The sequence below is a fragment of the Prevotella sp. P2-180 genome, from assembly GCF_002251435.1.
GTDB lineage: Bacteria > Bacteroidota > Bacteroidia > Bacteroidales > Bacteroidaceae > Prevotella.
The window spans coordinates 1-55,360 of record NZ_NPJI01000061.1; the positions used below are offsets into that span (position 1 = coordinate 1).

Annotated in this window: 45 protein-coding genes and 4 pseudogenes; 20 read left to right on the forward strand and 29 right to left on the reverse strand. The window is 47.1% G+C overall.

Going from position 1 to position 55,360, the window contains the following annotated elements:
• The first annotated feature begins 14 nt into the window (after positions 1-14).
• Both CIK98_RS19060 and CIK98_RS08220 read left to right on the forward strand, forming a co-directional pair.
• The gene (locus CIK98_RS19060; RefSeq protein ID WP_371683235.1) at positions 15-152 is read left to right on the forward strand and encodes a DUF3874 domain-containing protein; all 138 of its coding nucleotides are present in this window, start codon (positions 15-17) and stop codon (positions 150-152) included.
• Positions 153-495: 343 nt separating this feature from the next.
• Positions 496-1,131, forward strand: coding sequence for a hypothetical protein (locus tag CIK98_RS08220; RefSeq protein WP_094383763.1), 636 nt, complete (start codon positions 496-498; stop codon positions 1,129-1,131).
• Positions 1,132-1,548: 417 nt separating this feature from the next.
• Here CIK98_RS08220 and CIK98_RS08225 read toward each other — a convergent pair.
• The 11 genes and pseudogenes from CIK98_RS08225 to CIK98_RS18105 all read right to left on the reverse strand — a co-directional run.
• Positions 1,549-1,851: pseudogene (locus CIK98_RS08225) on the reverse strand (flavin oxidoreductase); the annotation flags it as partial.
• Positions 1,852-1,853: 2 nt separating this feature from the next.
• Positions 1,854-2,096: pseudogene (locus CIK98_RS19065) on the reverse strand (DUF4186 family protein); the annotation flags it as partial.
• Positions 2,096-2,320 (reverse strand): hypothetical protein, encoded by a 225-nt coding sequence (locus CIK98_RS17655; RefSeq protein ID WP_141210474.1) that lies wholly within the window; start codon positions 2,318-2,320, stop codon positions 2,096-2,098. The gene CIK98_RS17655 and the pseudogene CIK98_RS19065, both read right to left, overlap by 1 nt.
• A gap of 19 nt (positions 2,321-2,339) precedes the next feature.
• Positions 2,340-2,897, reverse strand: a complete 558-nt coding sequence (locus tag CIK98_RS08235; RefSeq protein ID WP_094383764.1) for an NADPH-dependent FMN reductase — start codon at positions 2,895-2,897, stop codon at positions 2,340-2,342.
• Between the two features lie 24 nt (positions 2,898-2,921).
• Positions 2,922-3,233: an SDR family oxidoreductase gene (locus CIK98_RS08240; protein WP_216358966.1), complete on the reverse strand. Its 312-nt coding sequence runs from the start codon at positions 3,231-3,233 to the stop codon at positions 2,922-2,924.
• Between the two features lie 15 nt (positions 3,234-3,248).
• A complete protein-coding gene (locus CIK98_RS08245; protein WP_094383765.1) occupies positions 3,249-3,782 on the reverse strand; it encodes a flavodoxin family protein in 534 nt (177 codons plus the stop codon).
• Positions 3,783-3,788: 6 nt separating this feature from the next.
• Positions 3,789-4,028 (reverse strand): hypothetical protein, encoded by a 240-nt coding sequence (locus CIK98_RS08250; RefSeq protein ID WP_216358967.1) that lies wholly within the window; start codon positions 4,026-4,028, stop codon positions 3,789-3,791.
• A gap of 48 nt (positions 4,029-4,076) precedes the next feature.
• Positions 4,077-4,382, reverse strand: a complete 306-nt coding sequence (gene trxA, locus CIK98_RS08255; RefSeq protein WP_094383766.1) for a thioredoxin — start codon at positions 4,380-4,382, stop codon at positions 4,077-4,079.
• 2 nt (positions 4,383-4,384) lie between these two features.
• Entirely contained in the window at positions 4,385-5,185 is an 801-nt protein-coding gene (locus CIK98_RS08260) for a YqiA/YcfP family alpha/beta fold hydrolase (RefSeq protein WP_094383767.1), read from the reverse strand.
• 28 nt (positions 5,186-5,213) lie between these two features.
• Positions 5,214-5,507: pseudogene (locus CIK98_RS08265) on the reverse strand (recombinase family protein); the annotation flags it as partial.
• 501 nt (positions 5,508-6,008) lie between these two features.
• Positions 6,009-6,158 (reverse strand): hypothetical protein, encoded by a 150-nt coding sequence (locus CIK98_RS18105; RefSeq protein WP_172409870.1) that lies wholly within the window; start codon positions 6,156-6,158, stop codon positions 6,009-6,011.
• Positions 6,159-6,816: 658 nt separating this feature from the next.
• Between CIK98_RS18105 and CIK98_RS08270 the strand changes: the two genes are divergently transcribed.
• Genes CIK98_RS08270 through CIK98_RS08280 form a run of 3 tightly spaced genes read left to right on the forward strand, consistent with a single transcriptional unit; the run spans position 6,817 to position 9,501 of the window.
• Positions 6,817-7,374 (forward strand): RNA polymerase sigma factor, encoded by a 558-nt coding sequence (locus tag CIK98_RS08270; RefSeq protein ID WP_094383768.1) that lies wholly within the window; start codon positions 6,817-6,819, stop codon positions 7,372-7,374.
• A complete protein-coding gene (locus tag CIK98_RS08275; RefSeq protein WP_094383769.1) occupies positions 7,371-8,036 on the forward strand; it encodes a hypothetical protein in 666 nt (221 codons plus the stop codon). The genes CIK98_RS08270 and CIK98_RS08275 overlap by 4 nt, the downstream gene beginning before the upstream one ends.
• A 7-nt stretch (positions 8,037-8,043) precedes the next feature.
• Entirely contained in the window at positions 8,044-9,501 is a 1,458-nt protein-coding gene (locus CIK98_RS08280) for a hypothetical protein (RefSeq protein ID WP_094383770.1), read from the forward strand.
• A gap of 94 nt (positions 9,502-9,595) precedes the next feature.
• Here the strand turns inward: CIK98_RS08280 and CIK98_RS18110 are convergent, their stop codons facing one another.
• The 3 genes and pseudogenes from CIK98_RS18110 to CIK98_RS08290 all read right to left on the reverse strand — a co-directional run bounded on the left by CIK98_RS18110 (position 9,596) and on the right by CIK98_RS08290 (position 10,745).
• Entirely contained in the window at positions 9,596-9,745 is a 150-nt protein-coding gene (locus CIK98_RS18110; protein ID WP_172409871.1) for a hypothetical protein, read from the reverse strand.
• A 307-nt stretch (positions 9,746-10,052) separates the two neighbouring features.
• The gene (locus tag CIK98_RS08285) at positions 10,053-10,367 is read right to left on the reverse strand and encodes a helix-turn-helix transcriptional regulator (protein WP_094383771.1); all 315 of its coding nucleotides are present in this window, start codon (positions 10,365-10,367) and stop codon (positions 10,053-10,055) included.
• 14 nt (positions 10,368-10,381) lie between these two features.
• Positions 10,382-10,745: pseudogene (locus tag CIK98_RS08290) on the reverse strand (hypothetical protein).
• Positions 10,746-11,728: 983 nt separating this feature from the next.
• On the opposite strand from CIK98_RS08290, the gene CIK98_RS08295 reads away from it, so the two are divergent.
• Positions 11,729-14,101, forward strand: a complete 2,373-nt coding sequence (locus tag CIK98_RS08295; RefSeq protein WP_094383772.1) for a TlpA disulfide reductase family protein — start codon at positions 11,729-11,731, stop codon at positions 14,099-14,101.
• Positions 14,102-14,382: 281 nt separating this feature from the next.
• Complete coding sequence (locus CIK98_RS18115; protein WP_172409872.1) at positions 14,383-14,559, forward strand: hypothetical protein; 177 nt, start codon at positions 14,383-14,385, stop codon at positions 14,557-14,559.
• A gap of 31 nt (positions 14,560-14,590) precedes the next feature.
• On the opposite strand, the gene bcp is transcribed toward CIK98_RS18115, so the two are convergent.
• Both bcp and CIK98_RS08310 read right to left on the reverse strand, forming a co-directional pair.
• Positions 14,591-15,052 carry a thioredoxin-dependent thiol peroxidase gene (gene bcp, locus CIK98_RS08305; protein ID WP_094383774.1) on the reverse strand — a complete coding sequence of 154 codons (462 nt, stop codon included), beginning with the start codon at positions 15,050-15,052 and terminating at the stop codon, positions 14,591-14,593.
• A 151-nt stretch (positions 15,053-15,203) separates the two neighbouring features.
• Positions 15,204-15,701, reverse strand: a complete 498-nt coding sequence (locus CIK98_RS08310) for a low molecular weight protein-tyrosine-phosphatase (protein ID WP_094383775.1) — start codon at positions 15,699-15,701, stop codon at positions 15,204-15,206.
• 167 nt (positions 15,702-15,868) lie between these two features.
• Between CIK98_RS08310 and CIK98_RS08315 the strand changes: the two genes are divergently transcribed.
• Entirely contained in the window at positions 15,869-17,362 is a 1,494-nt protein-coding gene (locus CIK98_RS08315; protein WP_094383776.1) for an L-lactate permease, read from the forward strand.
• A 6-nt stretch (positions 17,363-17,368) separates the two neighbouring features.
• Here the strand turns inward: CIK98_RS08315 and CIK98_RS08320 are convergent, their stop codons facing one another.
• On the reverse strand, positions 17,369-17,920 hold the full coding sequence (locus CIK98_RS08320; RefSeq protein WP_094383777.1) for a hypothetical protein: 552 nt from the start codon (positions 17,918-17,920) through the stop codon (positions 17,369-17,371).
• 115 nt (positions 17,921-18,035) lie between these two features.
• Here CIK98_RS08320 and hflX point away from each other — a divergent pair, with 115 nt between their 5' ends.
• The 3 genes from hflX to CIK98_RS08335 all read left to right on the forward strand — a co-directional run bounded on the left by hflX (position 18,036) and on the right by CIK98_RS08335 (position 24,103).
• Entirely contained in the window at positions 18,036-19,292 is a 1,257-nt protein-coding gene (hflX, locus tag CIK98_RS08325; RefSeq protein ID WP_094383778.1) for a GTPase HflX, read from the forward strand.
• Between the two features lie 63 nt (positions 19,293-19,355).
• Positions 19,356-21,179 (forward strand): DUF4954 family protein, encoded by a 1,824-nt coding sequence (locus CIK98_RS08330; RefSeq protein ID WP_094383799.1) that lies wholly within the window; start codon positions 19,356-19,358, stop codon positions 21,177-21,179.
• Positions 21,180-21,196: 17 nt separating this feature from the next.
• Entirely contained in the window at positions 21,197-24,103 is a 2,907-nt protein-coding gene (locus tag CIK98_RS08335) for a pitrilysin family protein (protein ID WP_094383779.1), read from the forward strand.
• A gap of 50 nt (positions 24,104-24,153) precedes the next feature.
• Here CIK98_RS08335 and CIK98_RS08340 read toward each other — a convergent pair whose 3' ends face one another.
• Complete coding sequence (locus tag CIK98_RS08340; protein WP_141210475.1) at positions 24,154-28,608, reverse strand: translocation/assembly module TamB domain-containing protein; 4,455 nt, start codon at positions 28,606-28,608, stop codon at positions 24,154-24,156.
• 169 nt (positions 28,609-28,777) lie between these two features.
• Here CIK98_RS08340 and CIK98_RS08350 point away from each other — a divergent pair, with 169 nt between their 5' ends.
• From CIK98_RS08350 to nqrF, 6 genes are read left to right on the forward strand one after another with little or no spacing between them, the layout of a single operon-like run.
• Positions 28,778-30,127: a Na(+)-translocating NADH-quinone reductase subunit A gene (locus CIK98_RS08350; protein ID WP_094383782.1), complete on the forward strand. Its 1,350-nt coding sequence runs from the start codon at positions 28,778-28,780 to the stop codon at positions 30,125-30,127.
• Positions 30,128-30,147: 20 nt separating this feature from the next.
• Entirely contained in the window at positions 30,148-31,302 is a 1,155-nt protein-coding gene (locus tag CIK98_RS08355) for an NADH:ubiquinone reductase (Na(+)-transporting) subunit B (protein ID WP_094383783.1), read from the forward strand.
• 36 nt (positions 31,303-31,338) lie between these two features.
• Positions 31,339-31,953 carry an NADH:ubiquinone reductase (Na(+)-transporting) subunit C gene (nqrC, locus tag CIK98_RS08360; RefSeq protein WP_094383784.1) on the forward strand — a complete coding sequence of 205 codons (615 nt, stop codon included), beginning with the start codon at positions 31,339-31,341 and terminating at the stop codon, positions 31,951-31,953.
• 8 nt (positions 31,954-31,961) lie between these two features.
• Complete coding sequence (locus tag CIK98_RS08365) at positions 31,962-32,585, forward strand: NADH:ubiquinone reductase (Na(+)-transporting) subunit D (RefSeq protein WP_094383785.1); 624 nt, start codon at positions 31,962-31,964, stop codon at positions 32,583-32,585.
• Positions 32,586-32,588: 3 nt separating this feature from the next.
• Positions 32,589-33,215, forward strand: coding sequence for an NADH:ubiquinone reductase (Na(+)-transporting) subunit E (gene nqrE, locus CIK98_RS08370; protein WP_094383786.1), 627 nt, complete (start codon positions 32,589-32,591; stop codon positions 33,213-33,215).
• Positions 33,216-33,236: 21 nt separating this feature from the next.
• Positions 33,237-34,496, forward strand: a complete 1,260-nt coding sequence (gene nqrF / locus CIK98_RS08375; RefSeq protein ID WP_094383787.1) for an NADH:ubiquinone reductase (Na(+)-transporting) subunit F — start codon at positions 33,237-33,239, stop codon at positions 34,494-34,496.
• A 318-nt stretch (positions 34,497-34,814) separates the two neighbouring features.
• Here the strand turns inward: nqrF and CIK98_RS08380 are convergent, their stop codons facing one another.
• From CIK98_RS08380 to CIK98_RS08420, 9 genes are all read right to left on the reverse strand, one after another.
• The gene (locus CIK98_RS08380) at positions 34,815-36,152 is read right to left on the reverse strand and encodes a TlpA disulfide reductase family protein (protein ID WP_094383788.1); all 1,338 of its coding nucleotides are present in this window, start codon (positions 36,150-36,152) and stop codon (positions 34,815-34,817) included.
• Positions 36,153-36,173: 21 nt separating this feature from the next.
• A complete protein-coding gene (locus CIK98_RS08385; RefSeq protein ID WP_094383789.1) occupies positions 36,174-37,673 on the reverse strand; it encodes a PKD-like family lipoprotein in 1,500 nt (499 codons plus the stop codon).
• An 18-nt stretch (positions 37,674-37,691) separates the two neighbouring features.
• On the reverse strand, positions 37,692-38,516 hold the full coding sequence (locus tag CIK98_RS08390) for a DUF4843 domain-containing protein (protein ID WP_094383790.1): 825 nt from the start codon (positions 38,514-38,516) through the stop codon (positions 37,692-37,694).
• A 20-nt stretch (positions 38,517-38,536) separates the two neighbouring features.
• Positions 38,537-39,949, reverse strand: a complete 1,413-nt coding sequence (locus CIK98_RS08395; RefSeq protein ID WP_094383800.1) for a RagB/SusD family nutrient uptake outer membrane protein — start codon at positions 39,947-39,949, stop codon at positions 38,537-38,539.
• A gap of 17 nt (positions 39,950-39,966) precedes the next feature.
• Positions 39,967-43,341, reverse strand: a complete 3,375-nt coding sequence (locus CIK98_RS08400; protein ID WP_253249671.1) for a SusC/RagA family TonB-linked outer membrane protein — start codon at positions 43,339-43,341, stop codon at positions 39,967-39,969.
• 66 nt (positions 43,342-43,407) lie between these two features.
• Entirely contained in the window at positions 43,408-44,448 is a 1,041-nt protein-coding gene (locus CIK98_RS08405) for a FecR family protein (RefSeq protein WP_094383791.1), read from the reverse strand.
• Positions 44,449-44,493: 45 nt separating this feature from the next.
• Entirely contained in the window at positions 44,494-45,015 is a 522-nt protein-coding gene (locus tag CIK98_RS08410) for a sigma-70 family RNA polymerase sigma factor (protein WP_172409873.1), read from the reverse strand.
• Between the two features lie 109 nt (positions 45,016-45,124).
• The gene (locus CIK98_RS08415; RefSeq protein WP_253249672.1) at positions 45,125-46,858 is read right to left on the reverse strand and encodes a glycoside hydrolase family 5 protein; all 1,734 of its coding nucleotides are present in this window, start codon (positions 46,856-46,858) and stop codon (positions 45,125-45,127) included.
• A gap of 36 nt (positions 46,859-46,894) precedes the next feature.
• Positions 46,895-49,108: a bifunctional (p)ppGpp synthetase/guanosine-3',5'-bis(diphosphate) 3'-pyrophosphohydrolase gene (locus tag CIK98_RS08420; protein WP_094383793.1), complete on the reverse strand. Its 2,214-nt coding sequence runs from the start codon at positions 49,106-49,108 to the stop codon at positions 46,895-46,897.
• Positions 49,109-49,238: 130 nt separating this feature from the next.
• On the opposite strand from CIK98_RS08420, the gene CIK98_RS08425 reads away from it, so the two are divergent.
• The gene (locus CIK98_RS08425; protein ID WP_094383794.1) at positions 49,239-50,756 is read left to right on the forward strand and encodes a DUF4301 family protein; all 1,518 of its coding nucleotides are present in this window, start codon (positions 49,239-49,241) and stop codon (positions 50,754-50,756) included.
• A 52-nt stretch (positions 50,757-50,808) separates the two neighbouring features.
• On the opposite strand, the gene CIK98_RS08430 is transcribed toward CIK98_RS08425, so the two are convergent.
• Positions 50,809-51,393 carry a flavodoxin family protein gene (locus CIK98_RS08430; RefSeq protein ID WP_094383795.1) on the reverse strand — a complete coding sequence of 195 codons (585 nt, stop codon included), beginning with the start codon at positions 51,391-51,393 and terminating at the stop codon, positions 50,809-50,811.
• A 155-nt stretch (positions 51,394-51,548) separates the two neighbouring features.
• On the opposite strand from CIK98_RS08430, the gene CIK98_RS08435 reads away from it, so the two are divergent.
• The gene (locus tag CIK98_RS08435) at positions 51,549-52,433 is read left to right on the forward strand and encodes a LytTR family DNA-binding domain-containing protein (protein WP_094383796.1); all 885 of its coding nucleotides are present in this window, start codon (positions 51,549-51,551) and stop codon (positions 52,431-52,433) included.
• A 4-nt stretch (positions 52,434-52,437) separates the two neighbouring features.
• On the opposite strand, the gene CIK98_RS08440 is transcribed toward CIK98_RS08435, so the two are convergent.
• Positions 52,438-54,603 (reverse strand): TonB-dependent receptor domain-containing protein, encoded by a 2,166-nt coding sequence (locus CIK98_RS08440; RefSeq protein WP_172409874.1) that lies wholly within the window; start codon positions 54,601-54,603, stop codon positions 52,438-52,440.
• Positions 54,604-54,795: 192 nt separating this feature from the next.
• Between CIK98_RS08440 and CIK98_RS08445 the strand changes: the two genes are divergently transcribed.
• On the forward strand, positions 54,796-55,239 hold the full coding sequence (locus CIK98_RS08445; RefSeq protein WP_094383798.1) for a hypothetical protein: 444 nt from the start codon (positions 54,796-54,798) through the stop codon (positions 55,237-55,239).
• Positions 55,240-55,360 lie beyond the last annotated feature (121 nt).

A 55,360-nucleotide genomic window follows, 5' to 3' on the forward strand; every position in this document is an offset into this window, starting at 1 on the left:
ATATCTGCGACAAAATCACCAAACTGTATCCGACAGTCATGGTGACAACAAGTCTGAAGGTGAAAATCGGACAGACACTGAAAGTACTCGGCTGCTCTACGAAGCACACCAACAAAGGCCAGTGCTACCGCATTGTTCCGCTGTGTGCCTGACGAGTGAAGGGTAGTGAAGGGTGGTGAAGGGTTACGACAACCCTTCACTCCTTCAACCCTCTGCTACAGAGATACTTAGATTTAAAAAGTGAAGGGTGAAGGGTTTTCGCGAATATTCTTCTGCACTGACAATATTAGGTGTGGTGGCAACTGTTTCCATATCCATGAGTTTTCCGTCAGAAGCTTTCTGATGTGCATCCGAAGGTTTCTGATGTACGTCCGAAGGCTTCGGATGTACATCAGAAGGCTTTGGACGAAAACTGCAAAGGTATGCCGAGCTTAACGCAGACGTTTTTGCCAGACCCTTCAACCTCTTAACAATAATTTCCAACAAATAAAAACAATGCCAAAATATATAGTAAACGAGATGCCCGACATGGAGGGCAAAGGAAAGCGTAGGGTTTATCCAAAACTGGACGCTTACAGGCTTTTGAACAACGACGAACTGGTGAAGGAAGTGCATAGCTATCATAGGGCTGTCAGTGAGAGTGTCATAGACGGTGTGCTTTCGTCGGTGGTTGACGTGATTATGCGTAAACTGTCGCAAGGCTACACGGTGAAGATTGACGACTTGGGAGTGTTTTCGCTGTCGCTCGCCTTCAACGACGACAAGCCTAACGAGATGGCGAGTGACGACGACCGCATGGCACGACGCAAGGTGGAGGTGAGCAACGTGAACTTCAAGGCAGACCAGAAACTCATAAAGAAACTGCGCATAGAAACAGAACTGGAGCGTAAGTCCGGCGGTGTTGCCAAGGTTAGGAAGACCCCATTTTCGAGGGAGGAACGCATAAAGAATGCGCTGGAGGTGATTGACCGCAACGGCTTTATTAAGTTAAGAGAGTATGCCGAAATAAACAAGCTAAACCCCACTTATGCCTCAGACGACCTAAAGGAAATCTGCGGCGCCCCTGACGCACCGATAACATCGCGTGGCAGCGGCAGCCATAAGGTATGGGTAAGGAAGCATATAAGCTGAACCGCCAAGCTTGCGGAATAGGTGGGATAGGAGATATCTGATACTTTTTTCATTCGTCCTTTTCAATATTATTGCAAGAATTCCTTCAACGGCTCCAGATACTCAGCATCCAAATTCCAATTCGGGACAGGGGACAGGTCCGTGTCCCGCCTTCTCAATTTTTTTTTAAAACATTTGTCAAAAGTCAGTGTCGGACAGTTCTGGCGACAAGCAATGCAATAACCTGTCTATGATACAACTCTTAAACAAAGAGGAGGATATGATGAAAGAAGCATATGCACAAAGCATAGAGTGTGAAGAGCCGTGTGAGGGGAGACTTTCACGCACGGTTCTGTGAGAGGGTGAGGGTGAAACTCCCTCGCTCTACTCGACCGTTGATCAGCAGGAAGCCGCTATGGAATATGTATCTGAGTGTCATCAGTTCAAAGCCTTGCCATCTGAGAATGCCTTTCCAATGGTCTTGCCAAGTTCGATGTAACCGTGATGTATCGGGTCGAACACGATGAGTTTCATCTTCTCCATGTCGGGCTTGCCGTCCTCTGCCAGATAGTTCTCATCCACAAGGATGTTGACTATCTCTGCCACGATGTAATAGCCCTCTTCCGACTCGTCAATCTTTTCCTTGATGCGGCACTCCAAGGTCATGGGAAAGTCGGTGAAGACGGGAGTATTGACATGCTCAGACTTCTCGCATTTCCAACCTGCTTTCGCCATCTTGTCTGCATAATAGCCGGAGCAAGTCTTTTTGCCACGAAGTCCTCTGCGTGCTTTCGTATTGTTGGCAACCCCTTCTCCATTATATACTCCCAGTCTTTCATTGACAGATGGAAACGGCTGCGGAAGTCTGACTTTGCCAATCTCTCAAAGAGATTCGTCAGGTCATATTATTTCCTCTCAGAAGAAATGTTCTCATTCAATTCTTCCTCAGGGAACAATGATGGATATATGTATTTTTGTGACACCATTATCTGTTGCTTCTTATTTCCAATGTTATATCCATATTCGACCGCTTGCCGTCTATATAGTCGGCATAGAGGATTTCTTCGCCTCGGCCTTTAAGAACATGGCATTTGCCACACAACTCACAGTTGTGTAAGCATTTCCATTCGTTCAGAACGTAATCCAAACGCTCTTCTCGTGTGGATGATTCAATACTCGGTGCGGTCATAAGATGTTTATAATGCGCCATGTCCTTTCTCTGTCTTGTACTATCCGATGTATTCAAGGAAAGCGTCCACCTGCAATCTCAGATTCGTCATTTGTTCTTCGGTCAGCAACATGCGTCCTTCCGTCCAAGCCTCCATGTTCAGTTGGATGCCCGTCTGAGGTTCTGTCATTACTTCTGCACGGATAAACGGCAACGTGAGCAGTTCGGTCAGTTTCTCACGGCATTTGGCTGTTGCCGATGCGCCACCAGCACCGCTAAGAACCACCTTCTTGCCGTTAATGGCAAGCGGAGTCTGACGATCTCCTGCTATGAGCGGACGTGACAGCCAGTCGATGAGATTCTTCAAATGACCGGGGTAACTGTAATTGTATTCAGGAGAGAATATCCAGAGAGCATCCGCCTCTGCTACTTTTTCCCTCACTCTTTTGACCGCTTCGGGCGCAGGAAACTCGATGTCCTGATTCATCAGCGGCACATCCGAATAGTCGAGATATTCCACTGTCGCACGCCCGGAAAGCATCTGCTCCACCTCTTTGGCGAGCTTCTTGTTGAACGATTCCTTGCGTAAGGAACCGATGATAAACAGTATCTTCTTCATTGTCTTTCTATGTTTTGATCTTCATTATTGCATCTTGGTTAACGTCCAACCATGATCGCCATGATAAATCATCTGTCGGGTCATGCCACCGTCGATGCAGATGTTTTCGCCTGTGATGAATCCTGCCTTGTCAGAGCAGAGAAACAGCACCATATTGGCAATGTCCAATGGATTGCCAACACGTCCTGCCGGCTGCTGCACCGCATCTGCGCCCTCATATTCCTTATAGTCAGTATCTATCCATCCTGGCGAAATGGAGTTGACCCTTGCCTTGCCCCGAAGTGTAACGGCAAGGGCATGGGTAAGAGCAGCTAGTGCCACTGAATTTTTACACATTCTTCTATGTTGGTATTATATTGAAGCTCCGAGGGAAAATGCTTCTTTTAGGGCGTTGGTGTTTTTGATGTCGCCCTTTTCTTTAACTCCTCTTACAAGTATCTTCCCACAGTCTTCAAGGTGGAAGTAGTTGATGCATAGTCTATATTGGACAAGAATGCTGTCAAATAGTTCGGGTAATGTGGCGGCACCGACGAGCAACAGGGCAACTTTCTTTATTTTGAAAGAATCTCTGAGTGGATTGTGACACCTGTCGATTAAGGCCTTGAGCTGTGAACTAATGCCGTAGAAATAGACAGGAGAAGCAACAACAAGCATGTCTGCCTTTGCCAACTTGTCGTAAACGGTCTGCATGTCATCTTTTTGAATACAGGATTGATCATCTCTCTTGAAACAAGAATTACATCCTATACAAGGATTAATGTGATAGTCCCTTACTGATATGAAGTCAACATTGTGCTTGGATGAAGCTCCTTGGGCAAACGATTCCGCCAATATTTCCGTGTTGCCTCCCTTTCGTGGGCTGCCTGATAATATTACGATGTTCATTGTATGTCAGAATTTGAAATGTATAGGTTTTGCAAACTCGTCTCTCTGCTTCAGTCCCTTGACATGACCGAGGTTGGTCATCCATCCCTCGATGTCCTTCAGATAGAACACCTTGAAGATGGGATTGTCACGCATGGTCTTGTATAGCGCATTCACGATGACACTCTTTTCTATGATGGCATCCCTAATGTCCTGCCTTTCTTCAAACACAACCTCAGCCGAGAAACGAATCCAAGGAGTCTGCATCTCGTCCTTTTCCAGTTTGCAGCCGCAGAGTTCCCTCTTGTTCCATAATTACATCTGTCTTAAAAACGGGTCAATCGTTGCAAGCAACTCTGATTTCTGCACCACACCGCTCGTCCTCCAAAGCACTTCGCCCTGTCTGAACAACATCAATGTGGGGACGGACTGTATGCCATATTGGCTTGCAGTTACACCATACTTGTCCACATCCACCTTGATGATGCGGATTCTGTCACCCAACACTTCCTTCACTTGTTCTAAGATGGGGTGCATCATCTTGCATGGCTGGCACCATGTGGCGAAGAAATCGACCAAGACCAGTTGGTCGCCTGATATAACGTCTTTGAATGTTTCCATCTTTATCTGTCTATTTCTGTGAATCGGTTAAATGTCCTTCCGTCTCTTGTTATTTGCTCGAAAAACATCTTCTCGGGACGAACCCAGTATGCTTCCTCACCATATAGTGCTTGATATACCACCATGCGTTCCTGAGTTTCGCTGTCATATGCGGAATGGATATACTTGTACATTCCTCCCTTGAAGTGACGGAAAAATCTTTCTTCTTTAACTGAATACTCCATGAGCATCTTCTGTGCCAACGGGGCATACCAAGTCTTGACTTCCTGCTCTGTGGGCGTGTGTCCGCCAGGGAAGTGATAGCTGTTGTTATAGTGCTGCAAGAACAACGGCTCAAAATGAGCCAGTGTGTCTTGTTCACCAAATAGTCCCCACACACGATCCTTGTAATACGGATTACAACAGTCAAACTGTGTGGCTTCGAGTTCCCCAAACTCATGGATGAGTGATTCATCGATGACGATTTTCTGGTTGCCGTCCATGCGCGGAGCCTTGTACTCATATTCGCCAATGCGTCCGCTCAGGAAGTCCGTCATCTTGAAATGAGGATTGCCAAGTAGGGCAGGGATGCCAACGACAGGAGAAAGCATCTGTGCAAGAAAAGCCCCGCAACTGTTGCCTATGAGCAGGTCTGGCTTCTCCTTGTCGATAAGAATGCGTATGTATTTCAGTGCTTCCTTGGGATGGAGAGGCAGATCGGGAGTCAGCACGACGTCTTGGCCATCAAAGGCCTCCCTCAGTGCTCTCGCCATCGGACAGCTGCCAGTAGCAAAGAAACCATGTAGGAACAGTATCTTTTTCATGCTATTTATTCTTTGTCTTGTGGATTGACAGGTTGATGACAGTCTTTTCTCTGTCGAGCTTCTGCATCTTTGCTGACGAGACGGGAGGTAGTGATACTATCATCTTCTCCTGTAAATTGACTACATGCTCCGCAGACTTACGCAGGGCAAGAACCTCTTCAGGCAATGCCCCCATCATTTCCAATACATCGGATGGCCTTGTTTCTGGAAACAGCTCGTTCCTTGAATCAATCTGGTCATTGATGCTGACAATACGGATGACCTTGACTCGGCAAAATTCCAGGAACGTTGCCAGTTCCCGACTGCCACGCAAGGCATTGGATTTGTGGTAGTGAGGTTTGGTTATACGCATCATTCTATTTTGCGTGCAAAGTTACAAATTATATTCAGAAAAATAATCATACTGAGGCAATATAATTAACTATTCTTGCATTTTTAACCTCGTTTAATGTTTTATGGAGTTTACAATAATCATACTACTATAAGTATGAATAATAAAATAATTTAAAGTGGCATTATTTTCATTGTAGTATGGAAAAATATCCGTATCTTTGCACTCGAGTTTTAACACATAAATGCCAATGAAATATAGGATAATACCACACTATTCCCATTATCAGCGTTGTCTTTGCAACCATTCTGCTTCAGGTCTCAAAATCGAAATGAAAGAAAGTAAAGCAAGTGAAAGAAAAAAGACTCATAAGAGTTAAATCTTTCACTTGCTTTTTTTATGTACCTTATTTATTTCCTCTTCGTGTTCTACTGGTGTCGGGACAGGGGACAGGTCCGTGTCCCGACTTCTCAATTTTTTTTTAAACATTTGTCAAAAGTCAGTGTCGGACAGTTCTGGCGACAAGCAATGCAATAACCTGTCTATGGCATTGTGGCAAGCGGCATAGAGGTGGCAGGACAGTAATACAGGCTCGTTGGTGGAACGTGGGAAGTAGAAGTCGGAAGTGTCTGTAATGGACATGGAGCGAAGGGGGTGACACACTCAAGCAACTGGAATTATACAACTCTTAAACAAAGAGGAGGATATGATGAAAGAAGCATATGCACAAAGCATAGAGTATGGAGAGCCGTGTGAGGGGAGACTTTCACGCACGGTTCTGTGAGAGGGTGAGGGTGAAACTCCCTCGCTCTACTCGACCCTGTCCCGTCTAAACGCACTGTTGATGAGGACGGGAGGCGGCTCGTTCAGGAATGTGCAAACAAAAAAGTGGCTGCAGTCATAGACTCACAGCCACACGGGATAGTTTGAACGCCCATGGGCAACAGTGACTTCCCTTAAGTGGATGCAAAGGTAACAATAATTATTCATATATATATCATACAAGTAGAATAAAAAAGTTAAAAAATCAATATATACCAAACTTCATCGTTGAACCCATTGCAGGACAGGATAATCTAATACCTGAAAACACCGAGGGGTTCGGGGGCGAGTACCCCCTGAGTTGACGTAAATCAACTTACTCGACAAATATTCAAATTTTCTTTGTAAAAGCTTGGAAATAATCACAGTATCTTGAGTTATTAATTCTCTGCAAAAGTAATATTCTCTTGAAAAATAATCTCTTCAATGCAATGTTTCTATTAGTTTTGCGTATATATAGATAGAAAGAAAAGAAAAAATGGCGGAAACAGAGACACACCTCATAGAGGGACTGAGGCAACAAAGTCCCAAAGCACAGCAAGAGACCCTTGAACTCTTCGGCAGAAATGTCTGGGCTCAAGTGGTGAGGATTGTGTCGTGCAACGAGGATGCCGAGGAAATCTATCAGGATGTCTTTGTCAAAGCCTTTAATAATATAGATAGGTATGACGGGGAGAAAGCCTCGTTGAAGACCTGGCTCCTGAGAATAGCCTACAATGAGGCGGTAAGTTTCCTTCGCCATTCGAAGACGAAAACAATAAGTCTTGAGGACTACGGAAATGACTCCGACAACATATCCGAGGAAGAAATGGAGAGAATAATAGGCAGACCCGACAACGAGAACATTCACATGCTGCGCTCTGCCATCCAACGACTGACTCCGGAGGAACAGGCTCTCATCACGATGTTCTACTACGACGACCTCAGTATGAACGACATAGCATTCGTCACTGGGTCAACGCCCTCGACCATCGGTTCGAGACTAAGCCGTACAAGAAAGAAAATCTGCAAGATAATTAAAAATATACGATTATGAAAGAGAACGCTAACATAAAGGACTGCCTCCGCGAGGCTATACGACATGAGGAGATGGCACGCCCCTCTATGCCCACCGACATTAACGAAAGAATAATGCGGCGTATGGAACAAGAAACGGTAAGGAAGAAGGGACAGAAACGTCTCCGAAAGCTATGGCCTTGGCTTGCCGCTGCTTGTGTGGCTGCCTTTATACTCGTATATACCGCCCCGCCAGAAAAAGAGGTGACGGAAAGTCGCTCTACGGCTGAAATAACGGAGGCTGAGACTCCCAAAAGGCTTTCAACTGAAATGTGTTCTACTGAAAAGCGTTCTACAGAAAGTAGAACTAAAGAAATGATTGCCATGGCAAAGCCTGAAAAGGTAATAACCGTCAAGCAGAAAGCACACAAAGTTGTGACGGCAAAACGCGACACTATATCTGAAAAGAAAGAAGAAGACAAGGTATGCGACCTTGCCATGGCAGAGAAAGCAGAGGAGAGTCATAAGCCGAGAACCATTTCAGAGAGCGACCTCCCCATAACACGACCGGAGAACCTCAGATATACTCCTGAGGAGATAGCACTCATGAAACGTCTGGCAAACGAGGCGTATATCAAATGGGTGAAACTCGAACTCGAAATAGCGAAATATAACATTGAACAAACAGCTTACAATAAATAGAATAGTCATGAAAAAGATTTTTATACTCATTGCCCTTGCCGTAATACCGGCAACAATGGGTGCACAGACATCGTCAAGGAATAAGACGCAAAATAAACCTATCAACGTTATTGAACAACTGAATAACATCATCTACAACTTCGCCATAGAGAACGGAGAAAGCTATGAGAAGATAAAGAACCCCAACACCAATACCATCGAGTCGTTCGAGCGTATTGTCAAATTCTCTCTCCCCATTGCGGACAGTGACTTCTTAAAGGTCGCAGGGCAGGCATTCCAAAAAGACGAGGAGCTAAGCTACCGACTGTCGCACATGGTGCCCAATAGTGGAGACCTGGTCAATCTGAAGGTGATAACGGACAACGGAAACAAACGTAAATCCCTACGAGTCAGGGCGAACAGTTTGCAGGAGATGTGGCTCATGTGCTGTAAGAATGCCGAAAACCCGCAGTTCCGCGACGCTTATGCCATAGTATGGGAAAAACGTAAGGACAAGATCTATGGTACGATATACATAATCACATCCTTGCGTCCTGACCTCTTCGAGAATACTATGGAGACAGCCCGCAGCACTTTCAAGATAGAGGGACGAGTGGATGAAAACATCAAGGACTCCTTGTACAATATCTATATTGCAGACACTTACGAGGAATTGAACAATGTGGCTGATGATGATTATGTGGCATGTGTGCCTGTCATAAACAAGAGATTCTCGTATAGCGTGGAGTTGGACAAGCCAAAGGTGGGTCGTCTGCGCTGCATCTTCCCCGACGGCTCGCTCTGTTCGGCATGTATAGACCTCGACTTTGTGCCCAATGAGACGTATAATATCACCGTTCACAATGGCTATTACGAACAGGACAATGACTACGAGCAACGTGTAGGGCGATTCTCTGGAAAGAGCCTGATAACAAATCTAGGCGTTGTGGCAGAACCAGACTCATGTGCCCCGGTTGCCTCAAGTGCCTCTGAACAGAATCACTTCTCTGCGTTAGATGCTGCAAATAAATGGAAAAACAACCTTGACTATGTAAAGAAAGCTACCTTTGAATTAGAACAGCAGAAGATCACTCATAAAACAGAAATAATAAAGGAAAATTATAAAAGAATACAGCAACTCATGAATATCATCAACGGTACAAAATCGCGAAAAACATCGTGGAAAAATGTCGATGACACATTCAAGAGTATAAAGGAATGGAATGCACTGATAGACAAGGATATAGAAGGACTTATAAGCACCATGAACAGCTGGCAGTGTCCACCTGAGGCTCTTCTGATATTACATTCGACAGTGGTGAAAGAGATTCTGAATCCCCAGACCATAATTTTCAACGAATTGTGCGCTAATTACGGTTCCTTATCCAAAGCGGCACAAAACTGCCAGAAGTATATCAACTCGCTCTCCGAGAAGCACATCAAATGCGGCGAAACATATATCCTGCATCATCTTGGGATTGAGTGAAAAATAAAAAAAATATCGTAATTTTGCGGCAAATATTGGTCGGGACAGGGGACAGGTCCGTGTCCCGCCTTCTCAATTTTTTTTAAAACATTTGTCAAAAGTCAGTGTCGGACAGTTCTGGCGACAAGCAATGCAATAACCTGTCTATTGCATTGCGGCATGCGGCATAGAGGTGGCAGGACAGTAATACAGGCTCGTTGGCGGAACGTGGGAAGCAGAAGTCGGAAGTGTCTGTAATGGACATGGAGCGAAGGGGGTGACACACTCAAGCAACTGAAATTATACAAATCTTAAACAAAGAGGAGTATATGATGAAAGAAGCATATGCACAAAGCATAGAGTGTGAAGAGCCGTGTGAGGGGAGACTTTCACGCACGGTTCTGTGAGAGGGTGAGGGTGAAACTCCCTCGCTCTACTCGACCTCTGACCCTCAGGCCGGCCAGACTTTAAGTCCTCACCTCCTGAGAAGGGGAGAATTTAGGAGGGGATGTGGAACCTCTCCTAGCAGGAGAGGACGGGTGAGGTAGAAAAAATGACACAGTCTATATCGGTCAAACCAATTCAGGTTCTGCAATAATATGGAGATTAAGGCATTGCTCAATCTTGTAGAGTGTTTCGAGGGAAAGGTTCTCCTGTCCCTTTAGCACTTTGGATACATACTGCTGACTGCATCCCATCATTTCTGAAAGCTGTTTCTGGGACATGTGCAGTTCCTCCATCCTGTCAAGCATCATCATGGCAATTAGCTGCGAATAGCGAAGCCATGACTTGTTAGCCATGCGCCATTCTGCGTTCTCACGCCATTTTGAGGATGTGGCAGGTTGGTGTTCTTTCAGTTTGGAAACAATTTCATCGGCAGTTCTCATAGTCACCTCCTTTTCTATTTAATTTCATTTAGATAGTCCACGAAAGAATCCTTATCAGCGATGTCGTTGTCAAGCAGGAATCTGCGCACCTTCTCCATTCGGGCCAACTCTACCAGCGTATGCTCACGTTCCTGCATGGTGCGTGTCAGTTTGATGGCACCGCCAGTGATGACGTAAATGCCTGGTTCCAGCTTGATGGCATAAATGCGCAGCCAAGAGGCGTGTCGAGGCGTATTACGCAGCCTCGCCTTTAAAGAAGGAGCGGAGCCATATCACGTCATTCCATTGTCCGAGAATGAAATCAAGGACATTGTCAAGGCAGTCGTCGTATCGGACAGCCCAAAGGCGTTCGTTTTCAGTGATAAGGTCAAATTTCATATTAATATTTTTGTGCAAAGGTACAAATAAAAAACGAGTTATACAACTTATAGGTTGATTATTTATGGATTATTATACAAAAATTGGAAGAAATTTGTTTGGATAGGGCATAAATCAATCCTCATGGGCGCCCTCAGCGCTTAGATATATGGTCTATAAAACCCATCGTTAACGAGCCGTATCTATACTTTAGTATAGCTTAATGCAATATAAGCCATTCCCATCACGCCATCAAACCGTGTCTTTTTTATAATCAATCATTAATCGAAACAAGTTCCCCACAAAGTCCGCTCGCGGACCTCCGTTCCCTCCCCGGGACACTGACCTGTCCGTGTGCCACGAGGTGCACATCTATATATAAAGGGTTGGCTACCTTCCATATAAGATGTAGCCGTAACTGCCAATGAGATGAGAGAAGGTCTCTCGGTGTCGGTGTGCAGGCACTGGCATCAAACCCTCTGCAAGCTGCTGCTGCAGTCGGAAACGTTGCGGTGGTGAGCGTTGCAGAGAGGTACGTATTACTGAGCTGAACGCAAGTATACGCTTGCATTAAGAGAATAATAAAAATTGATAAAATTCCTATTGTGTCACAATAATGTCACAAATGAGATTTATTGTGCAAAATCTTTCTGATTGATAAATGGAGTTTGCAATGATGTGTGTGTATTTCAAAGAACATGTTTTATAAACGAAAGGGGAAAGAATGTAAGTAGTGTTGAAATGTTACATCTGAGCAACATTATGGCATGTTTTTCGCCCAATTAGCATCTTTTAAGGGTGAAGATGAATCGTAATAAAAAAAATGTAGTACTTTTGCAAAGCAAAAGGTCGGCATTGACCTATTTATAAGAATTTATAACGAATCAGTAATATATTGAAGCTCATGTTCGAGAGTCTGCAACTCGAAAGACCTTCGCTTCTTTCTATAGGGTGAAGCCTGGTAGCTATGTCATTACGCGTACTGAGCATAAGGTAACAAAAAAATGAAGATAAAAAAGTTTTTTAATACGCTGTTTGTGATGTTGTTATGCTTTACCGCATCATGGGCACAGAAACCAGCAGTATGGGATAACCCTACGACAGAGTTTGGTACGAATTATGGCGATGGATTCTTCAACACCGTCATTGATGTAACCCGTGTGGAACTGAAAAAGGATGAGACAACGATGGCTGTAAGGGTACAGTTGCGTTCCGATTATCCTGACTTTCGTTTTCAGTTCACAAAAGATACTTATCTGCTTGCTGATGGCGTGAGGTATCCTGTGGTGTCAGCAGATGGCATTGAGTTTGATAAGTTCCGCCAGACAGAGGCTGACGGCAAACTGGACATAGTGTTCCACTTCAAGCCATTACCTCTCGGCACCAAGGTGTTTGACTTCATTGAGGGCGACGGTGAGCGTGCCATTCAGATAAAGGGCATACGACCTGTGGATGAGCGCCACAAGATGTTGTTCCCTTCATATTGGAGAAACGAGAAGACTGGTGATTGGGAGATTGCCTTCATTGACAACTATGCCATCTATGACTGCAAGATATGGAACATGAAAGCGGAGACAAATCCAACCAACGGTGAGGCACAGATTGTTCTGGAGAGCGATGGAAAGACCGTGAACGTGATGGTAGGAAAGGACAAAAAGGGTAAGCGCACCATTACTATTGACGGCAGGAAGGCTGTGTATTCGATGATAACGGAGCGTTTCATGCCTTACTATCCAACAAAGGACACCCGCACCGACTTCGTGGACACAAACTACAAGACTGACACGGCTACCGTGATAGGATGGATAAAGGACATGCCTGAGCATTATCGCAGCATGAATACTTTCGACTTCTGCACTCAGGATTTCTTCCAAGATGAACAGGTAAAATTCAAAGCGGAGTTGGATTCGCTGGGAAGATTCAGCATCAAGATTCCACTCATGAACAGTTCAGAGTTCTTCTGCGACTGGCAACGATGCTTCATGCGCACCATGCTTGAGCCTGGCAAGACATACTTCCTGCTCTATGACTTTAAGGAAGGTCGCCGAATGTGGATGGGTGAGGATGTTCGTCTGCAGAACGAACTGTTCCGTCATCCTCTCAACTGGAACAGGATACGCATGGAAGAAGACGGTGACGACTTCGACAAATACGTTGCTTCGGTAGATAGTCTTATAAAGACACAGCACGCGCAAGTTGATGAACTATGCCGACAGCATCCTACACTCTCCACGCGCTTCAACCTATACCGCAAGGGAAGCACCACATGGCAGCAGGCACGTGATTTCGGACAGGCACGTTTCCGTGCGAAAGATTACCACTTCCCTGAGAATGCGAAAAAGTATGCTTACGAGAATTTCTGGCTGAAGTTGCCAAAGCCATATACTCTCTATAGGGATGTGAGAGGATTTTGGCGCGACTATCTTGACGATGCAACGCGCAATGTCCAGACTACATACTCGTTCAACATGTTTGACTACATCGATGAGATTACGGCAGACCAAAAAGAACGGGATATGCTGAAAGAATTCAAGGTGCGTATGGACGAAATTGCCAAGGAGATTGATGCTATTCCTGAAATGGAGAAAAAGCAGCAGAAGGCTAACGAATTCGATGCTGCAAATGCGGATATCATCAAACAGGTGGAGCGAATCTTCAACTCTCCCCATGCAAGGGACGTGGCAAACAATTACCTTCTGTTGCCAAGATGGCAGAATCAGTTGAACGCTCTCGATTCTATCGGCGCTGACAAACTCGTCAAGAGCATAATGATGGCAAAGAAGGCATACGATGAATTTGATCATAACCGTAAGCCTTTATCTACCGCTACCATGGATAGCCTCAAGGTGTGGATAGACAGTCCTGAGGTGTATGCAGACCTTGAGAAGAAGAATGAATACTACCAGGCTCTCACTAACCGCCAGCTTGACAAACTCATACTGAACACCGGCAAGGATGTGCAAGGCATGACAGAGGGCGAAGAAATACTGAAGAAACTGCTCGAACCATACAAGGGAAAGATCGTATTGATAGATGTGTGGGGCACTTGGTGCAGTCCTTGCAAAGAGGCTCTGTCGCATTCCGAAGAGGAATATGCGCGTCTGGCAAAGTATGACATGCAGTTTGTGTACCTGGCAAACAGTAGTCCTATGGACACGTGGGAGAATGTAATCAAGGAATACAATGTGACAGGTCCTAATGTGACACACTTCAATCTGGAAATTTCGCAACAGAGTGCCATTGAGCGTTACCTTCAGATTAATTCATTCCCAACATATAAGATTACTGACAAGCAAGGCAATATCCTCGATATAAAGGTGGATGCTCGCGACCTCAACTCATTGGAAGACCTTGTAAAGATGATACTTGGAAAGTAGTCGTCGGGACAGGGGACACTCCGTGTCCCGCCTTCTCAATTTTTTTTAAAACATTTGAGATTATATTTTTGACTATACCTGCGGGACAGTGACCTGTCCGTTTGCCACGAGGTGCACATCTTGTCTTTCCTTGGTTTCTTGTAGATTCTGAAGCCTTTAGAGAAGTGTTAAATCGAAAGTTCAGTAATCTATACAACAAAGAAGGGATAATTATCCGTACGTTTGACAAAGAATATCTTGACAGTTTAATGAACAGGAACGATAAAAAAAAATCTAATTTGATGAAACCTTGGTATGTGCAAAAAATGCACTACCCAAGAAATATGGTCGTAGAGAAGATTATTCCCAATATCCATGACGCATTCAGTGTACACCCCGTTAGCTACGGACTACTCTCCACCGACGACGTGGCCGGCGAGCGCGTCCTCACTACAAAGATTGAGGCGGGGGGCGGGTGAGACACCCGCCCTCCTACTGCAGTGGTGTATTTCACTTCTTCAGGTAGTCGAGAATCTGCTCGGCGTGTATCTTTGTCTTTATTTCCTTAGGAGTGAAGATTTTTTCTATTGTGCCGTTTTCGTCGATGAGATATGTGGTGCGGAGGGCGCCCATGTATTTCTTTCCGCACATCGACTTCTCTCCCCATGCTCCGAGTTGCTGGAGTAGGGTGGTGTCTACATCGGCAATGAGGGGGAAGGGTAGGGAGTATTTGTCGATGAATTTCTGATGGCTTGCGGCAGAGTCTTTGCTTACTCCTATCACGATGTATCCCTTGTCTGAAAGTTCCTGATAGTGGTCTTTCAGCGAGCATGCCTCTGCAGTGCAGCCAGAGGTGTTGTCTTTTGGGTAAACGTAAAGCACTACTTTTTTTCCGGCGAGGCTTTCGCGTGTCACTTGTTCGCCTTTTTCGTTAAGCCCGAGTATTTCGGGCAGTTTGTCTCCAATGTTCATTTTTCTTTATATATTTACTTAAGTTTTACATGTGTTCAATTCTAAGAAGTTAAAGAAGTTAAGGAAGTTAAGGAAGTTAAAGAAGTTAAGGAAGTTAAAGACAATAGTCTTTTCGCTTCCTTCCTTTCGGTAATTTTCTTGGCTCGGACATTTATGACTTCCCTTTATGACTTCCCTTGTCTCCAAGCATTTCCTCTATTAGCCCTTCGCATGCGTCTTCGAGTAGTTCGATTACGACTTCGAAGTCGTGGTCGGTGCCGTAGTAGGGGTCGGGCACCACGTTGTAGTTGTCGTGATGGCGCAGATAGTTGGCCATGAGCTTCACCTTAGCACGGGCGGAGTCGGAGGGTGCCATGGAATTTATGGCGCGGAGATTTTCGCGGTCCATCACTATGATGTGGTCAAACATGTCGAAGTCTGTTTTCGATATCTGTCGGGCGCGGTGGTCAAAACAGTAGCCGTGGTCGTGGCCGTGACGGCGCATTCGAGAGTCGGGCAGTTGTCCGACGTGCCATGCCCCAATGCCGCAGGAGTCGATAATGAAGTGGTGTGCAATGCCCCTTTCCTTCACCATGTGTTTCATGATGCCATCGGCGGCTGGAGAGCGGCATATATTACCGAGACATACGAAGAGAATTTTTTCTTTCATCGTGTTGTTGTTTTTTTGTCGGCAAAGATAACAAAAACTTCCGATATATCTGTATAATTAGCAAAAAAAACGACGAAATGCTAAAAAAAGCAGCAAAAGAATTAATAATCTCGAAAACTTTGAGTATTTTTGCAGACAAAATATACTAATTAAAATAGATTCGTATTATGGATATTTTTTTGTCTCTCATTCCGATTGCCCTGCTTATAGTGCTGATGGCAGTCTTGAAACAACCTGGCGACAGAAGCAGTTTGATCACCCTGGTGGTTACGGCCCTGCTTGCGGTGTTAGGTTTTGGCATGTCAGTACACGACATGACGTTTTCGTTTCTTTATGGTGCGACGAAGGCTGTGTCGCCTATCCTCATTATCATTCTCATGGCCATTTTCAGTTACAACACCTTGTTGCTTACTGGAAAGATGGAGGTGATTAAGAGTCAGTTTTCGATGATTTCCACCGACCGCAGTGTGCAGGTTTTGCTGCTTACGTGGGGTTTTGGCGGAATACTTGAGGCTATGGCAGGCTTCGGAACGGCAGTCGCCATTCCTGCGGCCATACTTATCAGTCTTGGCTACAAGCCAGTGTTTTCTGCCGTTGTGTGTCTTATAGCCAACAGTGTGGCGACAACCTTTGGCGCCATAGGCACTCCGGTGATAGTGCTTGCCAACGAGACAGGTCTTGACGTGAACACGCTTTCTGCCAATGTGGTGTTGCAGCTTGCCCCGTTGATGTTTATCATACCTTTTATAATAGTATATATGGCAGACAGCCGTCGTGAGGCTTTGTTGAAAAACATTGTGCTGTCGGCAGTCACGGGTGTTGTGTCGCTTGGCGGACAATATTCCGCAGCCGTGTTTATGGGTGCAGAGTCGCCTGCCATTATCGGTAGTCTTCTATCCATTGTGGCCATTGTTGTGATGGCAAAGTTTGTGAAGAGCGAGCGTCCGGCAGAGGCAAAGCCTGTGAAGATGGGCGAGTTGTTGAATGCCTGGAGTGTTTATCTGCTGATACTTGCTTTGGTGATAGTGACCAGTCCGCTATTTCCTTCCATCCGTGAGGTATTGAGTTCTACGTTAGTGACCACCATACATTTCCCTGTAGAGAGCATCAAGCCCTACAAAATCACATGGCTCACTCACGCAGGTCTTCTCCTCTTTGTCGGCACGTTTGTCGGCGGTCTGATACAGGGAGCATCTGTTTCGGGAATAATGAAGACATTGTGGAACACGGCGAAGACCCTTCGTGCCACTATAGTCACGGTGGTGTGTCTTGTAGGTTTTTCCACAGTGATGGATTATGCCGGCATGATAACCGTGATAGCCGGTGGCCTTGCTGCTGCCACAGGTTCGCTCTATCCGTTGTTTGCTCCACTTGTTGGCGGTATAGGCACGTTTATCACAGGTAGTGACACTTCTGCAAATATATTGTTTGGCAAGATGCAGTCAACCGTGGCAGGTCATATCAACGTGAGTCCCGACTGGCTTGCAGCCTCCAACACCGTAGGAGCCACAGGAGGCAAGATAATTTCTCCGCAGAGTATAGCCATAGCCACATCGGCTTGCAGTCTTCAGGGCAAGGAGGGTGAGATACTGAAGAAGTCGCTGCCTTGGGCTGTGTTGTATATTGTAGTTGCAGGAATTATGGTATACGTTTTGGTATAGAGTGTGTTAAAAGCTTTCCAAATCCTTGCGCTCATCATCGGACATGCGTCTTAGCGTGACATAAAAATACAAGGCGCGGGATTTGGAACGCTGCTTGTACGACAGGCCAGCAAACTTTATGGCCTGCATCCATCCTCCATTGACGGAAATGATGCGAAGAAACATCTTACCGTCGGCATACAATGTGTTGGTGGAAGCGTCGTAGCGCATAGAGCGGGCGTTCACTCCCGTCTTTGGAAGAAAATCGAGGAAAAGGTATTCTGTTATGGTGTCGCCCTTCAAACAAAAACGTGAAGGACCGCCACCTTCCATATCGTCCCAATAGTCGCGCTTGTCGAAGTCGCCGTTGGAGAAAATCTCGTGGGTGACAGTCTCCACCCAACCGGCACCGTTGATGGTGGCCTCAAACTGCTCTTCGCTCACTCTCTGGCTGTTAACCGACACAGGCACACCCTCTTCGTCGAAGAAAAAAGACTCTTCCTCGTTGCTGCACGATGTGACGGCCGCAATGGCCAAAAATGTGCAAAAAGACAATATGAAGTTCTTAACACTGCCCATATCGGTTGCGAAAATAGCACTTTTATTTTATTCCTCCAAATTTTTTTAATACTTTTTTTGGTTTTATCGATAAATAATGCTATTTTTGCACCATATTTATTATATTAATCACTTAATGAAGGAATTTGTAATTTCAGAAGCAAAGGCGGAAACCGCAGTACTCGTTGGTCTTATCACTAAAGACCAGGACGAAAATAAAACAAAAGAATATCTCGACGAACTTGAATTCCTTGCCGATACGGCAGGAGCTGTAACCGTAAGGAGATTTACCCAGCGACTCAACGGACCAAGCTCTGTGACATACGTCGGGCAAGGTAAACTCGAAGAAATTAGACAGTTTATAAAAGACGAGGAAGACAACGAAAGAGAAGTGGGAATGGTCATCTTCGACGATGAGCTTTCGGCGAAGCAGATACGCAATATCGAAAAGGAGCTGAAGGTGAAAATACTCGACCGCACCTCGCTCATCCTCGACATCTTCGCCATGAGAGCCCAGACGGCTGAGGCAAAGACACAGGTGGAACTTGCACAACACCGATACATGCTGCCAAGACTGCAACGACTTTGGACACACCTCGAACGACAAGGCGGCGGCTCGGGTAGCGGAGGCGGTAAAGGTAGCGTGGGACTTAGAGGACCTGGCGAGACACAGCTCGAAATGGACCGACGTATCATCCTGCAGAGAATAACACTTCTCAAACAGCGACTGCTCGAAATTGACAAGCAGAAAACTACACAGAGGAAAAACCGCGGAAGACTCATAAGAGTTGCACTAGTGGGATATACCAACGTGGGAAAATCGACCATCATGAACCTGCTGTCGAAAAGCGAGGTGTTTGCCGAAAACAAACTCTTCGCCACACTCGACACTACCGTAAGGAAAATGGTGATCGATAACCTTCCGTTCCTCATTGCCGATACCGTGGGATTCATAAGAAAGCTGCCCACCGACCTCGTGGACTCCTTCAAGTCCACACTCGACGAGGTGAGGGAAGCAGACCTCCTGCTACATGTGGTTGACATATCACATCCTGACTTCGAGGAACAGATAAAGGTAGTGGAAAAAACACTTTCCGACCTAGGTTGTGCCGACAAGCCATCCATGATCGTGTTCAACAAAATTGACGCTTACTCATGGACAGAGAAAGAACCAGACGACCTCACTCCTGAGACAAAGGAAAACATCTCGCTCGAAAGCCTTAAGAAAACATGGATGGCACGTATGAACGACAACTGCATATTCATCTCGGCAAGGGAAAAACAAAACATAGACGAACTACGTGACATCCTATACAAAAAAGTCAGGGAACTGCATGTGCAAAAATACCCTTACAACGACTTTCTCTACGACATGAATGAGGACGAAAGGTAACTCAACTGCCTTAAGTCCTGAGAATTGAAACATGCGAAACTTAAAAAGGAAAAATTCAACACCATGCGTAGCTTAACAATAGACGAGATTACAATTCTCGAAAAAAACAGGTGCCAGGCCGATGACTGGACAAGAATTTCAGTTGCAGAGGACTTCTCTCCGGAAACACTCTACAGTGTGTGCTTCTACGGCGAAGTGTCTCTCGGAGTGTTTGACAAGCAGATTATGGTGGAAGACGGATTCTTAAGACACACCGGAATAAGAAACGCTACACTGCGCGACGTCTCGATAGGCGACAACTGCCTCATTGAAAACATTGGAAACTATATCAGCAGATACGACATCGCCGAGGAAACCATCATCACAAACGTCGGAACTATAGCCACCACTGACGGGGCAACGTTCGGACAAGGCAACAGAGTGGCTGTGCTCAACGAAGCCGGAAAGCCTAATGTGCTACTTTACGACAGCCTAACATCGCAGATGGCATCGCTGATGACAAGATATGCCGAAACAGATGTGGAAAGGAATGCCATAATGGACATTGTCGCAAAACATGTGGCAGAACACTTGCCAAAGAGAGGAACCATAGGATACAGGGTGAAAATCACTAACACACGAGAGATAGTAAACACCATCGTAGACGACGAATGCGAGATAAACGGAGCTTCGTCCATCTCAGAGACTACACTGAAAGGATCTCAGGAGGCAAGCGTGTTTATCGGTCACGACGTGATATGTGAAAACTCTATAGTGCAGCCAGGAGCGTCGGTGGTGGAAGGCGCAAAGCTGAGCAACTGCCTTGTAGGTGAGGCATGCCACATAGGACGCGGATTCTCTGCTGAAAGCAGCCTCTTCTTCGCCAACTCACACATGGACAACGGAGAAGCCTGCGCTGCCGTGTGCGGACCTTTCTCGGCAAGCCATCACAAGGCTTCGCTGCTCATCGGAGTGGAAATGTCGTTCTACAACGCCGGCTCTGCCACCAACTTCAGCAACCATGCCTACAAAATGGGACCAATACACCAGGGCAATCTCATGAGAGGCGCAAAAACGGCAAGTGGGGCTCACTTGCTGCTCCCTGCAAACATCGGACCCTTCTCTATGTGTATGGGAAAAATTCAGTCGCATCCCGACACTACGCTCTTCCCCTTCTCATACGTGATAGGTGAAGGAAGGGAGACATGGCTCGTGCCTGCCATCAATCTTGCCACTGCAGGCACATGGAGAGACATAAACAAATGGCCGAAGCGTGACAAAAGACCTGCCGACGGGAGGAAAAGCATTGTCAATACTGACTGGCTCAACCCTATGGTGGTGAAACTTGCATTGGCTGGAAAAGACCTTCTCGAAAAAGGCTTAAACGAACATCCCTCTGCAGATACCATCACCTTTGACGATTTCCACATCACTGTAAAGAGGACATCTGCCCAAAGGGGAATGAAACTCTACGAGGATTTCGTAATGATGTTTCTCGCCGAAAACCTCGATGACGTTTCCGTCCCGGAAGATGAGTCTGTTATTTTCTATCCCGAATGCTCATGGGCAGACATGGGCGGCCTGATTATTCCACTTTACGAAGTATCGGACCTGTGTAATAACATTCTGTCGGGGCGCATCAACACATTGGAGGGCATGGAGCAACGAATGGCCCAGCTGCACTCCAACTACTCTTTCTACAAGAAAGCCTTCGCTCATCACATTGCCCTCTGCATATTTGACACCGACTACCTCACCGCCGACCAGTTAGCCACCTTAAAGGCAAAGGGGAAGGACGCAAAAGAAAGATGGCTCGAGGCGATAAAGTGCGATGCTGAGAAGGAAAGCAAATTCTGCTATGTGCCGGAGGAGACGTATTGTAATTTTGTTAAATTACTCGATATTTGATTAAAAATATACCACATATGAAAACAAGAAAGCTAATTACGACCCTTTGTGCTGTGCTCTCGTTCACAACAGCCACTGCAAAGGACTACACGTATCAGACTGTAAAAGGCGATCTGATGAACTCCAGGATTTACACTCTGGACAACGGAATGAAGGTGTATCTTACAGTTAACAAAGAGAAACCACGCATCCAGACATTTATAGCTGTCAGAACCGGTAGCCGTAACGACCCTGCAGAAACAACAGGTCTCGCCCACTATTTTGAACACCTGATGTTTAAGGGCACTTCACACTTCGGCACCAGCGACTACGCTAAGGAGAAACCTCTGCTCGACGACATCAAACGGCGCTTTGAGGAATATCGAAAGGTGACCGACCCTGAACTGCGAAAGCAACTCTACCATGGCATCGACTCCGTGTCGCAACTGGCAGCACAATACAACATCCCCAACGAGTACGACAAACTCATGGCAAGCATCGGAGCACAAGGCTCTAACGCCTATACCTCTAACGACGTGACTTGCTACACCGAGGACATTCCGTCGAACGAGGTGGAGAACTGGCTGAAGATACAAAGCGACCGATTCAAAAACGCAGTGATACGCGGATTCCATACCGAACTCGAAGCCGTGTATGAGGAATACAACATGTCGCTCGCAAGAGATAATGAAAAGAGTATCAATGCTCTTGACAAACTGCTATTCCCCGCTCATCCCTACGGCACGCAAACCGTACTGGGTACCCAGGAACACCTGAAAAACCCGTCGATAGTGAACATCGAGAACTACTACAAGCGCTACTACGTGCCAAATAATATTGCTGTCTGCATGTCGGGAGACTTCGACCCAGACAAGGTAATTGAGCAGATAGACAGCTACTTCGGCTCATGGGAACCAAACCGCAACCTGTCGCGACCAGAGTTCGCTCCTCTCGCACCCATCACCGCACCCAAAGACAGCTCAGTGTATGGACAAGAAGCAGAAAACGTGATGCTCGCATGGCGATTCGGCGGTGAGGCGCAACTCTCTTCAGACACACTGAACATACTCAGTAAAATGATTGCCAACGGAAAGGCAGGCATCATGGAAATAAACCTCGAACAACCCATGAAAGTGCAAGCCATACAGACCTTCCCATATACGCAAACCGACTACTCGGCATTCGTCATCATCGGACTTCCCAAGGAAGGACAAAAACTTGAAGAAGTGCGATCGCTCATACTCAGTGAGATAGAGAAAATAAAAAGAGGAGAGTTTGCCGACGACCTGCTGCCTTCGGTTAAGAACAATATGAAACTCTCGTTCTACAACTCGCTACTCGACAACGAAAGCCGGGCAAACAGGTTTGTTGAGGCTTTTGTAAGCGGAAGACCATGGGAAGTGGCAGTGGGAACACTCGACCGCATCAATGGCATCACAAAGCAGCAGATGGTAGACTTCGTGAAGAGACACTTCAACGACAACTACGCTTGCGTCTACAAACGTCAAGGAGTGGACAAGTCGGTAGAGAAAATTGAAAAACCGAAAATCACAGCCATTCCTTCCAACCGCGACAAGCAGAGCCAGTTCCTTGTAGACATTGCTTCTTCGAAAGTGGAACCCATAAAACCTGTCTTCGTGGATTTCGAAAAAGATATAAAAAGCATAAAGACAAAACAGGGACTGCCTGTATTGTATAAACAAAACACTACCGACGGACTCTTCTCACTCAACTTCAACTATGACTTCGGAAGCGAGGACGTGAAAGGTCTCGACCTCGTGCCCCTATACCTATATTATATAGGCACCGACAAGAAAACTTCGACTCAGATTAATCAGGAGTTCTACAAGCTTGCTTGCTCCTACACACTGGAAGTGGAAGGCGACCACCTCATAGTGTCACTCTCAGGACTTGACGAAAACATGCCTCAGGCTCTCGCCCTTCTCGAAGACTTTTTGCAAAACGCACGTGCTGACCGTGAGTCGTATGACAGTTTTGTTGCACTCGTGGCCAAGATGCAAAAGGACAGAAAGACCAGCCAAAAGGAGAACTTCAGCGCACTTATGGAATACGGCTTCTTCGGAGAGCACAATTCTTACACCTTCACCTCTAATGTAGAGGAACTAAAGGCAGCCAATCCACAGTCGTTGCCCGATATGACAAGAAGCCTAAACAAGTACAGTCATCAGGTGCTTTACTTCGGACCTAAGTCAGAAAAAGACTTTCTCGCCATATTGGCCAAATATCACAAGACTCCAAAGAAGTTTGTGCCAGTGCCGGAAGGCAAGCCGTTCCTACAGCAGAAGGTGGAGCAGGATATGACAATAATAGCTCCATACGACGCAAAGAATATCTATATGGTGGAAATTGCAAACCAAGGACGCCATTGGAATCCTGCGGATTATCCAGTGCAGCGACTCTTCAACGAGTATTTTGGAGTAGGCATGAACTCCATCGTGTTCCAGGAACTGCGCGAGGCGCGCGGACTCGCCTATAGTGCAAGCGGTAGCTACAGAATGCCTTCAAAGAAAGAAGAGACAGAAGGCTTCTTTGACTTCATAGCCACACAAAACGACAAGATGATGGACTGCATCTCGACCTTTCGCGAGATTATCGACACCATTCCAATGTCTTCCAGTGCATTTGAGATAGCTAAACAAAACCTCATGAAGAGCATTGAGAGCGAGCGCATCACACGATTTGAAATGCTCAGAACATATTGGAAGATGCAGCGTCTTGGTATAACGGAGAGTATGAACAAAAAGCTCTACGAAGCTCTTCCCACACTTACTCTTGACGACATTGTGCGTTTTGAGCGTGAAAATATCGTGGGCAAACCACGTTTGCGCCTCATTCTCGGCAACAAAGACGAGCTCGACATCTCCGCCTTGGAGAAGCTCGGACCGGTGAAGTATGTGACGACGGAAGAGATTTTTGGGGAGTGAGGAGTGAATGAGGAGTGAGAAAAGTTCAAGCAACCAGGCTTGAACTTTTCTTATTCCTCTTTCCTCGATCCCTTCTTCCTCTTCTTCCCAAACAAATCGCGGAGATTGGTAAAATCTTTTTTCATTATCAGTCCTACGCCTTGAGTATTTAGGCTGGACTTGGTGAAGTAGCGGTCGTTGGTTTGGTTGTATACCTTTAAGGCGATGTTGCCGTTGGGAGTGAGGAGGTATCTGATGTCGAAGTCGCCAATGAATGAGGTGTTGGCGGTGGCGGCATTGTCGCGGTAGCCGAATTGTCCGTTTATGAGCAGTCTGTTGTTTAGCAGTCGGCCGCTGAGTAATCCTTCGTATTCAGCGTTGTTCCATCCCTCGTCGCCTGTCGAGATGTTAGCACCGAAGTTCCAGTTGTCGCTTTTTATCACCGAACCGAGAATGGAGTTTATCTGTCCGGAGATGGTGCCCGAAAGAAGGCTTTGCATGGCGAGCGATGTCTGACTGTATTGTCCGCTCCCTTGAGTTCTTGAGTTGTTGTTTGTTTGAGGATAGAATTTTCCTATACCGAGCAGGTAAACGACCTGTTGGTTCATTTCCTCTTCGCTATTTATAATGTTTCTTACTATTTGTTTTTCGTCGGTGCTTACCGTAGGCATGTCGATGTCGAAGTTCACTTGTGGAGCTCTTGCTATACCGCCAATGTTCATTAGGCAGTTTACCCTTATTGTGTTGTTGGAAAAACTGTTGCCGACATTAAGGTCGGCGAGGCTCACTCCGTTTACTGTATGTACGGCCTGAAGGTTTAGTTGGGCGTCAAACGGATTACCTCCGAACACTAAGGTGCTTCCTTGGTTGAATGTAAAGTTCTTTTTCAGGATGTTTTGTATCGTAATGCCGTAGGTTCCGTGGTCTACGGTGTATGTTCCGTACATGTTGAATGCTCCTTTGTCGTAATAAGTGGCTCGTATTACTCCATTACCATTGAGAGTGATATAGTCGTTAGTGTTTGCGTCCATGAGCAGTCGTATGGTTGCGTCGGGTGTGCAGTTGATGGAGAAGTTGAGGTACATGTCGGAGGAGAGATTTATAGAGGATTGAAGAGTGTTTTCACTACCCTCTACCTTCTTCCCTCTTCCCTCCAAAAAACCTTTTCCCTCCAAAGACTCATCTTTCATGTCCCATTCAATAAACCCTTGTGATGAGAGGGCGTCGGGTGACGAGACGTTGTAGGTGAAGGAGGAGTTTGGCTGTGGTGTTACATCCACATCCATCACAAAGAGTCCGCTGCGGCCTTTTATGGCCACGTTGCCAGTGCCGAACACGGTGCCGTAGAAGGTGTTGTCGCCAAAGTCGCGAAAGTCGTAGGCGAGAAGGTTTTCTGCCTTTATGTTCAGGTCGTATGAAAGGCGGGTGAGATGCTTGTGGAACAGGCTTCCGCTGATGTGGCCAAGATTTCCGTAGGCATCGGCTATTGTTACCCCGTCGAGTTTTATCTCGTCGGGAATGAGTGTCACAGTTTGGTTCTTAAGGAAATATCGTGTGTTGAGAGGTCTGATATGAGCCTCGCCGTCCACGGTCATCTGCCCTACGAGGTTGATATTGTCGAGCGGTCCCACGAGGTTTAGTCTTCCCCTGGCCTGTCCTGTCACTTCGCTTATGAAGCTATTGGTAAACGAGTGCAGGAAGTCGATGTGTGTGCCGTCAGCCCTAAGGTCGAGGTCTATATAGTTTCTTGCGGGCGATACATATCCGTTGATGTGTGTCTTTGCGTCGGGGCCGTCGTTGGCAGTGGCATGGATGTCTATCTGTTTTTCTTCCCGGTTCCAGTTCACGTTAGCGTCGAGCACGCCCATTCTTCCGTCTTCAAACAGGAATTTGTCGACGTTGAGTTTTGCGTGAGCGTCAAATTTTCCGAAAGGAGCTACCACGTAAGCCCTTCCCGATGCCTCGCCGCTGAAGCTTACGGAATGGAAGTTGACGAGGTTGAGCACGTAGTCCACGTCCACCGCCTTGAGATCTATTGACAGTGAGTCGTTGGTGTTGTCTGAGGCGGTTCCGTTGATGAGTATGTGCTGTTGTCCGTGTTCAATCTTGAATTGTTCCACGTCGATGAAGTTTTTCCTGTAGTCTATTTTCGACGCAGCCACTTCCCATTGTTTGTCACCTATATTGATATGCGACGGGATGATTTCTATAGAGGCAGCCTTTTCGCCGTTTTCGTTGGTGAAGAAGGTGGCTATGGAGTTCAGTTCTCCGAGAAGTCTTTTCGCAGAGTTTCCGTTGTCCCACTTTATCGATGTCGAGAGCTTGTTGTCGGCGGCGGAGCAGTCGGCCTTCAGGTCCATGAGGTCGCCATTGTTCATCTCCTTTGTTATCTTAGCTTTGAGTTTCAGAGTGTCGAGCGGTGTGTCGAGATAGAAATGCGTGTTGCCATAGAGTTTGTCGTTGAATGTGAACCTGTCGATGTCCACGCTCAGCGAAATGAGTTTGCTTTTGTCGTCCATTTTTGCGTTGATGGCGAGCGGTGTCTCTATGTCGAGGTTCACGCCGAGCAGCGGTTTGAGCCATTTTGTCGACCGGATGTTGGCGCTTAGTTCAAAGGAATTGCCGAATGTTCTGTTGTCGTGTTTCAGTCCGGGCAGAGTGGGGAGTTTTTCTCCAATGATGTTTGCCATGCTTTTCAGCAGTGTACCATAGTTGAACTCTCCGTTGAGTTCAATATTACCGAAGTCGCTATTAAATAGGATGTTGTGTCGGTTGTGGTTGTATCCTGTAAGTATTTCGATATTGTTTATCACGCAAGTGTCTTCCGCCGAAGTCATGCAGAAGTTGCTGATATTGAGCGAGCCTTTCGAGTCGTTTATGTCAGAAGCCACGATGTCGGCGTTGAGGCTTGTAGTGAATCGTGCGTCTCCCCATTTGTCGGTGATGTGGATGGCTTTTGGGCAGATGTCGTCGATAATTACGTTGAGTGAGTATAGTTTTTTCTTTCCCTTCTTTGTCATTTCTCCTTCCGCCTCAAACTTTATGTTCGGGTCGTCCACAGCAATGTTTCCCGCAATGGTTTGTGATGAATAATGAGCGTCGAGGTTTATGTTGCTGAAATTATAGCCTTCATAGCTGAATCGCGACACTTCTCCTTTGCACGAGGCTGTGATTCCCGGTTTCAGCTTTCCATTCAGGTTGACGTCTACTGCGACCTCGCCGAGTCTTTTGTCGCCGATGAGTCTTTGTAGGTTTATGCCTTGAGTGTAGATGTGTGAGTTGAATTGTTTATTATTGTCGATAGCAATCCTAAGAATCATTTCACCCACATTGGTCCTGACTTTTCCCTTGGCAGTTATTCCGCCGCTGTTGGTTGATGCAGCAGTAGCCACGATATGTATGTTGCCGCATTTTTTGAGCATTTCGGGCACTTCCACTGTTTTACCCTCAATGTTTTCAGAAATGAACACCGATATTTCAGGAGCGAGTTCGAGTTTGCTGATGTCGGCATACCATAGTTTTCTTTTTCCGTTTTCCTTTATCCATCCCTTTGCGTCGAGGTTTATATCGCCGTTGTCAGACTTTACATTCAGTCTTTTCATTGTTAGTGATGTGCTGTTTCCGCTGAACTGCGCATAAAGGTTTATGTGGCTTTTAAACGTGTTCAGTTTTGGCAGTAGAAACGCAAGGTCGGCAGGTGTTATGGTCGAGTTCTCCACCGTGCCATTGAATTTTAGTGTGGCAGGAATTATATGTTTTCCGTTGTGCTTGTATGTGGCAGAGAGTTTGGGTATGCATAGTCTCGATTTCGGAAGTTCGAGAGAGAAGTCTGTAAGTGTGGTTTTTTGTTTGTTTGCGTTGAGTGCGAAACAGATGTCCTTGATTTTCAGTCCTGATTTTTCCTCCAGCGAAAATTCTCTTACGTTGGCTATTATGGAGTCGGGTGTGAGGGCATCGAGCGATGCGTATATGTTTATGTTTTTTAAGTCTATATGGTAAATGTTCAGCTTTCCAGAAGTGCGGGCTTTGTCATATTGGTCGTATGCCAAGGATCCGTGTCTCATGATGAACGAAGCCACTTCGAGGTTTATAGGTTTTCCCTGTGTGGTGTCCTTCGAGGCGAGAGAGTCGAGAACGAACTGGAAGTTTGTCTTCTCGTTTTCTGCCGTTTTGTATAGAGAGAGCTGTGGCGTAAATAGTTGTGCCGATGTGATGTTCACCTTTCCCTCGAGTAAGTCTACAATGTCAATTTTTGCAGCTATTCTTGCCGCTTTGAGCATTTCTTTTCCGTTTTGGTCGAGTATGACGACATCGTCAATGATGATTCTGTTTAGCATGCCGAGGTCAATGTTTCCTACGGTCACCTTGGAGCCTATTTTGTCAGCCATGGCTTTTGCCACGGTTTTTCCCATGGTTTGTTGTACAAGAGGTATATGCAGTATGATGGCCACCAAAATATATAAGGTGACCATTGTCCAAACCACGATGTTGGTAAAGTGTTTTATGATGCTCTTAAATTTATTCAATTTTGGAATATCGAGTTTACAAATGTTGCTATTGTTTGTCTATTTCGCTACAAAATTACAAAAAAAAGCGCAATTGGTTTCATTTTTGGTATGATTTTCTTCTGAATGTAGGCATTTTTGTGTAATTTTGCAGCGAAATAGTGAAGTTTTTATTAAACCTTATTAAAATATGGTCAATATTATCAAATTGCGTAAAGGTTTAGACATAAAGCTTTCCGGCGAGGCTGAGAAGAAGAAGATACAGCTGAAGTCGAACGGAAAGTATTGCCTTTCTCCTGTAGACTTTGTGGGGGTGACCCCAAAGGTGGTTGTGAAGGAAGGCGACCATGTCAAGGCTGGTAGCGCATTGTTCATCAACAAAAATTGTTCCGAGCTAAAGTTCTCCTCTCCTGTAAGCGGAAAGGTGACCGCCGTAGTGCGTGGCGACCGCCGCAAGGTGCTGGGCATTGTTGTCGAGGCCGACGACAAGCAGGAGTACGTTGACTATGGTGTGAAGAATGTCGACCGCATGAGTGGTGACGAAGTGATTAACCAGTTATTGGAGGCTGGCCTTTTTGGCTACATCAACCAGCTTCCTTACGATGTGGTGGCATGTCCGACAGACAAACCGAAAGCCATTTTCGTGTCAGCATTGAGAGACAAGCCCCTTGCCTCCGACTTTGAGTTTGAGCTTCAGGGACAAGAAAAGGAATGGCAAACTGGTCTCACAGCACTCTCGCTTATTGCGAAGACTCATCTTGGAGTGGGAGCTCGTCAGACCTCAAAGGCTCTTCTTGAGGCAAAGGACGTGGAGGTTACCATTTTCGATGGGCCGTGTCCTGCTGGCAATGTAGGTGTTCAGGTGAATCATCTCGACCCGGTGAACAAGGGAGAGATTGTGTGGACGGTAGACCCGTCGGCTGTCATTTTCTTCGGTCGTCTGCTGCTCACAGGTCATGTTCAGCTCACCCGTACCGTTGCTGTTTGCGGCAGTGAGGTGCGTCAGCCACAATATGTAGACATGCTTGTGGGCGAGGAGCTTCAGACACTTTTGAGCAACACATACGATAAGAGCCACTCGGTGCGTGTGATCAACGGCAATGTGCTCACTGGCCGTGTAGTGAAGGGAGAGGGATATCTCGGTGCTCACTCCTCTGAGGTGACGGTGATACCTGAAGGCGACAATGCTGATGAGTTTGCTGGATGGATTATGCCTCGTTTCAATCAGTACTCACAAAACCGTAGCTATTTCTCTTGGCTATTCGGTAGCAAAAAGTATGCTCTCGACGCCCGTGTGAAGGGAGGACAGCGCCACATGATCATGAGTGGCGAGTATGACAGCGTTATACCTATGGACATTTACGCCGAGTATCTCGTGAAGGCCATCATTGCCGGCAATATCGACCGCATGGAGCAGCTTGGTATCTATGAGGTAAGTCCAGAGGACTTCGCCCTTGCCGAGTTTGTCGACAGTTCAAAGTTGGAACTGCAGCGCATAGTACGCGAGGGACTTGACATGCTGAGAAAAGAAAACAGTTAAGAATTAAAAAATTACATTAAATGAGTTTTTTACGAAATTATCTCAACAAGATAAAGCCGAACTTCGAGAAAGACGGCAAACTTCACGCCTTCCGCAGCGTGTTTGATGGTTTCGAGACATTCCTCTACGTGCCTAACGACACGTCGAAGAGCGGATGTCACATCCACGACGCGATAGACTCGAAGCGCATCATGAGCATGGTGGTGATAGCCCTGTTGCCCGCCCTGCTATTCGGTATGTATAATGTGGGTTATCAGAACTACCTTGCAGCCGGCACACTTGCCGAGGCTCATTTCTGCGAGGTGTTCTTCTATGGCGTGCTTGCCGTTTTGCCCAAGATTCTCGTCAGCTACATTGTGGGCTTGGGCATAGAGTTTGCCTGGGCACAGTGGAAAGGTGAGGAGATACAGGAGGGTTATCTCGTTTCGGGTATCATCATCCCGATGATTCTTCCTGTGGGATGCCCTATATGGATGATTGCCATTGCCGTAGCCTTTGCCGTTATCATCGGCAAGGAGATATTTGGCGGTACCGGCATGAACATCTTTAACGTGGCACTCGTGGCGCGCGCATTCCTATTCTTCTCTTATCCCACAAAGATGAGCGGCGACACCGTTTGGGTGGCAGACAGTACAATCTTCGGTCTTGGCAATAATCTCGCCGATGGCTTTACTGCAGCCACACCGCTTGGACAGATTGCAGCCGGCACTCCCGTGAGTGCACAGACATGTGATGCCGTGCTCGGCTTCATACCAGGCTCTGTGGGAGAGACAAGCGTGGTGGCAATAGCCATTGGAGCCGCCATACTGCTTTGGACCGGCATTGCCTCATGGCGCACCATGCTCAGCGTGTTTGTAGGCGGAAGCCTGTTGGCCATAATCTTTGAGCAAACAGGACAGTCTATCGCCTGGTATGAGCATCTTTGCTATGGTGGTTTTGCCTTCGGTGCAGTATTTATGGCTACAGACCCAGTTACCTCCTGCCGCACCAACTGCGGTAAGTATATCTACGGTTTCCTCATAGGTGCACTGGCCGTCATCATTCGTGTTATGAATCCCGGATTCCCTGAAGGAATGATGCTTGCCATTCTTTTCGGCAACATGATGGCACCGCTCATTGACTACTATGTGGTAGACGCAAATATCAGAAAGAGGGCGAAGAGAGTAAAAAATTAGGGATGAGAAATCTCCCCCTAAAAAACATTAAGAATTATGAATACAAACAAGAATTCCTACATTATTTTATATAGTACGGTGATGGTAGTCATCGTAGCATTCCTGTTAGCCTTCATCTACCAGACTCTCAAGCCTATGCAGGATGTGAATGTGGCTTTGGACAAGAAGAAGCAGATACTTGCATCGCTAAACATACGCGACGTGTCTGACAGTGAGGCAGAGGCTAAATATCAGGAAGTGGTGAAAGCCGAAAATACAGTAGGCGAAGGACTTACACTCTACCAGTGTGAGGTGGACGGTAATAAAAAAGTGGTTGTGCCTGTGCGCGGCATGGGACTATGGGGCCCGATATGGGGTTATGTAGCCCTCGACGACGACAAGACCACCATTTTCGGAGCTTATTTCAATCACGAGTCTGAAACCGCTGGCCTTGGAGCCGAAATCAAGGATTCGCGAGCATGGCAAGACCAGTTCCGCGGCAAGAAAGTATATTCTGTTGACGGAAAGGTGGTGATAGCCGTGAAAAAGAAGAGCGATGTAAAGAATCCCGAGTCGGAGTGCGACGCCGTCACAGGTGCCACCCTCACCTCAGATGGTGTGTCACTCATGCTCCAAGAGTCGTTCGAAAAGTATAAGAGTTATCTTAAGTAAAAAAAACTATGAGCTTATTTTCAAAACAGAACAAGGAAGTGTTTAGCAAACCGCTGAACCTCGACCATCCGATATTGGTGCAAGTGCTTGGAATATGTTCAGCCCTCGCAGTTACGGCTCAGCTCGAGCCAGCCATCGTGATGGGACTGGCAGTGACTGTCATCACCGCCTTCGCCAATGTGATTATATCGGTCATACGCAACACCATACCTACACGCATCCGTATAGTGGTGCAGCTCGTGGTAGTGGCAACGTTGGTGACTATAGTGAGCCAGGTGCTTAAGGCTTTCGCCTACGATGTGAGCGTACAACTCTCGGTATATGTGGGACTTATCATCACCAACTGTATCCTCATGGGCCGTCTTGAAGCCTTCGCCATGCAAAACAAGCCATGGCCATCGTTTATCGATGGTATAAGCAACGGACTGGGCTATGCCATGATTCTCGTCATCGTTGGTGGCGTGCGTGAGTTTTTCGGTCGCGGCTCGCTGTTAGGATTCCAAATCCTGCCCGATGCCGTTTACGATTTAGGTTATGTCAACAACGGTATGATGACCATGCCCGCCATGGCGCTCATCCTTCTGGGATGCGTTATCTGGGTACATCGTGCATATTTTTATAAGGAGAAATAAGTTATGGAACATGCAATAAGTCTATTTTTCAGGTCCATATTCGTGGACAATATGGTGTTCGCCTTCTTCCTCGGCATGTGTTCGTTTCTTGCCGTTTCGAAGAATGTGAAGACATCGTTGGGTCTGGGACTTGCCGTCACCTTTGTGCTTATGGTAACGGTGCCCGTAGACTACCTCCTTCAGACCAAGGTGCTCGGTCCCGACTGTCTCGTTGACGGTGTCGACCTCTCATATCTCAGCTTCATCCTGTTCATTGCCGTCATTGCCGGCATCGTACAACTTGTAGAGATGATAGTAGAGCGCTATTCGCCTTCACTCTATGCAGCTCTCGGCATCTTCCTCCCGCTGATAGCCGTTAACTGCGCCATCATGGGAGCCTCGCTGTTTATGCAGCAGCGCGTTAATCTCGACCCCTCAAACACACAGTACATAGGCTCAGTAGTCGATGCCCTCGTGTTTGCATTGGGTAGTGGACTCGGATGGACACTTGCCATCGTGGCCATGGGAGCCATACGCGAGAAGATGGAATACAGCGACGTGCCAAAGCCGCTCCAAGGACTCGGCATCACATTCATCACGGTAGGACTAATGGCGATGGCCATGATGTGCTTCTCAGGTCTAAAAATCTAAAGAAAAGGAGGAAAGATAATTATGTTTATAACAGTAAGTATCGCAGTATTCCTCGTCTTGATACTGCTTATCGTCATACTTCTGCTCGTGGCGAAGAAATATCTCTCGCCAAGCGGAAACGTGAACATCACAATCAACGGCGACCGCACAATCTCCGTAGGACAAGGCTCAAGCCTCATGACTACTCTTAACGAAAACGGCATCTTCCTTCCCTCTGCTTGTGGCGGAAAGGCAAGCTGCGGACAGTGTAAGGTGCAGGTGCTCGAAGGAGGTGGAGAGATTCTCGACTCAGAGAAGCCTCACTTCACACGCAAGGAGATAAAGGACAACTGGCGATTGGGATGCCAGTGCAAGGTGAAGAGCGACATGAATATCCGTGTGCCAGAAAGCGTGCTCGGAGTGAAGGAGTATGAATGTACGGTCATCTCAAACAAAAACGTAGCCACCTTCATCAAGGAGTTCAAGGTGCAGCTGCCAAAGGGAGCACACATGGACTTCCTTCCAGGCTCATACGCACAGATCAAGATTCCGGCATTCACTATCGACTACGACAAGGACATCGACAAGTCGCTCATCGGCGACGAGTATCTGCCCGCATGGCAGAAGTTCGGCCTCTTCCCGCTGAAGTGTGTCAACACCGAGCCTACCATCCGCGCCTACTCCATGGCAAACTATCCAGCCGAGGGCGACGTGTTCATGCTCACCGTGCGCATCGCCACACCGCCGTTCAAGCCCGACCGTAGCGGCTTTATGGAAGTAAATCCAGGTATCGCCTCATCATACATCTTCACCCTGAAGCCAGGTGACAAGGTAGTGATGAGTGGACCTTACGGCGACTTCCATCCTCATTTCGACTCTAATCGCGAGATGATTTGGGTAGGTGGTGGTGCCGGTATGGCTCCTCTGCGCGCTCAGATCATGCACATGACCAAGACCCTGCACACTACCGATCGTGAGATGCACTACTTCTATGGCGCACGCGCCCTTAACGAAGTGTTCTATCTCGACGACTTCCTCGGACTGGAGAAGGAATACCCCAACTTCCATTTCCACCTCGCCCTCGACCGTCCCGACCCTGCTGCCGATGCCGCAGGCGTGAAGTACACCGCAGGCTTCGTTCATCAGGTGATGTACAACACCTACCTGAAGGATCACGAGGCACCTGAGGACATCGAGTACTACATGTGTGGTCCTGGCCCAATGTCGAAGGCCGTAGTGTCTATGCTCGACAGCCTCGGCGTGGAACCCGAGTCAATCATGTACGACAATTTTGGCGGATAAAATATCCATTTATCTTTTTTATTGGATAAAAATAATACCGGACGGGAGTATATCTCGTCCGGTTTCTATATGAAAAATAATTTTCTTCCGCCTCGTAGGAGTTGGGTGTATCACCCGTTATCAAGAGTTTACTATTCTATAATACATTCTATTTCACTTTCTTTCCTCATTTTGGCATCCAACGCACCGCAACAATTGTTGTGTCGTGAGAGCTGAATAGTAATCCCGATATTCATTTTTTATTCGTTATATACTTTGTAAGAGTCGAGTAAATGTCGTACTTTTGCACCGTGAAATATTAAAAACAACATGAGTAGTCTATATGAGTGACATTATAAGTCGCTTTAGCTGGGGTGTATTAGGAGCTGGAGCGGCAAAAGACGCGACTTTCCCCTCTCTTGAGATTACTATGAAGCGTGGGACGCTTGTGATACGATAGTCATTAGCAAACCCCTTGGTCCAGCTGCTAATGAATATCAAATTGCCCTCAAGCTGATGTTTCTTCACTATGTCTTTCCATCGGTCTATTTCAACGGAAGTACCAAGACAGACGCTGAGAAACACCACATTCGGATTGCTAAGTTCCTTGGCCAGACGCTTGAAATGGGGCATCATCTTGATGCATGGCACGCACCAAGTGGCCCATGTGTCGATTACCACCACCTTGCCTTTGAAGTCGTCGAGCGAAACTGTCGTTCCTTCAGGTGTCACTCCGCTGAATGTGGTGGCATTCTTGCCAGGCTTTGACCATTGCAGCTTTTGTTCCACGGAAAGAATGTGGACGGAGAAATCGCCTGAGAGTGTGGAAGGGTCGACAGCATCGACGAGTGATGACAATTGCTCGTAGTATCTGAGTTGTTGGGCGGTATGCCACAGGTATGCCTCTCTTAGTCTCGGAGTGGCGAGCAAGGCAGCTCTTCCGACATAGTCGTCCTTGTCGATATGTTTGAAATACGCCATGCCGTTGATGTATACGGAAAGCATGTCGGGAGCATAGGGTAGGGAGAGAAAGTTATCGTCAAGAAACAGTTGCTCAGCCTGTCTGAATATGGAAACCAAGGTGAGTGAGTCACACCATTGGCCGGCGTTGCTCAATCCATACGCCATCTTTACGAAACTCAAGTCAGCCCTTGCCTTAAGCTTCAACAATAATCCGGCTTTTCCGGTAATTTCATTTCCGGCTATTTTGTTTGCCATGAATTCCATATTGGACAGTTCGGAGTTGAATGTCTCTGCGTCTGCGGTCGAGGCACCTGGCACCATAGTGTGCCTGTATGCATGGAGTAACGGCATGCCTACGGCCTCCTCCCATTTCGGGAAGAGAGCCGCGGCCGTGTTATATCCGCTATTTACCTTAAGCATAGTGTTGCTGAAATCGGCTGTCACCTTAGCCAGGGGAGTGAGGTAGAGGGCGTGTTTCACTCCAATCTCGTTGGTGAGCATGTAGTAGCCTTCATCCTGGATGTCGGTCTCTAAGGTGAAAGTGCCGTTGGGAGCCACACATGCCGAAGCCAAGGTCATGCTGTAGCCGTTTTCTGACTTGCACAATGCTATGGTTTTACCCGCGTCTGACTCTACGTTGCCCATGATGGTCACCGAAGCGTGGGCTTTCATACAGAGTAGTGTGGCTGCGAGAAGCGAACAAATGATTTTCATAAGTACTGTTGTGTTAATCGGTTAGAACAGTGTGGAAGTGTATACATAGCCGTCTTCCTGGCGCATGTAGCATGCTCTCTGCACCTTACCCTTGCCTTCTAGGGTCTTTTGAGCAGGCTGGATGCGGCCGGCAGCCACGGGGTGTAGGCAAAGTTTGTAGGAGTCGCCTTTGGATGTGGCGATGACCAGATAGTCAAACCATGTCTCGTTGTAGCCGTAGGGAGCGTACTTCAGGTACTCCATGTATGTTATCTCCTCGCCGTCAGCTAATGTAACGTCAGCCTTTGCCTCTTCCCAGTTGTCGAGGTTGCAGGAGTAGATCACGTTTCCGATGGAGTAGTAAACGATGTTGTTGTTCTGGTTGAGCGCGCGGTGCTCTGCCTTGTAGAGGCCGAGGTCTGCCGGCATCTCCTTTACGTCCCAGATGGGGTTATAGTCCATGGTGTATGGCTGTCCGTCGAGTTGCAGAAGATAGTGTTTTCCGTCTGTCTTGCCTTTCATGAGGGCCAGAGCCATGTCGCCCTGTGTCCATGAGGCAGTGGTTTTACCACCGATATACTCAAGGTCCATGTTCATCTGGATGGGCGACGGAGAACTGTTCTTGAAATAGTCGATGGTGGACGAGGTGCGGCTCACGCTGCAGAAGGAACTGTTGGCACGGTTGAAAAGCAACGGCAACGAGCCTGCAGCATGGTGTTGTGGTGCAATGTCGTAGTCGCCCAAAGCCTTTATGACAAACTGGTTGTAAATGCTGTATTTCGAGTGGTACATGGTGTAGATGTGTCCGTCAACATACACATGAGTATCCGATGGACCAGTGAACATGCCCCTTACCTCGTGTTTTGCCGGAGCGTCGACAAACAGCTGGTCGTAGTTGCTGATGATGCGTCCGGTGAAGTAGTCGAGAGCCGCAATGTCGCCCTTGCTTGCCACAAACACGGCAGACACACGCTCGTCTGTTTGCTTGTCGGCATTGAACTTCCAGAAGTTTGACGTGTAGTCAACGTTCAGCGCCTCACCGTTGAGTCTCTGTCCGTTGGCATTCATTATCACGTCAGGCTTTGCTTTTTCGTTTGAGAAGAAGTCGATGTCGGTGTTGCCGTCGATGGTTTTCAGTATCCACCATCCAGTTTCCATGTCAGTGGTGACACTGAGGTCGTATTCAGTATAGCTGAACACTCCAGTGAGCCTGTCCTTGGCGTTGAACCGTAGCTTGTATGCTCCCATGTCAAGGTTTATCTTGTATTCGAGGTTTTGGCTTCTTGAAATGGTGTCCACCTTGTCGCCCCAAGTGGCTGAAGCCGACGTGACAGTCCAGAAGCAGTCGTAGTCGCGTCCTGCCGGTTTGATGACCGGGTTTATTTGCAGTATGTCGCCAGTAGGGCTGACAGAGTACGACTTTTCTATCCCTTCGACGTTGATCACCAGTGGAGCGTCGTAATCGTAGTTGCCCTCGTCAGAGAAGCAGCTTGCGAGAGTCAGCATCGCTGTAGCGAGAAGAAAGTATTTAGACTTTTCCATAATGTATAGCTTGTTTGATTATATTTTTGTGGGGAATGTGATGAGCTTGCTGTTAGGGTCGTTGGGATCCTCACGCATAGGGGCTTTGCCAGACTCGATGTTGTCGGGATTGGAGTTGAAGATGTCGAGAGCCTCGGCAAACTTTCCTCTCCAATATACGGCAAATGAAGAAGAGTTGTTGGCTTTCTCTACCCACTCGTTATCAACCTTTCCTTTGTAGACTTCTATCATCAGCTCGTGTTTCGTCTTGCTGTAGTCGCCGAGATAGTAGGTTGTGGTATAGTTCCAGTTGGATGGCTTTTCAAGTCGGTCTGCCACTACGATTGTTCGTTCGAGCCATTTGCTCTCGCCGATATCGAAGTCTTCGTTAGCTGCGAGTTTGATGCGCAGACGGAAATTGCCTTCAAGCAGTGATGTGTCGCGCAGAAGTTTGATGCCGATGCTGTCGGTCACACGTCCTGCCCTTATCACTTGTAGCGGCATTGTCTCTGCACTATTGAAGGCGGCGTAATGAACCCCTGCAACAGCTTTCTCCGGACGTTCGGTCACTGTAGAGTCTACGACATTGCCCATGGCATCATAGCTATATTCAACATCGTATTCGGTAACTTGCTCAATTTTTACATACCTATTGCGGTCTGCTGGCCCTCCGATGGCCCTTACAGGAATGCGTATAATTTGGCTCTTTGTTGTCTCATCGCTCCAGACAAATGAGTATGAGTAGTCATCAGTGGACTGTGTGAGTTGCACTCTTGCACCGTCGTTGTAGATAATGCCGGCGTCTTCCTTACATCCCATTAAGAGAAGTGCAAGTAATATGGCTGAAAGAATAGTCTTTTTCATTGTTTGAGATGTTTGTTAAATTAATTATATACAGACTCTTGTTTAGGCAGAGGTATGACGTATGTTTCGGGTGAGCCTTTGCATCCAGCCCAAAGGATGTCTTCCACAGCCAGTCGCTTGTAGGCATAGAATGCCTGTCCTTCACCATAGAATTCCTTGTTGTATTCCTTGATGAGTAGTTTTTCGCGCATGTCGTTGTCGGTGATGGCTGTCGGCGTGATGTCTCGGGCTGCGCATAGCTTGTCATAGTAGGCCTGAGCCTCTGAAAGTGGTGAACATTCCATGGCAATGAGATACATTTCCGCAAGTCTCACCATTGGTATTACATTCTTTGCCCTTGCCGGCATCTTGTCGCTCTGAACATACTTCAGGAAGTAGAACGGTTTGACGAAGTAGCTTATTTTCACTTCTTCCCACATATTGACGAAGCGGATGTCTGACGTGCCATTCTCGTAGAGTCGCGATGTCATCTCCGTCTTGTCAAAATAGTAGCTGCGTCCAGAACCGATGGTAGAGGCTATGTCGTTGACCTTGATGTTGAAGATGTGTTCTGATGAGAAGGTTTTATCGCCACGTGAGCAGTCGTCGCGAGTGCCGAGGGTGAATGTGGAGGTGCCGTCGGGGTTTTTCGCGTCGATTATCATCTTTGCGTAGCGCAGTGCCTCTTCGTTGTTGCCCAGCCAAAGGTTAACCCTTGCCTTCAGTGCACACACGGCATAGTAGTTCATGCGTGTCTGACGGGCGGTGAAGAAGTTGTCGATGGCGGTCGACGACGAGTTGAGCTGGTCGATGCTCATTGTGGTGATAGGGTCTGCCTTGGCAAGACACTCTTCGGCTGTGGAGAGGTCCTGAAGGAGACGTGAGCCAAAGTCGTTGTATGTGATGTAGCCGTTGGGTTGGGTGCTGACTGTCGTGACATAAGGAAGCACTGCCGACGTTGTTGGATTGCCGGGCATCGGGCCGAAGAGGCGTAAGATATCGAAGTGGCAGAAAGCCCTGATGGCGAGTGCTTCTCCCTTTATCAGGTTGTAGTTGTCGTTGTCGAGCACCCCGCCGTTGTTGTCAATCTCGGTGAGTATTCCATTGACATCTGCCACGACTTTGTACAGATTGTTGAAAATGGCAGAGGTGGCATTTTCCACAGCGGTGGCCTTATAGTCATAGTTATGGAGAAATTCTCCCACCGAGCCATCGTTGTATGTCCAGTGCTGTGCGAGTTCTTCAACGGTGCCACACACCATTTCCTGTCCGTACAGGCTTGTCTGTTTCATTCTTATGTATGCCCCTATGAGAACGCTGCGGTATCCGTCCTGTGAGGAAAGCATTTCTCCCTTTTCCTTCTCAGTCGATGGCAACACGTCAAGATAGTCGCCGCAACTTGAGAGTGTGGCAAGTGCCATGAACGGGAGCAGTATGAATTGTCTTATTTTCATTGTCATGTATTTTTTTGTTAGAATGATAGTGATAGAGAGAACGAGAAACGGCGCGAGTAGGGATAGGATAGACCGCGTTCCTGTTTCACTGTCGATAGATAGAAGAGGTCGCTGATGTCGCTTCCCAATGTAAGGTATTGCACTCCGAATGTTTTCATCAGCCATGGATTAGCCTGTAGCTGGTAGCTGAGGTGGATGTTTTGGCAGGTCAGAGTTTTTTCGTCTTGCACGAAGCGTGTGGTGGCGTAGCTCTGCGACTCGTTGGTAAGTCCCTTGAACAATGTGTGGTCGCCAGGCTGGTGCCATCTGTCGTTGAACACGCGGTCGTCAACATTGTAGTGCTTGTCTGCGTTTTCGATGCGATTGGCCAGTGTGGAGTTGTATATTTGTCCTCCGAAGCGGTATCCGAGAGAGATGTTTGCCGAGAAGTTGCCCCATCTGACCATTGAACTGAGAGCCCCCCTGAACTTTGGCTGTGTATTGCCGCAAGCCACTCGGTCGGCAGCGTCCCAGGTGTAGGTGACCTCGCCATTTTTCTTCAGGAAGAGTTCATAGCCGTTGCTGGGGTCTATACCGAGTGAAGGCACTGCATAGATGGTGTATTGCGACTCACCTTCCTGTATTACGCTGTTTGGTGTAGTTCCGCCCATGAGCAGGCGTTTGGCATACTCGTTCTTCATGGCCTCAGAGAGTTTCACCACTTTGTCCTTGTTATGAACCAACGAGCCGGTGACCGACCATGATAGTCTCTTGGCGTTGTCCCTGACTATGAACGCGGTGGCTTTCACTTCGAATCCACGATTTTCAACCTTGCCGATATTTTCTATATACGAGGTAAAGCCGTTAGAGAGCGGCAGGTCGAGTGAAGAGAGAAGGTTTGATGTCTTGTCAAGATACACGTCTGCCACAAGGTTCAGCCTATTGTCAAACAAGTTAAGCTCTATGCCGGCGTTCCACTTGTCGGTCTTCTGCCATTCGAGGTCACGGTTTTCGAGTGCTTTCTGGTATGCACCAATCCACTGGTTGTATCTGTCGCTCAGATAATAAGAGTAGGTGGCTACAGCCTGATAAGCGCTGAATTTCTGTGAACCGGTTTGTCCGAATGAAGCGCGTAACTTTAACTTGTCGATCCATTTCACGTTTTTCATGAATTTTTCGTTATGGACATTCCAGCCTATACCAACTGAGTAGAATGGGGCAAACTTATTGTCTTTTCCGAACTGCGATGAGCCGTCGATACGGTAGGCAAGGTCGGTGTAGTACCGGTTGTCGTATGAGTAGTTTACGTTCGCCACAAAGCCAATGGAGCGTGTCTTTGCCTCGCCGCCGGTAGGCTTTCCGCCCTGTTGATACTGCAGAGCATTGCTTGGGAAGTCAAGGTATTCGTCGGCAAAGCCTTCAACGGAGAATGCGTAGTTGCGTGATGAGTCTTCTATCAAGTTCCAGTTGATAGCGGTGTAAAGCAGGTGTTTCTCGGCAAACAGTTTTGAGTAGCTTGCAGTGAGTGCTATCTCGTAGTTAGTGAGCTTTCCTGTGCCGTAGTCGTACCTTCCCTTTCTCAGCGCCCCTTCGTCAGTCTTGTATTCGTCGGCTTCAAACATAGTGTGTTTGGCTGGCAGGTAGTAGTCGCTTTCACTGCTTTGCCATGTCACTCCTACACGTCCGCGTGTGATGAGTCCCTCAATGGGTCGCCACTCAATGGAGAAGTTGTTTGTTATGTCGGTGTATTGACTGCTGTTTTTCTGGTTTAGCGTGGCATTGTAAAGCGGGTTGGCTGGGAGATTGCTGAAGCCGCCAAAGAAGTCGATGTCGTCATCAAACATTTTGACCACGTTGCCATTTTCATCGTAAGGACTCCAATATGGGTTTAGACGAGTGTAGTCGGAGAACGAACCGTAGGGTGACTCGTCGCTTTTGGTATGGCCGATGCTGAGATCGTTGGTAAACAGTATGTTATGGTGATGGTAAGATAAGGTTATACCACCGTTAAAGGTGTCGCGTTGTGACCCCTTCATTACTCCGCTGATGCCATTATACTGAAGAGCTACTGAATATCTGAAACTGTCGTCGCCGCCCTCGAGCCTAAGGTTGTGTCGCTGTCCGACGCCCACTCTGAGTGGCTTTGACATCCAGTCTGTCTCCACGCCGCGCGTGATATCTGAAAGAATGGAAGAATATTTCTGCTTGAGCTTGAAGTCGCGTGTTGGGTCGGAACTGTCGTAGTATCCTGCCCTTCGCTCAAGTTCAAGCTTGTCGGCTGCGTTGAGAAGATGATAGTCGCTGAGGTCTGGGGCTTCAATGTTTAGGTTTCCGGTATAGGTGAGCTTGAGCTTGCCCGCCTTTGGTGCCTTTCGTTTTATCACAATCACTCCGTTGGCTCCACGTGAACCATATATGGCAGTGGCAGAACCGTCTTTAAGCAATGTGATTGACTCCACTTCGTCGTCGTTGAGGTCCATCATTCGTGTGAGGGAAATCTCAAAGCCGTCCATAATAATAAGAGGAGTATTGAGGTCGGTGTTGGTGTTGTCCTGCAGATCGGTGATTGTGGGCAGGTTTGCCGACCCCCTAAGCTGAATGTCAGGTAGGTGGTTTGGGTCGGAGCCAAACTCATTGTTTACAAGAATATTGAACGCAGGATCAATATTTGCAATGGAGGTGATGAGGTTTTTGTTGCCAAACTCCTTCAACTGCTTGCTGTCTATCGTGGTGACGGCACCCGTGAATGCCTCCTTGTTTTTTTGGAACATTCCGGTCACCACCACCTCGCTTAGTCTTGCGGCGTCTTCTTCCATCATAACGGTAGCAATGACAGTATTAGACTGTGAGGCTTTGACAGTCTTTCGTTGCTCCTTCATTCCTATGAAAGAGAAGACGAGGGTCACGTCGCGGTTGGTAGGCAACTCCACGGTATAGAATCCGTCGGCATTAGTGGTGGCAAAGGTGTTTTCTCCTGCAATAGACACTGATACTCCAGGCAAGGCGCTGTTGGTGTTGTCAACCACTTGTCCTTTTAATCTCCTGTGGTCGTAGCCCTCAGCCTTTTTCGAAATAACAATGGTCTGCGAAGTGCCTACCATGCTTCTGTAGGAAAGAGGCTTGTTGCCAATGGCTGTTTTCACTGCGTCGAAAGCTGTGACGTTTTTTACGTCCATTGTCACCTGATAAGGTTTTACCTCATCGAACGTGAAAATGATTTTCACTCCCGACAAACTCTCGATTTTTCTTAGGACGCTTTCCATCGAAGCGTTGTCGCATTTCAAAGAGATGCGCTTAGCGTCGCCAGCGGCATAGATTGTTCCGCACGTCAGGAAGAGTGCTGTGAACACCGCGAGTAGCCTTGCTACCATGTGCCTCTTGGGCATTTTCTGTTTGTTCGTCGTTTTGTTCATAGATTATCTGTATTTATTGATAATTCTACTATAATAACGTCGAACAATAATCAGAAGTCAATAAAATTATATGTTTTTTTTACGTATTGTTATTAGATTTCCTTTTTTTGAAATGTCAAGATAGCTTAAACAAGCTAAATACTGTATGATTTGTGATATGCTTTCTTCCCTGTCTGCCGCAAAGTGAAGTTTGTAGTCGTTGAGTTCCGGGTCGACGATGTTGATGTTGACGTTATACCATCTTCCTATCTCACACATCACTTCCAATAGTGAGGCTTCTTCGAAATAGAACATTCCCTCACGCCATTTCTTGTAGTATTCAGTGTCTATCTCTCTTGCTTGGAATCCTTCGTCGAAGAGTGTGACTGCCTGGCCAGGGGTAAGTGTAAAAGTATGGTCACGGGAGTCTTTCACCGCCACACTACCACTAATGAGTGCCACTTCAGGTTGGTTGTTGTAAGAGCGGATGTTGAATTCTGTTCCGAGTACCATTGTTTCTATTTCCCCGCATTTGACGATAAAGGGGTGTCGTGGGTCTTTGGCTACCTTGAAGTATGCTTCGCCTTCAAGACTTACCATTCTTTTGTCGCCTACGAAATGTGATGGAAAGGTTAGTCGGCTGTCGGCATTGAGCCACACTTCAGAGCCGTCGCTGAGAGTGATCTTGTAGAGTTTTCCGCGTGGTATGATGACTGTCTTTCGGGAAGCATCGTCAGCAGGAGAGAGTCTGAAGTCCGCTTCCTTATTGTCTATGCGTACTCCTTTTTTTCTGATTTCTTTAATGTCTATAGCCTTATTGTCGTCATTGTTATTTGTGACGACTATACTGCCGATGGAAGGCTTGGCTGCAAAGGCTATGGCAGGCTGGTTGTTTTCTTGAATCGTGTCTTCGTGTGTGCCGAAAATGCTGACGACAAGCAATACGACAGCTGCGGCTGCCGTAGAAAAGGTAAAAAACAGGGCGCGTTTCTTTCGGCGGCGCCTTGAAGCTATGTCTGCCATTATCTTTGTCCAGGCTTTTTCCCTGTCTGGTCTTGGAAGTATATCTCTTGAAGTGGCTTCAGAGTATATTGCCTTTAGTTGGTTGTCGGAATAATCTTGTTTCATTTTTTCCCTTGTTTTACAATTTATACGTATTGTATTTGTCAAAAGTCAAGGTCTTTTTCTTTTTTTAACTGAAAAGGCATCCCTTAACAGTCCGAGGGCCTTTATGATGTGCATTCTGACACTGTCCTTGCTAAGTCCTACTATCTCGGCCACTTCTTTATATTGTTTGTTTTCGAAGTAGCATAAGTCCATGATGCGCCGAGTCTTTTCGGGCATTTCTTTTCTCACTTTTTGTATTATCGCAATTCTCTCTTCAAGAAGTTCGTCGTCGTGCATCGGACCTTCTGTATGATGTGAGATATAGTAGTCGCGAAATCGGTTGTGGACCTTTTGGTGCCTTACATGGTCTCCGCATCTGTTGTATACCATTCTTAAGAAATAGGCATAGCTGGGAGAGTTGGTGATTGCATCATCGTTTATGCGTTCCCAATAGTGTTCAAATACGTCCTCAATAATGTCTTCTGCTACCATTTGATCACCGAGTATTGTGGCAGCTGCATAGTACAGACGTTCGTAGTATGCATCGAATAGTGTCTTGAACAGTTTTTCTTTCTCTCTATGGTTCATTATAATAGTTCTCGATAATGGACAATTGAAAGTTAATGGTTGAAAAAAGAAGGTTGAATGACTGCGCATGGTTTTATGGCTTAGCTCTTCATTTTTCAACCTTCAATTTTCAATATAATATCTTTTTCCCCCCTACGACATATACTTCACCGTGCCGTGGTTTTTTCACCTCCACACCTCTGAGATTGTATATGCGCGATGGGGTGGGGGAGTTGGTGATGGTGCTGATGGCGGTGTTTGGCTTGTCTATTATCACCACCTTTGTCATGATCACACCGAAGCCCTGGATGACGGCACCTGATGTCTTCAGCTTCGTGAGCACACTGCCGCTGACGGTGAACGGGGTGATGTGGGTGGCGCCGGTAGTGCCGTAGTAGCTGCGCGGACTGAAATTGCCGTCGCAGGGTGTGCCCTCGACAGTGCAGCTGAACTGCGTCCAGTCGCCGTAGTTGAGCTGTAGGTCTTCGTAAGAGGCGTTGGCGTCTTGACGGTAGTAGGCCACGAGGGTGCATGAGCCAGTGAAGGCCTTGAACTCCGATGCGGATATCTTCAGCTGCAGGCCTTCGCCCCAGTTTAGGGCTTTTTCGCCTTCCCATAATACCTTGCCGCCAATGCCCACGTCGGGGTCGCTCTCGTCGTAATCTACGGTGGCCTCGTATTCCTGAAGAGAGCCTTTGCGTATGCCTTCCACGAAGAACGGGCAGCCTACGCTCATATTGTTGTTGCGTTCGAAGATGCCGAACTTCTCGTTGCCGTTGCCGAAGGCGTTGTTGTCCCACACGAAGGCGGCGAAGCCATGGCGGCGTGCCTCCTTCACAAGGCATTCAAGGTAGTAACCTTGGTTTGCTTCTTGTGTGGCGCGGTCGGCTGTGGTATAATGGTGTGAGCATCCATATTCACCTATTATCACTCCAAGGCCTTTGTCCCACCATGCCTTGCGCACTTGAAGGAAGAGGGAGGTTAGGGAACGCTCGTTACCATCGGGTGTGATGGCTCCCTTGTCGGCATAGGCGTTGCCCCAATAGAAGTAACTATTTTCTGTGCCGCTGCAATACGAGTAGGGGTCGTAGTAGTGAAACTCTACAGACAGGCGACGTTCTGTGGGGTCGTTTGGCACGGTTAAGTGCGACAGTCCCATGGTAGGATTGCAGCGATAGGTCTGTACGATGAGGTTACGGTGCAGGTTGTTGCCGCCTGTGGCTCTTACCGCATCGACGAATGCCTGGTTGAAGGCATTTTGCACGGCATAGTTCTCATCGGTGGGTGTGAGTCCCCAGTCTCCCTTAGCATTCACCTCGTTGGTGCCTGCAAATGCAAGACGGCCATCGTATGAAGCGAAGGCGTTGGCAATGTTTGTCCATAGCGTCTTCAGCTTTTCGGTAAGCTCGGTCTTTCGGCTGTATAATGGATAGTATTCGAGCCAGCACTCGTAATGGGTGTTTATGATGACCATGAGGTCTTCGGCGAGAGCCCAGTCCACCACCTCTTTTACTCTTGCGAGCCAAACAGGGTCGATGGTCATGGTGTTGATGTCGGCATGTGGCACCCACCTGACAGGTATTCTGACGGCGTTGAACCCTTCTGCCTTCACCTTTTTCAGCATTTCCTGTGTGGTTTTAGGGTTTCCCCAAGCCGTTTCCCATTCGTTGTAGTTTTGTTGCCAAATGTTTTCCCATGCATACTTTTCGTAGTTCCATCCAGCGCCGGCACTTTCTAATGCGTTGCCAAGGTTCCATCCCATGGTTACCTTGCGACACCACTGCTGTGCGTCGATGTCGTGGTCCATGGCGCAGGTTGTTGTAGTAATAATCACTGCGATCAGTGAGATAATAGTTTTCTTCATTGCGTTGTAGGTCTTGTTTATTTGTAATATAAGTGTTCAACTTCTCGTTACGTTCAACACACCCTTTACAGCCTTTAGTTTTTTAATTAAGGCTTCGAGTTTAGATGTGTCGTCGAGCATTACGACGAGGTTGCCGCTGAAGAGGCCGTCGTGGCTATCGATGCTGATGCTTCTGAGTGTGAGCTTCTCCTCACGGCTGATGATGCTTGTGAGGTTGTTTACAATACCTATGTCGTCGTTACCAACCACGTGGAGCGTGATGCTGTATTTCGATGAGCCCTTGCCGCTCCATCGTGCCTTTACGATGCGGTAGCCGAAGCGCTTGCGCAGTTCGGGGGCGTTGGGGCAGTCGCAGCGGTGGATCTTGATGCCTCCGCCGGCGGTGACGAATCCAAACACCTCGTCGCCGTAGATGGGCTGGCAGCATTTTGCCAGTTGGAAGTCGATGCCCTTGAGGTTCTGGTCTATCACGAGCACGTCGTCGCTTGGGTGGTCTACATTTTTGTCGGTATTGCCTTGTAGGCTGAATCCGTCGGCACTTTGTGCCATGTTGTCGCCAATGATGTGCTGTTCCTTGACCTGCAGTTCGAGATATTTCTCTATCACGGTGTTCACGTCGAGTTCGCCTGAGGCAATCTGCCTGTAGAAGTCGCTTGTTTCCTTAAACCGGAGTTTCTTTATGAGTCTTGTCATGAGCGACTCTTCGAGTTCGATTTTTCGGTTTTTGAATTTCCGTTCTATCATTTCTTTGGCGAAGAGTCCCTCCTTTACCTGAGTCTCCTTCAGGGCCAGTCTGATTTTCGCCTTAGCCCTTGACGTTTTTACGATGTTGAGCCACTCCTGTTTAGGCTTTTGCACGCTTGAGGTCATGATTTCCACTTGGTCGCCGCTATGGAGTGGTTCGCGGAATGTCACCACCTTATTATTTATACGCGCGCCTGTGCATGTATTGCCAATTTTGGAGTGGATGTGGTATGCGAAGTCGAGAACGGTGGCTCCTTTTGGAAATTTGAAGAGGTCGCCCTTTGGTGTGAACACAAACACCTCGTCTTCGTACAGGTCCATCTTGAATTGGTCCATCACCTGCATGTCGTCGCTTGTCTCTAGTATGTTTCGTATATTGTTGAGCCACTCGTCGAGTCCAGTTTCGCCTTTCACTCCCTTGTATCTCCAGTGTGCCGCCACGCCTCGTTCAGCAATCTCGTCCATTCTTTCTGTTCTTATCTGCACCTCCACCCATTTTTTCTCAGGCCCGAGCACAGTGATGTGCAGGCTTTCGTATCCGTTGGACTTAGGGACCGAGAGCCAGTCTCGCAGTCGTTTAGGGTTTGGCTGGTACATGTCGGTGACAATGGAGTATGCCTGCCAGCACTGCATTTTTTCCAATTCTATTGGCGAGTCGAGTATGATGCGTATGGCGAAGAGGTCGTAGATGCCCTCGAAGGCACATTTTTGTTTTTTCATTTTCTGCCATATACTGTGAATACTCTTTGTTCGTCCCTTTATATGGAAGTGCAGTCCTTGCTGAAGGAGTTTTTCCTCCACGGGTTTTATGAAGTTGGCGATATAGTTGTCTCTCGTCTGCTTTGTCGCGTTGAGTTTTTCGCGTATCATATAGTATGCATCGTGCTCGAGATATTTCAACGAGAGGTCCTCAAGTTCGCTTTTGAGTTTGTAGAGTCCGAGTTTGTGGGCGAGCGGGGCGTATAGGTATGCAGCCTCTTCTGCCACTTTTCTGCGCGCCTCGTCGTTGTCGTTGTCCTTTATCTGTCGCATGAGATTTACGCGGTTGGCAATCATGATGAGAATAACCCTCATGTCCTCAGCAAAAGAGATAAGGAGATTTCTGAAGTTTTCGCTCTCCACCACGGGGTTTTTCTTATATAGATCCCCGATGCGCTGAAGCCCGTGTAGTATGCGAGCCACAGCCTCTCCGTAATGTACTTTTACCTCGTCGACGGAGATGAATCCGTTTTCGACGCTGTTGTGTAGCATTATTGCCATCACGGCATCGCGTCGCAAACCTATTTCCTCCACGGCAATGAGAGCCGTTTGCAGTCCGCAGAGTATGGGGTTAAGGCCGAAGATGTCGCGATGCACAGCATTTCCCTCCACTGTGCGTTTCAAGTGAGCACGCATCTTATTCTCGTCTCCAGGCATTAGCGACGAGCTTAAGATCTCCTTTAATTTGGAGTAGATATTTTGTGTCTCTTGTTTCTCAAATGGTGAAAATTCAAATCTATCTGCCATAAAAATACCTATTTTTGTGATAATTTTGTTGCAAAGTTACACTTTTTTGCCGATTTATTTCTTTTTTTCAATAAAAGTTTGTACTTTTGAACCATAATTTATTGAATAATTCACTTAATACATCTCAAATATGCTATCAGAACAAGACCTAAAGCAGATTGCCGATAAAGGCATCACAGTAGAGAAACTCAATATGCAGCTTGAAGAGTTCAAGACGGGATTTCCCTTCTTGAAACTCGAAGCAGCGGCAAGTGTTGAACATGGTATCATTGCCACATCCCAAGAGGAGGTGAAAAAGTATGAGTCCATATGGGAGGAGTATAAAGCACAGGGACACTCCATCGTGAAGTTTGTGCCAGCCTCAGGAGCGGCATCAAGAATGTTTAAGGACATGTTTGCATTTGTAGATGCAGACTATGACGTGCCCACCACCGATTTTGAGAAGAAGTATTTCGACAACATTGAGAAGTTTGCATTCTATGACGAACTTGACAAGGCTTGTCTGAACAACACAGGAAAGAGCATAAAGGAACTCATGGCAGAAGGACGCTACAAGGAAGTGGCTGCCAACATGCTCAAATCTGAAGGCCTCAACTACGGACAGTTGCCAAAGGGAATGTTACTCTTCCACAAATATGAAGAAGGACCACGCACTCCAATGGAGGAGCACCTTGTGGAGGGAGCACTCTATGCTGCAAGCGACGGAAGGGCTGCCGTACATTTCACCGTGAGCCATGACCACCTGCCGATGTTCAAGCAGAGAGTGGCCGACAAGGCAGACTACTATGCAAAGAAATACGGCATTATCTATGATATCAGCTTCTCGGAACAGAAACCAAGTACAGACACCGTTGCAGCCAACGCCGACAACACTCCGTTCCGCAACAGCGATGGCTCGTTGCTCTTCCGTCCGGGTGGACATGGTGCGCTCATAGAGAATCTCAACGAAATCAACGCCGACGTGATATTCATAAAGAACATCGACAACGTTGTGCCAGACCGTCTGAAGGCAGACACCGTGACATACAAACAGGTGATTGCCGGAATACTCGTGTCGCTGCAGAAACGCGCATTCGAATATCTGAGAAAACTGGACTCAGGAGCATACAGCCACGAGAAACTGGAGGAGATAATACGTTTTGTGCAGCATGACCTGTGCTGCCGCAAGAGCGACATAAAGGAACTCGAAGATGCCGATCTCGTGCTCTATCTGAAAAAGAAACTCAACAGACCGATGAGAGTATGTGGAGTAGTGAAGAACGTGGGTGAACCTGGTGGAGGTCCATTCCTTACCTACAATCAGGACGGAACGGTGAGTCTACAGATTCTTGAGAGCAGTCAGATAGACAAGAACAATGCCGAGTATATGGAGATGTTCACCAAGGGTACTCACTTCAACCCTGTTGATCTTGTGTGTGCCGTGAAAGACTACAACGGCCAGCCATTCAACCTGCCAGACTTCGTGGATCGCACCACTGGCTTCATATCAAGCAAGAGCAAAGACGGTAAGGAACTCAAGGCTCTCGAGTTGCCAGGACTATGGAATGGTGCCATGAGCGACTGGAACACGATATTCGTTGAAGTGCCATTGGCAACGTTCAATCCAGTAAAGACTGTTAACGACCTTTTGCGCGAACAGCATCAGTAGTTTGGAGGGAAGAGGGTGGAAGGTAGAGTAGACCTTCCACCCTCTTCTATCCTCACTCCTTTCTCCACACTTTTCTCACAGCCTTTCTGCACCTCTGCCTAAGTTTCTCTGAGAGAGTGGTGTTTCTTCTTGTCCCACCTTTTTCAATAGTAGCCACGATTTTGAATCCGCTGTATCGGCATATTTCCTTCATGGCGCGGATGGCGCCATGGCTTTGGTGCATAATGATGTTAAAAGGCCATGGAGTGGTACTTGTGCTCACGAGAATGCAGCGCTTACCCTTTTGTAGGGGAATGGGAAATCCATGGGAGTTTTCACTCATCAGACCATACACCATGCGGTCGAACAACAACTTTAGTGTGCCGGGAATATTGCCCCAATAACATGGAGCCGCAATGACGAGAGCATCGCAGTCGTTGATAAGTTCCAAGACGTGTTGTGAACCATCGTCCGGCAGGATGCAATATCCCGACGTGCGACATTTCATACATGCGATGCATGGTTTCACCATGAGCCGTTGCACTTCCACAATCTCTACTTCTGCACCCAAAGCGCGAGCCTCTTCGCTCATCTCGTTCACCATTTGCGAAATGTTACCTCGGCGTAGTGGGCTTGCGTTAAGAAAAAGTATTTTCATAATTGTGATTTTTTCTGCAAAGGTATGCTGAATAATTAAAATGACAAAACTATTGGGACAGAAAGACCAAAAAAGTGACGAATAATAGTAACGTTTTTTTAAAATATACAATTTTAGTAAGTTATTTCAAGTTTTATTGCTATCTTTGCACTCGTATGAAAACAACCATAATAAAAGAAAGACTTCAAAGCGCGCTTATCGCAATACTGTTTATAACCGTGTTTCTGCCCTTCGGACTCAATCATTTCGGTTGGACGAGATGGTTGTTGCTGATAGGCCTTGGCATTATTATTGCATCCTCTGTGCTCTTTAGCGAGTTTGTTGTCGACAAACTGTTCCGCATGCCTAACGACATTACCCGTGGCAGCCAATATATCATAAAGAGAAATATCAGGTTTGAGGCCATAAACATTCTGTTGAGCTTTGTGTTTATGACTTTGTTTCTCGACCGCTTCGCCAACAACGACATTGTAGACAACCACTTCAACTGGATAACAGCCGGGTCGGTGTTTGCAGTCAACTGTTGGACTACGGTTGTTATACATCTCTATTGGCGCAATGTTTATAAGAAACGCTATCTCATACGCCAGCTTGAAGAAGCACAGCTGCTCAACGGTATGCTGCAAGAACGCCAGCGAACGACACCGGTTCGAGATGCAGAGGAGGAAAAAGCCGAGAAACCATCTGACGCCAATGGGAGGATAAGCATTTCGGGCACAACGAAAGATTCGCTCGAAATAGCGGCCGACGACTTCATCTATGCCACATCGGAAGGAAACTATGTGCGCATTCATTATTTAGAAGATGCAACAGCTAAGGAAATGCTGCTCAGGACGAGTATGAAAAACGCCGTGGAAAGTCTTTGCTGCCATAAGGGAGTAATGCAATGCCACCGAGCGTTTATCGTAAATCTCAAACAGGTGGACAAAGTAGAGGGAAGAAGCAGTGGCATAGCATTGGTTATGCGGCACATTGCCGACACCGTACTGGTGTCGAAACAATATGCTGCAAGCGTTAAGGAGAGAATAAAAAATCCATAACTCCTTACATTCTTTTCTTCATGTCTGCACCAGCTCCTTGACCCTTATACTTGCTCTTCGTGGCATTGAAAGAGTAGCGGATACTGAGGTTGATGCGGTGGAAACTGTATTGGCCGCGTTGACCACCGAAGATGTCACTCTGCTCAAGGGTGTAATTGCCAAGGTCAAGGAGAGCGTCGTGGCGTGCGGTGTTGAAAATGTCGGAGAAGGCAAGGCGGACAATAAGCGACTTGTCTTTCAGCAACGACTTTTGGATGGCGGCTGTAAGATTCCAGTAGTGCTGAAGAAGGCGGACGTTGCGATAATGAGCCTTACTGTAGAACTCTGAGTTTAGCTCTATCTGCCAGTTGTTGCGAAGACGGAAAGCATTGTCGCTATTGAAGATAAGCATCGGCTTGTCGTATCTCACCTCACGCTTGCCTGTGGCTTCACGGGGATCGTCGAGGTTGAACGAGAGCCATTGTTTCTGTACACCTATGGTGTTGCTCGTTGTCCAAACGCCGATGGTAGGAGAGATTACAAGGAAGGAGGAGAAAATGTCGATGGGACGATCGAAATTCACCATGCCTATCATAACCACTCCATTGTCATCGTAAGGTGTGGTCCAGTCGTAGATGGCATCCTTTATGTGAATATAGTTTGCGACAAACGAAAGGTAACGCCAACGGCCTGAGAGGTCCAATGTATGGCGTATCTCGTTCTTGAGCAGAGGATTGCCCGTCTGGAGTGTGTACTTGCTGCCGTATTCCACCTCGCTACGAAGGTCTCGGTAGCTGGGACGCGTGGTCTTTACACCATAGCTCAGTTGAAGTTGGGTGAGACCTATGCGGGTGCCGAAGGATATAGAGGGGAAGAAATCGTTATGGCTACGTTCTATTGAGCGAGAAGGGTCGCTGAGATCGTCGAAGTTAAAGGCAACATGCTCGTAACGCAGTCCAAGGGTGAGCATGCCTGCACGAGGTATCATCACGCCATATTCGGCAAATGCGGCATAGTTTTGCTCTGTTACCTTTGAGAACCGGTCAGATATGTTGTCTACACCGTTTATCCGGTATTCGTTGTTGCGTCTTACTGAGGTAAGTTCGCCGCCAAACTTCAGTGTGCCGCTCCACAGACGGTGGTCGGCCACAAGACGTGAGGCAAACATGTGACTATTGTTTTCTGTGGCAGATTCTATGGAGCGTGACCCCGACATGGCTGACTCTGTCACATGGTCTGTCTTTTTGTCGCAAAGCGAATAGTAGTCTACATTGGCGTCGATGCCCCATGATCCTATCTTGCCATTGTAATAAGCGTTGACGAGGAAGGAGTTTGGATTTTCAGAGTCCTGGTCGCTCACGGATAGAAGATGGTCTTCCTCTACACCATTGCGCAGTATGTCTTCGTCCATGGTAAAACCGTACCAGTTTTTTAACCATATGCCACGTTCAACCTTGGCTCCTATGAAGTTGTAGTCGTCCATCTGCCAGTTCACTCCCGCATTGAAGTGAAGGCGCGAGAACTTCTGGCTTGACTCTATGGTGCCAGTTTGGGTATGGCTCATCGTGCTATAGGTATTCTGTTCGAGCCTCTGTGTGTAGTGGTCGAGATAGTCATTCTGGAATGTTGCCCCACCGAAGATGTCGACGCCAGCATGACGGTAGTTGAGGTTTACAGATGATGAGAGGTTGTTGTTGCCAGACTTTAGGGCCTGAGCGTCGTTAGCCTCCAGTTTTCCGCTCAGTCCTTCGCCGCGCAGACGTCTTGTCTTAATTTTTACTACAGCACCTGTAGATGCATCGTAGGCAGCACCTGGACTGTTTATAACCTCCACTTCGCGTATGTCGTGGCTTTTGAGTCGCTTGAGTTCTTCTGTGTCTTGAACCTTTCGTCCGTTAATATAATATATAGGTGTACCCTTGCCTATGACCTGTAGTTGTCCACCCATACGCATCATGCCTGGTACGCGTGAGAGCATTTCTTCCGCTGTGCCGGCCGATTCGAGCACAGTTCCCTCTATGCGAGTGACCATGGCACCGTTTTTCATTCTTGTTTTCGGTGCTGTTGATTTCACTACCACTTCATTGAGATTGAGGTTGTAGTCCACCGAGTCGTTTTTCGTCTCTGTCTGTGCCGAGACGTTGATGTTTGCCAAAGCTGTCAAAGCAGCGATAATGATACTTCTTTTCATATTTTTCTTTTTCTGTAGTTTTGATTTCCGCTGCAAAATTACAATGGGTTTTCTTTTCCTGCAATAGCAAGGGATATACGACATGTGTAATGGGATAAATAGTCTTCCATTCGTCCCTCATCCCTACTTTTTGTCCCAAAAGCTTGCAAAACTGTGATAAAAGGATTACTTTTGCAGGAAAAAAGATAAATAATGAAAAATGAAGAGACAAAATCCCTTGACCGGAAACTAATACAATGGTTTCGTGAACCAAAGAACCTTCGCCCTGTGAGGGAAAGTGTGATAGGAGCACTTTTCGTATTCCTCCTGTTAGGACTTACCTTGCCCTTTAACCTTGAGGATATGGGCGAGGGACGCTATGTCTATATCGTGGGAATGAGCATCATAACTATGGTGGTGTCGATCGTAAACGGACTGTTTGCAACCTATGCTCTTCGTTTGCCCCTCGACCCCAAACTGCCGTTGCGGAAGGTGCATCTGAACAGTTTTCTGCACTATTTGGTGTGCATTCCCTTCCTTGCCTTTTGGCTCACGGTTTATTGCGGATACTATTACTGTGAGTATTCCTTAGAGCCTTGGTGGCATGGAGGAGTGATACATCTCGAATATTACAGGCAATTTCTTTATTACCCTTAATTCCGCAACACTTTGATTTAAATTAATTTATAAGTTCCTGAGCAACAAAAAGTTGCCCAGGATTTTGCCGTGTCAGATTTTTCACTTATCTTAGTGTTGCAATTAGAAAACAAGCGAAAAT

Bases quoted from the DNA above. Each gene is read 5' to 3' on its own strand.
- bcp (WP_094383774.1), bottom strand. From the start codon at position 15,052: ATGAACATTGGAGACAAACTGCCCGAAATACTCGGGCTTAACGAAAAA.
- CIK98_RS08390 (WP_094383790.1), bottom strand. From the start codon at position 38,516: ATGAAAAAGACTATTCTTTCAGCCATATTACTTGCACTTCTCTTAATG.
- CIK98_RS08385 (WP_094383789.1), bottom strand. From the start codon at position 37,673: ATGGAAAAGTCTAAATACTTTCTTCTCGCTACAGCGATGCTGACTCTC.
- CIK98_RS08260 (WP_094383767.1), bottom strand. From the start codon at position 5,185: ATGAAAAAGATACTGTTCCTACATGGTTTCTTTGCTACTGGCAGCTGT.
- CIK98_RS17655 (WP_141210474.1), bottom strand. From the start codon at position 2,320: ATGGCGCATTATAAACATCTTATGACCGCACCGAGTATTGAATCATCC.
- CIK98_RS08270 (WP_094383768.1), top strand. From the start codon at position 6,817: ATGGCGGAAACAGAGACACACCTCATAGAGGGACTGAGGCAACAAAGT.
- CIK98_RS08295 (WP_094383772.1), top strand. From the start codon at position 11,729: ATGAAGATAAAAAAGTTTTTTAATACGCTGTTTGTGATGTTGTTATGC.
- CIK98_RS08435 (WP_094383796.1), top strand. From the start codon at position 51,549: ATGAAAACAACCATAATAAAAGAAAGACTTCAAAGCGCGCTTATCGCA.
- CIK98_RS08415 (WP_253249672.1), bottom strand. From the start codon at position 46,858: ATGAAGAAAACTATTATCTCACTGATCGCAGTGATTATTACTACAACA.
- CIK98_RS08335 (WP_094383779.1), top strand. From the start codon at position 21,197: ATGAAAACAAGAAAGCTAATTACGACCCTTTGTGCTGTGCTCTCGTTC.
- CIK98_RS08365 (WP_094383785.1), top strand. From the start codon at position 31,962: ATGAGCTTATTTTCAAAACAGAACAAGGAAGTGTTTAGCAAACCGCTG.
- CIK98_RS08395 (WP_094383800.1), bottom strand. From the start codon at position 39,949: ATGAAAATAAGACAATTCATACTGCTCCCGTTCATGGCACTTGCCACA.
- CIK98_RS08430 (WP_094383795.1), bottom strand. From the start codon at position 51,393: ATGAAAATACTTTTTCTTAACGCAAGCCCACTACGCCGAGGTAACATT.
- CIK98_RS08285 (WP_094383771.1), bottom strand. From the start codon at position 10,367: ATGAGAACTGCCGATGAAATTGTTTCCAAACTGAAAGAACACCAACCT.
- CIK98_RS08240 (WP_216358966.1), bottom strand. From the start codon at position 3,233: ATGTGTAAAAATTCAGTGGCACTAGCTGCTCTTACCCATGCCCTTGCC.
- CIK98_RS08320 (WP_094383777.1), bottom strand. From the start codon at position 17,920: ATGGGCAGTGTTAAGAACTTCATATTGTCTTTTTGCACATTTTTGGCC.
- CIK98_RS08250 (WP_216358967.1), bottom strand. From the start codon at position 4,028: ATGCAGACTCCTTGGATTCGTTTCTCGGCTGAGGTTGTGTTTGAAGAA.
- CIK98_RS08330 (WP_094383799.1), top strand. From the start codon at position 19,356: ATGCGTAGCTTAACAATAGACGAGATTACAATTCTCGAAAAAAACAGG.
- CIK98_RS08315 (WP_094383776.1), top strand. From the start codon at position 15,869: ATGGATATTTTTTTGTCTCTCATTCCGATTGCCCTGCTTATAGTGCTG.
- CIK98_RS08220 (WP_094383763.1), top strand. From the start codon at position 496: ATGCCAAAATATATAGTAAACGAGATGCCCGACATGGAGGGCAAAGGA.
- CIK98_RS08380 (WP_094383788.1), bottom strand. From the start codon at position 36,152: ATGAAAATCATTTGTTCGCTTCTCGCAGCCACACTACTCTGTATGAAA.
- nqrE (WP_094383786.1), top strand. From the start codon at position 32,589: ATGGAACATGCAATAAGTCTATTTTTCAGGTCCATATTCGTGGACAAT.
- CIK98_RS08235 (WP_094383764.1), bottom strand. From the start codon at position 2,897: ATGAAGAAGATACTGTTTATCATCGGTTCCTTACGCAAGGAATCGTTC.
- CIK98_RS08425 (WP_094383794.1), top strand. From the start codon at position 49,239: ATGCTATCAGAACAAGACCTAAAGCAGATTGCCGATAAAGGCATCACA.
- CIK98_RS08410 (WP_172409873.1), bottom strand. From the start codon at position 45,015: ATGAACCATAGAGAGAAAGAAAAACTGTTCAAGACACTATTCGATGCA.
- CIK98_RS18115 (WP_172409872.1), top strand. From the start codon at position 14,383: ATGAAACCTTGGTATGTGCAAAAAATGCACTACCCAAGAAATATGGTC.
- CIK98_RS08350 (WP_094383782.1), top strand. From the start codon at position 28,778: ATGGTCAATATTATCAAATTGCGTAAAGGTTTAGACATAAAGCTTTCC.
- hflX (WP_094383778.1), top strand. From the start codon at position 18,036: ATGAAGGAATTTGTAATTTCAGAAGCAAAGGCGGAAACCGCAGTACTC.
- CIK98_RS08310 (WP_094383775.1), bottom strand. From the start codon at position 15,701: ATGAAAGAAAAAATTCTCTTCGTATGTCTCGGTAATATATGCCGCTCT.
- CIK98_RS08275 (WP_094383769.1), top strand. From the start codon at position 7,371: ATGAAAGAGAACGCTAACATAAAGGACTGCCTCCGCGAGGCTATACGA.
- CIK98_RS08445 (WP_094383798.1), top strand. From the start codon at position 54,796: ATGAAAAATGAAGAGACAAAATCCCTTGACCGGAAACTAATACAATGG.
- CIK98_RS08280 (WP_094383770.1), top strand. From the start codon at position 8,044: ATGAAAAAGATTTTTATACTCATTGCCCTTGCCGTAATACCGGCAACA.
- CIK98_RS08245 (WP_094383765.1), bottom strand. From the start codon at position 3,782: ATGAACATCGTAATATTATCAGGCAGCCCACGAAAGGGAGGCAACACG.
- CIK98_RS18105 (WP_172409870.1), bottom strand. From the start codon at position 6,158: ATGTCCATTACAGACACTTCCGACTTCTACTTCCCACGTTCCACCAAC.
- nqrC (WP_094383784.1), top strand. From the start codon at position 31,339: ATGAATACAAACAAGAATTCCTACATTATTTTATATAGTACGGTGATG.
- CIK98_RS08400 (WP_253249671.1), bottom strand. From the start codon at position 43,341: ATGAACAAAACGACGAACAAACAGAAAATGCCCAAGAGGCACATGGTA.
- nqrF (WP_094383787.1), top strand. From the start codon at position 33,237: ATGTTTATAACAGTAAGTATCGCAGTATTCCTCGTCTTGATACTGCTT.
- CIK98_RS08405 (WP_094383791.1), bottom strand. From the start codon at position 44,448: ATGAAACAAGATTATTCCGACAACCAACTAAAGGCAATATACTCTGAA.
- CIK98_RS18110 (WP_172409871.1), bottom strand. From the start codon at position 9,745: ATGTCCATTACAGACACTTCCGACTTCTGCTTCCCACGTTCCGCCAAC.
- CIK98_RS08355 (WP_094383783.1), top strand. From the start codon at position 30,148: ATGAGTTTTTTACGAAATTATCTCAACAAGATAAAGCCGAACTTCGAG.
- trxA (WP_094383766.1), bottom strand. From the start codon at position 4,382: ATGGAAACATTCAAAGACGTTATATCAGGCGACCAACTGGTCTTGGTC.
- CIK98_RS08420 (WP_094383793.1), bottom strand. From the start codon at position 49,108: ATGGCAGATAGATTTGAATTTTCACCATTTGAGAAACAAGAGACACAA.
- CIK98_RS08440 (WP_172409874.1), bottom strand. From the start codon at position 54,603: ATGAAAAGAAGTATCATTATCGCTGCTTTGACAGCTTTGGCAAACATC.